The following is a 55,089-nucleotide window of genomic DNA, read 5'->3' as shown; positions in this document are numbered from 1 at the left end:
ATGGAATTCACCGGTAAATATGAAGTCGACAGCGATGATCAGGAAACTGGTTCATCAGTGACAATAGCGATAGCCGCCCTTCCGTTCAATGACGTCGAGATGAAAATGGGTCTCGTGGGCGGCGTCACTTTCGGGGTCGAGGACAGTGGTGAAATAGAGACAACCGGCGGCGCTGACGGTTCGCTGAAAGGCGCCGGTCAGTGTGGAGTCCTCGCGGCGGGAGCGGACGGCGACGTCCTCTCCTTTCTCGAAATGGAAGCTTGCAATGTCGATAGCGTTGCCGCGAGCATGTTCGGAGATCTTGCCGGTTCCGGCGCCGTTGCGCAGGCGGCACATATAGGACGTTGCCTGGTTAACTGATGTGATGCGGCCCTGTCCCGGCAGGGCAGCGGCGGCGGCGGGGATGACGCTCTCCTTTATCCAGCGGGCAAGCGCGAGGGCGGCCGGGCAGCGCATTGTCGCTTCCGGCTTGAGCGCAATGCCGGGCAGGGCTTCGGAGACGACGATCGGCTTGTCGATGCCGCAGCCATTGCCGTCGTCGATGCGCGGCGCTTCCTTGAAGACAACGCCCAGAGCCTGAAGGGCGGCGGTGCATTCTGCATGTTCAGCATCCCTCTCCGGCTCGATTGTCAGTTGCTGCTCTTCGAGCGTCTGCTCGCCCTGCGGCTTGGTTTCTTCCGGCGCCTGGGGGCGACCGGCAGTACCCGGCGGCAGCGGCGGACCTTGCATCGGTTCCGTCGGCTCCGGTTTTGCCGGGGCGGCCTGCGGCGCGGGCGTCTGGCTGGATGCCGGCGCCTCCGGCTCCTTCACGTCCGGTTTCGGCTGAGGGGCGGGAACTTCCTCCGGTGCGGGCGGTTCCGCCTTTTCCGCTGGCGGGGCAGACGGGCTGGTCGTCTGTCCGGTATCGGGCCGAGGTTCTGGCAAGGGGCCCTGCGCAGGCAGGCGGGCGCCGGCAAGAAAGACGCTAGCGGCGAAAAGGATCGCCAGTGTCGAAAGTTTCCTCAATGGGCCCAGATCCTAGTATCGTCGCGGGTAACAACGCATGTGGGCGATTTTCGTTGCAATTGTGCAACGTCCTACGAGATCGTTAAAACTTGATGAGAATATTCAACATAAGGCCCTCACTTATGTTGACAATCTTTCTCATGTTTTTTATGCGGCGAAAAGAGGGCGGAATTCTGCTTCGTCTTCATCCGCAAAAGCCCAGCCAGCCCCTCGAGCGTTCGACGCGCCACGACCAGCCAGCCCGGTAATCACCATCAGAGGGTAGGTTATGATCATCCGGTATTGGCGCTCGGTTCTATCGGTCTGCACGGCAGCCGCAGTTATTCTTCCTGTTTCGCAGTCTTTCGCACAAAGCGTTCCGGCCAGCACGCCGGAAGCCGCGTCGGAGGACAGCACCGTGTTGCAGAAGATCGTCGTCAAGGGCAAGCGCGTGGCGCCGGGCAGTGTTGCCGATACGCCGCTCGCGACCGAGATCAGTCAGAAGCAGCTGGAAGAGAAGCAGGTCACTAATTACGACGACATCGGCCGCAGCGTCGATGCAGGCGTGAACTATTCGCGTGCCGATGCGGGCTTCAACCTGCGCGGTCTTTCCGGTGCTCGCATCTTGACGACGATCGACGGCATTCCGATCCCTTACATCTCGAACAGTTCGCGCCAGGGTGCTTTTGCGCCTGCCAACGCCAATGGCGGCGGCGATATGTTCGATTTCGATTCGCTGTCCTCGCTCGATATCGTGCGCGGCGCGGATTCGAGCAAGGGCGGTTCGGGCATGCTCGGCGGCGCTATCGTTCTCAATACGCTGGAGCCGGAGGATCTGATCCCCGAAGGCCGCGATTGGGGCGCGATCGTGAAATCGACCTATGACAGCGAAGACCTCAGCCTCTCCGGCTCGGCCGCCGCCGCCAAGAAGATCGGCGGCACCTCGATTCTGTTCCAGGGCGGTTACCGCAAAGGCCATGAGCGGGCGAACATGGGCAACAATGACGTTTACGGTGCTCTCCGCACCGAGGCGAACCCGGCTGATTTCGACCAACACAACCTGCTCTTCAAACTGCGCCAGGAGCTGGAAGGCGGTCATCGCATCGGCTTGACGGCGGAACGCTTCCGCCGCGACCTGGAAACCGACCTGCGCCATCTTCAGGGAGGAACCAGCCCTCGCAACTTCATGATCGACAATTATGACGGTCGCGAACAGCGTGACCGCGATCGCGTATCGCTCGACTACGATTATGAAGCGCAGTCTTCCGACGGGGTCTTCAGCAGTGCGCGCGCCACGCTTTATTGGCAGGATTTGAAGAAGGAGGCCGGCAGCGGGGGCCGTACGACCGCCAATGTTGCCTATGGCCGCAACAACGAGGTCGAAAACGAAACCTGGGGCTTCAGCGGCAACGCGACCAGGGACTTCGAATATTCCGGCCTCAGCCACTCCGTTCGCGTCGGGCTCGACGTCGGCGTTTCCAGCTGGAGCCAATATAGCTGGGCCCTGTGCCCGACATTGACGACGTGCCCGGCGCTGAACAACCAGGCGGAAGTGCCGAATGTGGACAGTCAGAACCTTGGGCTTGTTGTCGAAGACAAGATCGAGATCGGCAACACCGGTTTCACGCTGACGCCCGGCGTCCGCTTTGACTGGTTCAACTACGATCCCTCGACCGGCGGCGGTTTTGCCAACAATACCGGCCTTACCCGTTTCGGCGATCTTCGCGACCGAACGGAAGCCGCCACGTCGCCGAAGATCCTTGCCACATTCGACCTGACGCCTGATGTAGAGCTCTATATGCAGCTGGCGGTCGGCTTCCGCGCGCCAACCGTCGACGAACTCTATAGCCGCTTCTATAACCCCACCGGCCGCTACGCCCAGCTCGGCAATCCTGATCTGGAACCCGAAATCGGCCGCGGCATCGAAGTCGGCGCCAATTTCGACACGGGCGATTTTACCGGCCGGGTCGCGGCTTTCCATACCCGTTATCAGAACTTCATCGAGACGGTGACGAGCGTCGACGCGACAGGCTTTACTGAGTTCAATTACACGAACGTGGCTGCGGCGACGATCTCGGGTATTGAAGCCAGCACCGTCAAGACCTTCAATAACGGCATCAATCTGCATGCTTCGCTGGCCTATGCCTATGGCAGGAACGAAGAGACCACCCAGCGCCTGCGCTCGGTGGCGCCGTTCAAGGCGATCATCGGCGGCGGCTGGAGCAATGAGACCTTCGGCTTCGACCTTTCCTCGACGCTTGCGGCCGGCATGCTCACGGACCATCTCAATACACCGGTCACGAACACCAACGACACGACCTTTGATGCGCCCGGTTACGCAATCGTCGACTTGACCGGCTGGTGGACGCCGGAACAGTTGCCGGGCCTGCGCGTCCAAGCTGGTGTCTACAATATCTTCGACCAGGAGCACTACAACGCGCTCGCCGTGCGCGACGTCAATCTCAGCTCGGTGACGGCGTCGCAGCCGCGGGAGTGGTATTCCGAGCCGGGTCGCACATTCAAGGTCTCGCTCACCAAGACTTTCTGAGCCAGTCATGCCTTCAAGGCTGGGGAGGGGCGGCTTTCGGGCCGCCCTTTTCATTCGTGCGATCGCCTCTTGCGTGGCGGCTGATCTCAGGCTAACAATTTTCGCATGATCAAGTCTTTGAACATTGCTGTTTGGTGGTGGGCTCGCTGAGGCGGCCTCGACCAATCGTGTCCAAAGACGACGACGAGTGAGCCGCCCGAAACTTCGAGGCGGCTTTTTTGTTTTATCGCCGCCTGTCGTCCGGGCCCCGATAACGGAGTGGAACTATGGTAACGATCCTGCGGGATGATGGTGCGGAAATCTACGAGACCAAGGGCGGCATCACCGTCACCCGGCAGCGGCGGGCGATCCCTTATGCCGACGCGGTCTCTTCCTATGTCGACAAGCTCGACGAGCGCCGCGGCGCGGTCTTCTCGTCGAACTACGAATATCCGGGCCGTTATACGCGCTGGGATACCGCCGTCGTCGATCCGCCGCTCGGCATCTCCTCCTTCGGCCGCGACGTCTGGATCGAGGCCTATAATGAGCGCGGGGAGGTGCTTCTCGGCTTTGTGACCGAGCGGCTGAAGACGGTGCCCGAGCTTGTGCTCGGCGCCTCCTCCGGCCGCCGTCTCGACCTTTCCGTCAAGGCGCCGGATCGGGTGTTTACCGAGGAAGAGCGTTCGAAGATGCCGACGGTTTTCACGGTGCTGCGCGCCGTGACCGACCTTTTCTATTCGCAGGCGGATGCGAGCCTCGGCCTCTACGGCGCCTTCGGCTACGACATCGCCTTCCAGTTCGACGCGATCGATTTGAAGCTGACGCGGCCCTGCGATCAGCGCGACATGGTGCTCTACCTGCCGGACGAGATCCTGGTCGTCGATAACTATGCCGCGAAAGCCTGGATCGACCGCTACGATTTCGAGAAAGGCGGCGTGACGACCGAGGGCAAGGCTGAGCAGATCGCGCCGGAACCATTCAAGCAGACGGATGCCATTCCGCCGAAGAGCGACCATCGACCGGGCGAGTATGCCGAACTCGTCGTCAAGGCGAAGGAGAGCTTCCGCAAGGGCGATCTGTTTGAAGTCGTGCCCGGGCAGAAATTCATGGAGCGCTGCGAAAGCAAGCCTTCCGACATTTCCAAGCGGCTGAAGGCAATTAATCCATCGCCCTATTCCTTCTTTATCAATCTCGGCAATCAGGAATATCTGGTCGGCGCCTCGCCCGAAATGTTCGTGCGCGTCTCCGGCCGGCGCATCGAGACTTGCCCGATCTCGGGCACGATCAAGCGCGGCGACGATCCGATCGCCGACAGCGAACAGATCCTGAAGCTCCTGAACTCCAAAAAGGACGAATCCGAACTCACGATGTGCTCGGATGTCGACCGCAACGACAAGAGCCGCGTCTGCGAGCCTGGCTCGGTCAAGGTGATCGGCCGCCGGCAGATCGAGATGTATTCGCGCCTCATCCATACGGTCGACCACATCGAGGGGCGGCTGCGCGACGACATGGACGCCTTTGACGGGTTCCTCAGCCACGCCTGGGCCGTGACCGTCACCGGTGCACCGAAGCTCTGGGCGATGCGCTTCATCGAGAGCCATGAAAAGAGCCCGCGTGCATGGTATGGTGGAGCGATCGGCATGGTCAGCTTCAATGGCGACATGAATACCGGCCTGACGCTGCGCACCGTGCGCATCAAGGACGGCATCGCCGAAGTGCGCGCCGGGGCGACGCTGCTCAACGATTCCATTCCTGAGGAAGAAGAAGCCGAAACCGAATTGAAGGCCTCTGCCATGCTTTCCGCCATCCGAGACGCCAAGACCGGCAATTCCGGCAAAATCCAGCGCGACGTTGCCAGCGTCGGCAAGGGCGTCAACATCCTGCTCATCGATCATGAGGACAGCTTCGTCCACACGCTGGCCAATTATTTCCGCCAGACCGGGGCAACGGTTTCAACCGTGCGGACGCCGGTGCCGGAAGAAATCTTCGACCGGTTGAACCCGGATCTAGTCGTGCTGTCGCCAGGTCCCGGCAATCCCAAGGATTTCGATTGCAAGGCGACGATCAAGAAGGCACGGGCGCGCAGCCTGCCGATCTTCGGCGTCTGCCTTGGCCTGCAGGCGCTCGCCGAAGCCTATGGCGGGGAATTGCGCCATCTGGCGCTGCCGATGCACGGCAAGCCTTCGCGCATCCGCGTGCTGGAACCCGGCATCGTCTTCTCCGGCCTTTCGAGGGAAGTGACGGTCGGCCGCTATCACTCGATCTTTGCCGATCCCTCGACGCTGCCGCGGGAATTCATCATCACGGCGGAAAGCGAGGACGGCACGATCATGGGCATCGAACATGCCAAGGAGCCGATCGCTGCGGTGCAGTTCCATCCCGAATCGATCATGACGCTCGGCGGCGATGCCGGCATGCGGATGATCGAGAATGTCGTGGCGCATCTGGCGCGCAAGGTGAAGACGAAGGCGGCCTGAGCCTAGCTCTATCCCGCCCCTTTCCATGTGCGGATAGGGGCGAGGGTTGACTCCGTTAGGCAAATCAGAACATTTCCGGAACAATCAACCGGGAATTATCGCCGTGGCCACTGCCGCGAAGTTCATCGTCCTTCCCTACCGCAAGAACCGCGGCAGTCTCGTGCCTGGCGAAATGCGTCAGGCCTCGAACGCCGTCAGCGCGGAAAAGATCGCTTCGGCGATGGCCGAGCGTTTCGTCGGCGTTGCGGCCTATGCCGTCATGGTCGACGAGGAGACCGGCGACATGACCTCGCCGCGACTGCTCGCACGATATGGCGAGATTGCCGATCTCAACGCCGCCTGAGGCGCGATTTTCTGATGGAGACATCGCTCTACCTGCCGGTCAAAGCCTTCCTGGAAGCGGCCGGTTATGTGGTCAAGGGTGAGGTCGGCGGATGCGATCTCGTCGGGTTGAGCGATGGCGAGCCGCCGGTCGTGGTGATCTGCGAACTCAAGCTCTCCTTCAATCTGGAACTGCTGCTTCAGGCGGTCGATCGGGCTGCCGTGAGCGACGAAGTCTGGATCGCGGCGCGCGTTTCGGCAAAGGGGCGCGGGCGGGAGACGGACAAGCGCTACCGCGACCTCTGCCGGCGGCTCGGCATCGGCATGCTCGGCGTCTCGGATGGCGGCGAGGTCAGCGTCATCGTCAGTTCGATCTCGCCGATGCCGCGCACCAATCCCAAGCGGCGCTCGCGCCTCGTCAAGGAGCATCAGCGCCGTCGCGGCGATCCTGCCGTCGGCGGCGGCTCGCGGGCGCCGGTCATGACGGCCTATCGCCAGCAGGCGCTGCTCTGCGCGGCCGCACTCGACCGCGGAATTGTGCGTCCGCGAGATATGAAGGCGCTGACGCCAAAGGCCGGTCCGATCCTGCGCGACAACGTCTATGGATGGTTCGAGCGCCGGGAAAAGGGCGTCTATGCCCTGACGACGGCCGGCCAGGCCGCGCTTCTGCGGTGGCCGCAATCTCTCGGGTAAGATTTCCGCTCCCCCGGCGCTGTAGAGGATCGCGTATCGGGTGCCGGCACTGCTTCCCGTCGGGAAGCGACCACTGGCTGTGAAGGGACCCCTCATTCTCTTTGACAAATCCTCCATCATCGCCCATATCAGCCGCAACTGGGCCGCCTGCGCGACATTCGCGTGGGCGGTTTTGCATTTCAATGGCTTGGACCCTGCAATTCATTCGCAACCGCAGGAGGACGATATGAGCGACAACGGCGATCTTACTGTTCAAAAGCTGGCGATGTGGGGTATTCCGCTGTCCCTCGGCGTCATGGGCCTGAAGATGATGGCCTGGTGGGTGACCGGATCGGTGGCGTTGCTGTCGGACGGGCTCGAATCGACGGTCAACGTCGTGGCCGCCTTCATCGCCTTCTTCGTCATCCGCTACGCGCAGAAGCCGGCCGATCACGACCATCCTTTCGGCCATCACAAGGCGGAATATCTCTCCGCCGTGACCGAAGGCGTGCTGATCGTCGTCGCCGCGCTGCTGATCGTCAAGGAGGCGATCGGTTATCTCGCGGAACCGCGTATGCTCGATGCGCCGGTGCTCGGCCTTGCGATCAATATTGCCGCCGGCCTCATCAATGCAGTCTGGGCGCAGCTGTTGATCCGGACCGGACGCAAACATCGCTCGGCGGCGCTTGCGGCGGATGGGCAGCATATCATGTCGGATGTGGTAACATCCGTCGGCGTGCTTGTCGGCCTGCTGATGGCGTTGGCGACGGGTTATGCGATCTTCGACCCGGTTCTTGCCATTCTGGTTGCGATCAACATCCTGTATCAAGGCTGGAAAGTGATCTCGCAATCGATCAGCGGTCTGATGGATCAGGCGGTCGAGCCGCAGGAAGAGGAAGCGATCAAGCAGGCGATCGCCACCCATGCGGCGGGTTCGATCGGCGTGCATGACCTGAAGACGAGGCGCGCAGGCACCGTCACTTTCATCGATTTTCACATGGTGGTGCCCGGCACTATGTCCGTGCGCCAGGCGCATGATATATGCGACCGCCTTGAGGATGCCATCAGAGCGGTGCATGAGGGCGCCAAAATAGCCATTCATGTGGAGCCGGAGGGCGAAAAGGCCCATGGCATCCGCGTCAAAGTCATCAAGGAGGCATGATGCCGAATACCGATGTTTCCAGCCTGTCGATGCTGGGTCAGCAAACCGAAACCGCGAAATCGCCGGAAGAGGCGGTGCTGGAGAAAGTGCCGGCCAATCATGCCGGCACCGACTATGTCGTGCGCTTCACCGCGCCGGAGTTCACCTCTCTCTGCCCGATGACGGGGCAGCCGGATTTCGCCCATATCGTCATCGACTACATCCCCGGCGAATGGCTGGTGGAATCGAAGTCGCTGAAACTTTTCCTGTTTTCCTTCCGCAATCACGGCGCCTTCCACGAGGATTGCTCGATCTACATCGCCAAGCGCATCGTCGAATTGCTCGACCCCAAGTGGCTGAGGATCGGCGCTTACTGGTATCCGCGCGGTGGCATTCCGATCGACGTCTTCTGGCAGACGGGCAAGCCACCGGAAGGTGTGTGGCTGCCGGAGCAGGGTGTCGCCACCTATCGTGGACGTGGGTGAGGAGCGTCGGGCAAAGCCCGAGCAATCGATCCAGTGAATCGATTGCAGCGACGAACGCCCTGAGCTTAAAGCGAAGGGCCGGGAGACAGTGCGGCAATTGATTACAAACTGCCGCCCATTTCTGCTCGTTAGACCTCAAACATCCGTGACGTCGTCGCCAGACGAATCATCACTATAATCATCGCCGTCATCGTAATCGACCTGCTGCAGGTTGTCGTCATTGTCATTGCCGGCAATATCCGCGGCCTGACGGACGTCGTCGTTGCCGTAATAATTATTGATGATGGTTTCTTCAGTCGGGGCGGCTGCATTGCCGAAGGGGTTGGCGCCGAAGGGTGAGCCCCAGCCGAGCGAGGACATGTGGTTGCCGAAAATGCCGCTCAGGGAGTTGGCAAGCAACATGCCGCCTGCAACGCCCGCGGCCGTGCCGAGCGCGCCTCGCAGAAAGCTGCCGCCGGCAGACGGCGCGTAGGCCTGCTGACTCCAGGGGCCGGTGGGCTGCTGCGGCGTCTGGCGATCGTAGCCGCGCGGCTCGTCATAAGCGCGAGACGGTTGCCCCCAGGGGCCGGGGTTGGAGGGGACAGGCGCGGGCTGCTGCGTCTGGGTGTTGCCGAAGATTGAGCTCAGGAAACCGCCGCCCTGTTCGGCCTGGCGGTGCTCGCTGGCTCCGGCTTCAAACTGCCGGACGCGCTCCTCAAGTTCCTTGATGTGGTTGGCGGCCGCTTCCAGCCCCTTTTCCTGCACGATGACGGCCTGGGCGAGATAGTAAGTGGCGGACGGCTGCTCGCGCGTCGCCTGGTCGATCAGAGCTTCGGCCTCGCGGTCGCGCGGCTGGGCTTGCGCGGTGCGCACGCGGTCGAAGAGGGCGGTCAGCAATTGGCGTTCTTCCGGTGACATGTCCGGTCTCCTGTTGATCTCTTTTGGCGATTGCCATGTGAGAGGTGAGGTAGGAACCGATTCCGGCTTTTCAAAGCCTTCCACCGTTACATTTCAGTAAGGCTTGCGGAACAGTGCGCGGCTTCTTAAGGATATCTCCACCGCTTCGGTGCCTTGTGTTTTTCCCGCATTGTTTTAGGCATTGAGTCGCACTATGTGCGAGGAACCCGAATTCATCTCCGAGAGGTTCGAATGAACGACGAAGAACAGGACGACAAGACGAAGGAACTGCCGCTCGGCAAGGAAACGGAGGCGAATCTTTTCAAGTCGCGTTCGATCTTCATCTATGGACCGATCAACCAGGAACTGGCGCAGAAGGTCTGCTCGCAACTCGTTGCACTTGCTGCGGCCAGCGACGAAGACATTCGCATCTATGTCAATTCGCCCGGCGGTCACGTCGAATCCGGCGATTCCATCCATGACATGGTCAAGTTCATCAAGCCGAAGGTCTGGATGATCGGCACCGGCTGGGTCGCTTCGGCCGGCGCGCTGATCTATGTCGCGGCTCCCAGGGAGAGACGCCTGTGCCTGCCGAACACGCGCTTCCTGCTGCACCAACCGTCGGGCGGCACGCGCGGCATGGCGTCCGACATCGAGATCCAGGCACGCGAGATCATCAAGATGAACGAGCGCCTGAACAAGATTATGGCGGAGGCCACCGGCCAGCCGCTCGAGAAGATTGCCAAGGACACGGATCGCGACTACTGGCTCTCGGCCGAAGAGGCGAAGGACTATGGCCTTGTCTCGCGCATCGTGACGTCGCAAGCCGACATCTGAGTTTTCTCGACCGAAACCTTCGAAACGCCCTTGCTTGCCGACCGCAGGCGAGGGCGTCTTGATTTCGGTTATGCTTGCGGTCATTGACCGGTAGGGCTGGACGGAAAGCCCTCAATCTGGACTTGCGCGGGCGCCAACCATCATGCTCCATGCGCCATTCCAGCAGCTCAGAGTCCGCCATGCTCAAAGATTTTTCCGTCCAGGCCCTGTTCATGGGTCTGCTTACCGCTTTCGTCGGCTCCGCCAGTTCCTTCGCCGTCGTGCTGCACGGGTTGCAGGCGGTGGGTGCGACGGATGCGCAGGCCGCTTCGGGGCTGATGGCGTTGTCGATCTCCATGGGCGTCTGCGCGATCGTGCTCAGCGCCGTGACTCGACTGCCGATCAGCATCGCCTGGTCGACGCCGGGGGCGGCGCTGCTCGCAAGCACCGGCGCAATCGAGGGCGGCTTCAATGCAGCGGTCGGCGCATTCCTGATCTGCGCCGTGCTGATCATCATTGCCGGGTTGTTCAAGCCGCTCGGCCGGGCGGTCGCCGCCATTCCCGCGCCGCTCGCGAATGCGATGCTATCAGGTGTGCTGATCGGCCTCTGCTTTGCGCCGGTGAAGGCGATCGGCTTCAATCCGCTGCTCGGTCTGCCGATCGTCATTTCCTGGATCGTCGTCGGCGCCTTCAAGCGGCTCTGGGCGGTGCCGGCCGCACTCGCCGCCTTCGTGCTGGTGCTCGCCTTCGGCGTCGACATTCCCGACGGCGCTTTCGCCTCGCTCGAACGATCGCTGGTGCCGACGGCGGAACTCGTGCGGCCGGTATTCACCCTCGCGGCCTTCATCTCGATCGCGCTGCCGCTTTTCATCGTCACCATGGCCTCGCAGAACATTCCCGGCATTGCCGTCCTAAAAGTCAATCACTATGATCCGAAGCCAGGTCCGCTCTTCGCCGTCACCGGCTTCTTTTCGTTGCTGTCGGCGCCTTTCGGCGGCCATGCCGTCAACTTGGCGGCGATCACCGCGGCAATGTGCGCCGGGCATGACGCGCATGCCGATCCCAAGCGGCGCTATTGGGCATCGCTGATCGCCGGCGTCGGTTACGTGATCCTCGGGCTGCTCGCCGGCGCGGTCACGGCCTTCGTCGCCTTGGCGCCGCCCATTCTGATCGAGGCGGTGGCGGGGCTGGCGCTGGTCGGGGCCTTCTCATCCTCGGCGATGTCGGCTTTCCAGGCGCAGGAATCGCGCGAGGCGGCGGCGATCACCTTCCTCGTCACTGCATCCGGCGTTTCCTTCGCCGGCATCTCGGGTGCCTTTTGGGGACTGATCGCCGGCGGGCTGATGCTGGCGCTGTCGCGGCTGGTGAAGATGTCGAAAGATCGCGCTCGGCAGAAGTAACGGAAAGCCGGCGCGCCGAGAGGGCTTGCCAGTTTCACCGCCCAACGCTATAAGCGCGGCCATGAAGACCTCTGGCGCCAAGATTTCCGATACGATTGCACGCGGCCGTATCGCCCTGCGTGACGTCTCGAGCGCCGTGACCTCGCTTCTTCTCCTCGGCCTTACGCGCGGTTGCCGGGTCCGTTGAGGAGCGCCCGGCGGCCGAAAGCCCGCCCGGCATCGCTCCTCGCGATTGACTTTCAAAATTGACCTAACGACCGACGAAGGTCCGCATTTGTTTATCGCCAAGGCCGATGCGATCGGCTAAGAGGCGGGGCAAATGCCGGGACGAGGAGACAAGATAATGGACAACACCACCAGCCGATCCTCCGCAAAAGGCATGCCTGATGCCGCGGTGAAATACCGGCCCTATCCGCAGGTGAACATTCCCGACCGCACCTGGCCGACGAAGACTATCACCAAGGCGCCGGTCTGGTGCTCGGTGGACCTGCGCGACGGCAATCAGGCACTGGTCGACCCGATGGGCCACGACCGCAAGGCCCGCATGTTCCATCTGCTGCTCGAGATGGGCTTCAAGGAAATCGAGATCGGTTTCCCTTCCGCCTCGCAGACGGATTTCGATTTCGCCCGCTGGTGCGTGGAAGAGGGCAACGTGCCCGCCGACGTGTCGCTGCAGGTGCTGGTACAGTGCCGCCCGGAGCTCATCACCCGCACCTTCGAAGCGTTGGAAGGCGCGAACCGGCCGATCGTGCATTTCTATAACTCGACCAGCGAGCTGCAGCGTCGTGTCGTTTTCGCCAAGGATGTGCAGGGCATCAAACAGATCGCCGTCGATGCCGCCAAGATGATCACCGACATGGCGGCCAAGGCCGGCGGCGGCTACCGTTTCGAATATTCGCCCGAGAGCTTCACCGGTACGGAGCTGGAAGTGGCGCTGGAGATCTGCAACGCCGTCATCGAGGTGGTGAAGCCGACGCCGGACAACAAGCTCATCATCAACCTGCCGTCCACCGTCGAGATGGCGACGCCGAACGTCTATGCCGACCAGATCGAATGGATGTGCCGCAGCCTCGACAATCGCGAGAACCTGATCGTCTCGCTGCATCCGCACAACGACCGCGGCACCGGCATTGCCGCCGCCGAGCTGGCCTTGCTGGCAGGCGCCGACCGCGTCGAAGGCACGCTGTTCGGCAATGGCGAACGCACCGGCAATGTCGACGTCGTGACGATGGCGCTCAACATGTTCACGCAGGGCGTCGATCCCGGGATCGACTGCTCGAACATCGAGCGCATCAAGGAAGTGTTCGAATATTCGAACCAGATGACGATTGCCGAGCGTCACCCTTATGTCGGCGAGCTGGTCTATACGGCGTTCTCCGGCTCGCATCAGGATGCGATCAACAAGGGCATGAAGGCGGCACAGGTCGCCAACCATCCGGTCTGGGAAGTGCCGTATCTGCCGATCGATCCGCGCGACGTCGGCCGTTCCTACGAGGCGATCATCCGCATCAACTCGCAGTCGGGCAAGGGCGGCATCGCCTATATCCTGCAGCAGGATTACGGACTCAACCTGCCGCGCAACCTGCAGGTCGAATTTCGTGAGGATATCCAGCGCATCACCGACGTGGAGGGCAAGGAGCTTCCCTCGAAGCGCATCTACGACCGCTTCATCGAGCGCTACGTGACGCAGCCCGAGGCGCGCCTCAAGTTCGTCGACCACCACACCTATCCCGACACCGAGCGCAAGGGCCAGCGGATCGTTGCAGCTGAAATCACAGACAATGGCGAGATCAAGCGCATCGAAGGGCGCGGCAACGGCCCGATCGACGGCTTCATCAACGCACTGTCGCATTATCTCGGCATCGAGATGTCGGTCGAGGACTATTCCGAACATTCACTGCAGCACGGCTCGAACGCGGCGGCGATCTCCTATGTCGAGACCTCCTATCCCGGCGGCAAGCTCTTCGGCGCCGGCATCAATACCAACATCGTCGCGGCATCGCTGGAGGCGATCGTTTCGGCTGCCAACCGAGTGCTCGAAGTGAAGGCTGGCAGGGCTTGATCTGCGAAGGGTTCAGACCGCGATCGTCGGCGCGGCCTGATGATTAGGTTGATTTCGTTGCGTCTTCGCTAAGCGAAAGCAGCGAATGGCCGTGTGGCCCCCTCATCCGCCCCTACGGGCACCTTCTCCCCGCTGGGGAGAGAGAGCGAGTGGCGGCCTACCGTCCTTCGGCGCCCTCTTACGAATGAGAGGGAGCCAGACGTTGCGGCATATCCCTTCTCCCCAGCGGAGAAGGTGCCGGCAGGCGGATGAGGGGGCGGCTGATGCTGATGGTCGATTTTGCCATTTACCGCCTCAGCTCCGCTGGCGGTAATCACTCACCCTCATACGACAGGCGGCAATCAAATCGCCGTGGCAATCTTCATGGCAAGCTGGCCGAGGGTGGCTTCGGCGGAGGGGCCGGCGAGAACGTAGGAGGTGCCAGCATTGTGCCAGGTGACCAGGCCAATCTCGTCCTTGATCGTTTCCTTGAAGTCGTCGGACTCAGGCGGCTGCGCGTCCTTCCGGAAGCAGATGGAGATTATATCGCCGTCGCTGTTGGAATAGACGAGCTGACCGACGGGGCGATTGTCGCCGAGAATGACGCGGGCACCCTGGAAGGTCCAGGATTCGGCGCTGAGATCCGGAACACGGAAAGGCACGCCGATGACGGTCGTCAGCCAGCTGGAGATTTCTTCGGCCTGCGATGCCGGCACTTCGACGAGGTGACGGGGTTGGCGGATCAGCAGGCGTTGATAGGCTGTGACGTCGCCGAGCCAGTTGTTGGTATTGGCGGGCGCCGTGGCGGTCGTGGTGGCGATCTCGTCGGCATCCGGGGTGGTGCCGGCAAAATAGCCGATGCCGCAACCCACGACGAAGAGGATAAGAGCGGCTGCCAGCGCCTGCGGGCCGCTCGGGGCCAGTTTCACCTGGGGGCGCATGGCGCGCTGGGCGATCGGCGTCTTTGGCGGCTGCGTGCTCTTGATCGAGCGGACGAGGGCGAGCGGCACCGGCTCCTTCAGGACATCGTCCAGGCGGCGGCGGCCGAAATCGGCGCCATGACGCAGCTTTTCATGCAGACGGCGCGCATTCTCGTCGGTTGCCAGGCGCTGTTCCAGTTCGTGCCGTTGTTCGGGAGAGACCTCGCCGTCGAGAAGGGCGGTGAGCTGGGCTTCGAGCGGCAATTTCCTAAGATCGAGCAATTCAGTACCTGTGGATGGGGTGGGTGCCGGCAAGCCCGGCGAAATGCAGCCTTGCGGTGGCAAGCTGGGAGACGACGCTTGCCGTCGAAATGCCCATGATCTCGGCCGCCTGCTGATAGCTGTGGCCTTCGACATCGACGAGCAGGAAGATCGAGGAAACACCGTCCGGCATTTCGGCGATCATGCGATGGATGGCGTCGGGATCGACCGGGGCCGAGCGTTCACGGGCAGCCTCTCTGATGTCGGTTACGTTGCCGCGTGCCGACGCCTTCGGCTTCCGCTTGCGGCTGTCCTCCGTCCACTGCTGGCGGGCAAGCGTGTAGATCCAGCTTTCCAGTCGGCCCTCGCCATTCCACTGATGGCCCTTGGCAATGGCACGCAGACAAACGGCTTGGACAAGTTCGTCGGCCACGCCAGCTTCGCCCGCGAGCGTGATCGCGAAGCGGCGAAGGTGGGGCAGAAGGCCGACGAGATCACGCCGGAGGTCGATGGTCGTTGCGGGCTGACGCATTGTCTATCCAAGAAGCATTCACAATGGTTTCGCGGACGAAAGCTTCGGCATCGGACGCGAAACCGGCTTTGTCGGCACCGGAGATGCAGGCTCTTTATGAAGCAAATCCACTGCACTTCGCAAGCATTCGGTCATCTTATCCCCTTTCCCAAGGGGTTTTCCTAATCTAGCCCGCAAAGCTTGCGTCAATATGTCCTGTAACCGTTCAAGCTTTGCAGCAGAGCGCGGTAAGCCCAGGTGTTTTCGCCGCCGCGGTCGCGAATCTCGACGAGCTGGACGCGAGCCCCTTGGATGTCTCCCTGTTCCACCAGTGCCATGCCCATATAGGAGCGGGCGAGAATATAATTCTCATCCGCCTGCAATGCCTTGCGGTAATAGGACATCCCAAGCTCCATGCGGCCGGCTTTGCGGTTGGCATAGCCGAGATAATTCAGAACGCGCGGGTCGTTCTGATTATGGGCAAGATTGAGCACGGCGATGGCGTTCTCATACTGGCCGGCATAGGCAAACTCGCGGGCGAACTTGTAGAGATCGTCATCGTTGAAGCTGTTCTTCTTCGGGGTGACGCATTCCTTCTTCTGCTTGTCCCAGACCTTGCCGCCGGTGCAGGTTTTGGTCGTCTGGGTCTTCGGCGGCGGATTGGTGTCGTCGTTGCTGTCGCCGACCGCGAAGGCGGCGCTCGCCATGCCGAGTACAAAGCCGGCGGCAAGTGTTGTTCTGCACAGGCGATGGAAGGGGGAAGTCATTGGCGGCTCCGTTCTGAGGCGATGCAGTCGGTCGGATTGTACGCTTACCGGTAAAAATACCAAGAGGGTAGGCCGCCTCCATGACAAATGTTGCGACGGTGGCGAAGCGCTTTCCGAGATTGATTCAAGTGCCGCATAAAAAGAGTCGGAAGTCAGCGCTAAGGGGCGAAAATATCGACGCTTTCCGACATCATCGCATCGCCTGTCCTGTTCAGGCTGAAGCGCTCGCCGGTGAGTTCCCAGGCGCCCGGAGAGCCGTCGATGGAGAAGAGGTTGTAGGCGGCCGGCGGCTTAATGCTGCCCGGTCCCTGCGAGGCCGACGCGATGCCGACGACCGGCACCGGCTGCACCTGGCCGCGCAGCCAGTGGAGCGTGTTCAGATGCGTGTGGCCGTGCAACACGAGCTCGGCGCCGCCGGTCGAAATCACGGCCGCGAAGCGACGGATGCCGATCATGCGTTTGTGAAAGGCGGTGGCGCCGCGGATCGGCGGATGATGGATCATGACGACGCGGAAGAGACCGGCTTCGCCGGCCGCGCGCAGCATGTTCACCGTATCGCGGGCCTGGCGAGCGCTGAAAAAGCCGGAGGCGGCGAAAGGGGGCGTGGCGACTGCCGTGGAGCAGCCGACGATCGCAACTTTGTCGCGGACACGTAGATAGGGAAAGATGCGGCGGTCTTCCTGCCATTGCGGCGAGGCGAGGTCGCCGCGGACATAATCGTACCAGGCGCGCATCGATTTCTCATAGGCACCCGGCACATAGGCGTCGTGATTGCCTGGAACGACCGAGGTGTCGGCGGGATCGCCGAGCGCACGCAGCCAGGCGGCGGCGGCGCGGATCTCGATGCCGCTCGCCAGGTTGACGAGGTCGCCGGTGACGGCCAAATGATCGGCCTGATGGGCGCGGATGTCATCGAGCAGCAGATCCAGCGTGCTGGCGAAAAGGTGCTTGCGTCGATTTCGATGCCAGTTCACAAAGCCGGTTATGCGTTTTGAAAACAGCTCTTGAACGGAAAGACGGGGCAGCGGTCCGAGGTGGACGTCGGAAATATGCGCGAGCTTGAACATGCTACGAGACATAGACCAGCTTATTGACAAATCAAACACATCCGGCGCGATGAAGAGCCGAAACGGGACGATGGTGGATAAAGAGAAGCGGCCTCCTCACATCAGGCTGGCCTTGCGCCTCCTGCATGTCTATTTCTCCTTCGCCCGCGGCATGACGATGGGCGTTAGGGCCGCCTGTTTCGATAAGGACGGGCGGATTTTCCTCGTGCGCCACAGCTATGTCGGTGGTTGGCATATGCCCGGCGGCGGGCTGGAGCGCAATGAGACGGCCGAAGAAGCGCTGGTCAAGGAACTGCGCGAGGAGGGCAACCTCAGAATCATCGGAAAACCGCAGCTGGTCCAAGTCTATTTCAACACCACGACCACCCGGCGCGACCACGTCGTATTCTATCGCGTAACCGTCGAGCAGACGGCGCCGCGGCCGCCGGATTGGGAGATTTCCGACAGCGGGTTCTTTTCGCTCGACAGCCTGCCCGAGGGCACGACCGAGGCGACGTATCGCCGCCTCGCCGAGCTTCGGGGCGAGCAGGAGCCTGACCATCGCTGGTGAGAAGCTTCAGGCTGCATTTAGCCCGCTGCATAATTTCTTAAATCGGAATCGATTTAAGAGTAAATTATGCAGCAATTTAAAGTTCTACAGCGTCGTCCTTTGCGCGTCTAAAAGGACGCGCGGCGCTGTAGCGCGGTCATGCGGGCTGTCGAGATCGAGCGCCGGGCCGGCGGGGACTATGCCGGTCGGGTTGATCGTCTTGTGACTGCGGTAGTAGTGCTGCTTGATGTGCTGCAGGTTTACCGTCTCGGCAACGCCCGCCGTTTGATAGAGATCCCTGAGATAGCCGGGCAGATTGCGATAATCGGCGATGCGGCGGATGTTGCACTTGAAGTGGCCGACATAGACCGGATCGAAACGCACCAGCGTGGTGAAGAGGCGCCAATCGGCCTCGGTCAATCTGTCGCCGAAAAGGTAACGGCCCCTGCCCAGGCGTTCGTCGAGAATGTCGAGTGTTTCGAACAATTTGACGACATTTTCCTCGTAAGCTTCTTGAGTTGTGGCAAAGCCCGCCTTGTAGACGCCGTTATTGACAGTGTCGTAGACGGTGGCGTTCAGCGCGTCGATCTCGGCACGCAGATCCTCCGGGTAGAAATCGGTCTTCGAGCCCGTCAGCCCGTCGAAGGCGCTGTTGAACATGCGGATGATCTCGGCCGACTCGTTGTTGACGATCGTGCCGGTCTGCGTGTCCCAGAGGACGGGAACCGTGACACGGCCGGAATAATGCGGATCGGCCTTGGCATAGATTTGCCAGAGGGTGGCCGCGCCGTAGAGGCGATCGCCAGTAGCTCCGCCGCCCACTTTGAATTCCCAACCGTTTTCGGCCATTAGTGGGTCGACGACAGAAACCGAGACCAGGTCCTCCAGTTTCTTCAGCTTGCGGAAGATCAGGGTGCGATGCGCCCAGGGGCAGGCGAGAGAGACATAAAGATGATACCGCCCTGCCTCGGCCCTGAAGCCGCCGCTTCCGGAAGGTCCAGCCTCGCCGTCTGCTGTCACCCAGTTGCGAAATTGCGAGGGCTGACGTTTGAAGTGGCCCTTGCTTTCCTTCGTGTCGTACCAGACGTCATGCCAGACGCCGTCCACAAGCATTCCCATGATTCATTCCCTGGTTGCCATGTTGGAATTGACGTTAGCTGAGATAGTGGGGCTTTGCAGGCAGTAAAGATTGAACAGTGCGTTACGCCCCCGACGCCAGCAGGCTCGGGTGTGCATTTTGCGTTGGACGGCGGAAATTTTTCCTGCTATCGGCCTTTTCACGATTTGAGGAACACCTGCCTGATGTTCATTTCCAGAAACCTGCGACGACGCTGATGCTCCGAACGCCAAGGGCGTGTTCGAGACCCATCAATCTGTCCAACCGGTTTCTGTCATCATGTACAAGCACGATCTCGTCTACCTCACCGAAGACGCGTCCCACGACGCCGCCATCGAACACATCAATGAAGAAGCCTTCGGTCCGGGCCGCTTCGCGCGGGCTGCCGCGCGTATCCGCGAGCAGGGGCCGCATGACCTGTCGCTTTCCTTCATCTGTGCTGACGACGGCGAGACGATCGCCTCCGTGCGCATGACGCCGGTGCTGGCCGGCACGGTGAAGGGGCATCTTCTTGGCCCGCTTGCCGTTCGACCCTCGCACAAAAATATAGGTATCGGCAGGGAACTGGTGCGGATCGCGGTGGAAGCTGCGCGGCGCAAGGGTTCGGAAGCCGTCATCCTCGTCGGCGATCCGCCCTATTACGGTCCGCTTGGCTTCGAGAAGGTGGCCTATAACGCGCTTGCCTTTCCAGGCCCCGTCGATCCGGGCCGGGTGCTGGTCGTTCCGATGGCCGAGGGTGTGCATGAGCGGCTGAAAGGTATGATCGCCTGGCGCGGATGATCAGAGCTTTTTCCGGAGGAAGCTGCGGGTGCGACCTTCCGGGAAATTTTCAAGCTCGCCGAAGACTTCATAACCCTGGCGCAGATAGGCGCGGAGAGCCTGCGGGTTGAAGGTATCGATCCAGGCGCCACGGCATCCTCGCGCCTTGGCCTCGTCTTCCGCTTTTGCGAGAATCTTGCCGGCTATGCCCGTTCCGCGCAGCGTATCGGGGATATAAAGCAACTGGATGAAGAGCCAGCCCCAGGCGGTAAAGCCCGACAGGCCGCCGGTCACCTTGCCGTCGGTATCGCGGATGAGGACGGCGAGCGGCTGGCGGTCCGAAGGGCCGACATCGCTGTTATTGAAGGCCGAGAGCGCATCGGTGATTGCCGCGAGTTCCACAGCCGAAGGCGATGCCGTGAGCTCGAACTCCGGCATGCGACTATCGCCCTTCGCGCCACCACATGGCGCCGAAAGCGAGCAGCAGGATGCCGACGCCGGCGAAACCGGCAAAGAGCGGCAGCGTGTTGATTCCCTTCAGGACCGTTTCGTTTGTCATGCGGATCATCATTCGCTCGTTATCGGAGACGCGGACCTGGCCGCGCACCGGCAGGATCGGCGGAATGCTGATTGCGCCCTTTTCGCTTGCGACGCGGGTCACGAGACCTTTGCTCCTCTCGACGACAGGCTTCAGCACATCGGTCGTCGAGATCATCGCCTTGAATTCCGGCGCATCGACAGCGCCGATGTGCACAAGCGTCGATAACTTGCCGTTACGGATTTCGAAGAGGCCGACCTCGTTCATGCGTTTCTCGGCCTTGTAAAGCCCGGGTTCTGTCTGGGTGAGCGGCAAGGTTTCGGTCTTGCCGGAGGGATAACGCACGGTGGCGTTGCCAGGATTGTCGCCGATTGTCTGGCGGGTGACTTCAAGGGTTCGGCCGGAGGCGCGCGCCGTCAACGCTTCTTCCTCGAGCGCTGGTTCCTTCATCAGCCAATGAGCGATGCGGCGATACAGCGAGACATTTGGACCGCCGCCTTCGAAGCCGCGCGCCCAGAGCCAGCCCTGATCGGAAAGCAGCATGGCGACACGGCCCTGGCCGGCACGGTTCAGCACCAGCAGCGGATGGTTGTCCGCGCCAACCATGATCGTTTCGCCCTGCGGCCGTTCGACATCGACGCTGCGGAACCAGCGACCCCAATGCGGCGGGTCCTCGCCGGAGCCGTCCAAGCCGCGCGTGACCGGATGCTTACGCCCTTCCTCGGAGAGTCGAGGATAGAAGGCCTTCTCGATCATCCGGCCCGTCGGCTCTGCCGGCAGCACGGAGGCGAGCGGCGTCATCGCGATCGACTCCGGGCTCGCATGTTCCGGGCCGGCGGCAATCAGCAGCGCGCCGCCGTTCTCCACGTATTGGGCGATGTTGTCATAGTAAAGCATCGGCAGCACGTTGGCGCGATCCTGATAGCGATCGAAGATGATCAGGTCGAAATCCTTGATCTTGTCGATGAAGAGTTCACGCGTTGGGAAGGCGATCAGCGACAGCTCGTTGATCGGCGTGCCGTCCTGCTTTTCCGGCGGACGCAGGATGGTGAAGTGAACGAGATCGACCGAGGCGTCGGATTTCAGGAGGTTGCGCCATGCGCGCTCGCCGGCATGCGGCTCGCCGGAGACCAGCAGAACGCGCAGATTCTGGCGGATGCCATCGATGACATGAACGGCACGGTTGTTGGCGGCGGTGACTTCGCCGGGAAGCTCGGCGACGGAAAATTCGAGCACATTGCTGCCGCCACCCGGAACCTTGAAGGAGAAGGGCGTATCCTGACCGGGCGTTGCCTGCAAGGTAGCGATCTCGTCGCCGTTCAGCTTCACCGTGACCTCGGCCGTGCCGCCGGGGCTCGGACCATCGTCAAAGACGCGCAGGACGACCTGCTGCTCCTCGTTGACGATGCCGAAGCGCGGTCCCTTGATGACTTCGATGCGACGGTCGAATTCCTTGGGCTTGCCGGTGACGAGACCATGGATCGGCGCATCGAAGCCAAGCGCCTGATTGGCGGCCGGGACATCATGGACTTCGCCGTCTGTCAGTATGATGGCGCCGCCGATGCGGGCGGAAGGGACGTCAGCGATGTTGGCTGCCAGCGCCTCGAAGAGGCGGGTGGACGGAACGTCGGAATTGATGTCGCCTTCGACGTCGACGAAGCGGGGTTCTATCTGGGGGAAGCGGGCAAGCTGCCCTTTCAATGCCGCAAGCGCGTCATCGGTCATCTTCGTGCGCTCGGGCGTCTGCTGGCTCTGGCTCCGGTCGACGATGACGGGGACGATTGTCGACAGCTGATCCCGATCCTCCTGCAGCAGTACGGGATTGGCAAGGGCGGTCAACAGGGCGAGGGCGGCCAGTGTCCTGATCCAGGCGCCGCGAATGCCGCGCCAGATCGCAATGGCGGCGATGAGAGCGCTGACGGCGGCCAGTGCGGCCAGAACAGGCCAGGGCAGGAAGGGTGAAAAATCGAAGGTCATCTCATTGCCCTAACCGTTCGAGGAGGTCGGGAACGTGGACCTGGTCGGTCTTGTAGTTGCCGGTCAGCATGTACATCATGATATTGACGCCGGCTCGGTAGGCATATTCACGCTGCGCTTCATCCGAGGGCACGGTCGGCAACATCGGCGTGCCGTTTTCGTCAACTGCCCAGGCGCCGGCGAAATCATTGCCGGTGATCAGGATCGGCGAAACCCCGTCGGCCGTCGCCGCCGATTTTTCGGTCGCTTCGCGGCCACCTTGCCGGGCCTCGATCCAAAGCGGGCTGCCGGCATAGCGGCCGGGAAAGCTCGACAAGAGATAGAAGGATTTGGTCAGCACGTGATCCGAGGGTACCGGTTCGAGCGGCGGGATATCGAGGTTGGCGAGGATTTCCTGCAGCCGCTGACCGTTGGCGCCGACATTGCCGCCATTGTCCAAGGCGCTTATCTGGTCGCGCGTATCGAAGAGCACGGTGCCGCCGTTGCGCATATAGGCGTCGATGCGGCTGATGGCGGCCGATGACGGCATGGGCGCCGTTGCCGAAACCGGCCAATAGATGATCGGATAGAAGGTGAGCTCGTCCTTGGTGAGGTCGAGCCCGACGGGCGGCGCCGGCTCCAGCGTCGTGCGGAAGGTCAGGAACTGAGTCAAGCCCTCAAGGCCGCGCTCGGATATATTGTCGACTTCCTGCTCACCGGTGACGACATAGGCGAGATGCGTGTTGTCAAGCCGCTCCAGAATGAGGTCGTCGCCGGGCCGGGAGTCGTTGGCGTGAAGTGTGCCGGGCTGCAGCAGGAAGCCGGCACCGACCGCGACTGCGATCACGCCCATTGTGCTGGCGGCCGGGCGCAATCGCGAAAAAGCGCCGTTCATGAAGAGAACGACCAGGCTGTCGGCGAGCAGCAGCAGAAAGGCGACGAGGAAAAGAACCGGCTTTGCCGACCAGCTTTCGCCGCCAATCAAGCCTTCGCGGACGGCATTGGTTCCAGCGGTATCAAGCGGCTTCAGTTCGGCATTCTCGGGCAGCACGTTCAATGAGGTGAAACCGTCTTCCGAACCGTAGAGGCCAGGCGGATTGTCGAAACTCGCCGTCGGTTCGGCTCCGGCCCTGGGGATCAGAGGTCGCGCCGAGCCAGTCTCGGAAACGAGCACACCCTTGGCCGTCAGCATGCGGTAGGGCGGAAGGGTCTCGGAGACACGCGCGCTGCTGCGCGCCTCAGACGTCACACCGCCTGAGCGCGATATCTGCAGGAGGTGACGCAGCATATCGACGAAAGTGCCAGAGATCGGCAGATCGGACCAGGTCGCTTCCGCGGTGACGTGGAAGAGGACGATCTGGCCGGATGCCAGCTGCTTCATCGTCACCAGCGGCGTGCCGTCGGCGAGGCTTGCCCAGGTGCGTTCGGCAAGGTCGGGTGTCGGCTCGGCAAGCACCTGCCGTTTGACGACCACATCTGCGGGACGCGGTATGCCCGCGAAAGGCCCGATGCTCGGAAATTCGGCCAGCGACTGCGGTTCGCTCCAGGACAAGGTGCCGCCCAGCGCCCGTTCTCCCTGGCGCAGGATGACGGGAATGAGCGGATCGTCGGCAGGTGCCGCCGCCATGCGCGGGCCGGCAAAACGCAGGAGCATGCCACCGTTCGATATCCAGCGTGTCAGAGGTTCGTAGGTCTCCTCCGGCAGGCGGCCGATATCGGCCATGATGATGATCGAAGGATTGCTGGCGAGAAGCTTCGGTATGGCGACGGCCAGATCGGAGTCGGTGGGCTGGATGATATCCGCATAGGGCTGCAGCGCCCGCTGGATGTAGTAGAGCGGCGAGAGCAGCGGCTGGAATTCATCGGCTCCGGTACCGGACAGCAGGACGACCCGGCGGCGCTTGAACGCATCGTCGAGAAGGTGGACCGCGCCTGCCGTCGCGCCGTCGTCGACGCTGATGCGGGCGAAATCGTTGCGCATCTCGAAGGGAGCGGTGATCGAACTCGTGGCGACGCTCTGGCCGGGACGGAAATCCACCCTGCCGTTGGCAATCGAGCGGCCCTGGGCATCGACGGCGTTCAGCGCCACGGATGCGGGGCGCGAACTGTCGAGCCGCGTGACTTTGACGGTCATGGCATCGGCCGCATTGCTGGCCGCGGTGACGGCAACCGTCTTAGTGGCATCGCCCTCGATCAGGCGCAGATCAGCGGGCTGGAGCTCGGCGAGTCTGCGCACCGTCGGATCATCGGCTTTGGCGGCGGCACCGTCGGTCAGGAAGGCGAGGGTGCCGGGCTTGACGCCGTTGAGCGCCGCGCGCAGCGCCTGGAAGGCGCGCTCGCGATCGGGGACCAGCGGCCGCGGCTCGGCAGCCCGCAGCTTGTCGCGGGCGCTCGCTGCCGTGCCGGGCACCGCATCATTGGTCGGATCGGCGGTGAAGGCGATCGCTACCGGCGTGCCCGCGGATTCGGCATCGTCCACCAGCGCGTCGGCGGTCTGGACGCGCCGCTCCCAATCGGGCGATGCCGCCCAGCTGTTGTCGACGAAGAGGACGAGCGGGCCGCCCGAGGCCAGAGAATTGGTGCGCGGGTTGAAGACCGGATCGGCAATCGCAAGGATAATGATGGCGGCGAGCAGCATGCGCAGCAGCGTCAGCCACCAGGGGCTTTGCGCCGGCGTTTCCTCGCGTTTCAGCACCGACGCAAGGATTTTCAGCGGTGGAAAGACTTCCGTTTTCGGACGTGGTGGTGTCAGCCGCAACAGCCACCAGATGACCGGCAGGGCGATCAGGGCGCCGAGAATGGCGGGATAAGCGAAAGCGAAGGGAAGGGCGTTCATAGCAGCCCTCCATGCGTTGCCTTGGCCGGCATGCCGGACAGGTACATGTGGACCGCAACCAGCGCCTCCGAGGCAAGATGATCGGTGCGGTGGGTCGTAAAGGTCCAGCCGAGATGCCGCAGCGACTGACCGAGGCTCTCCCTGCGGGCGAGGTAGGCGTTGCGATAGGTCTCGCGGATGTGTTCGGCGCGGCCGGAGATGAGCTTGGCGCCGGTCTCCGGGTCGATGAATTCGGTGCGGCCGCTATAGGGAAAGATCTCTTCAGCGGGATCTGCTATCTCGACCACATGGCCGTGCAGGCCGCGGCGGGCAAGCGGGCCGAGCCGCTCCATGATATCAGGAGCGTCGTCGAGGAAATCGCCGATGAGCACGAGGTCGCTCCAACCGCGGATCATTCCGGTTTCCGGCAGTCCGCCGGTCAGCGGCGCGTGCATGAGCGCGGCTGCGAGGCGTTCGGCGGCATTGCGGGTGGAGGCGGGTTCCATGATGCCGGGGCAGCCGATGCGTTCGCCGGAGCGGGCGAGGATTTCGGCAAGCGCCAGCATGACAACAAGCGCTCGGCTTTCCTTGGAGACGCTGCCGTAGCTCGACTTGTACATCATCGAGGGCGACATGTCGCACCAGAGCCAGATGGTGTGCGCTGCCTCCCATTCGCGCTCGCGCACATAGGTATGATCGTCGCGGGCGGAGCGGCGCCAATCGATGCGCGACAGGCTTTCACCTTCGGCATAGGGACGAAACTGCCAAAAATTCTCGCCGATGCCGCGCTTGCGGCGGCCGTGCCAGCCGGCAATCACCGTATTGGCGATGCGCTTGGCTTCCACCAGGCAGTCCGGCATCAGGGCGGCCCGCTGCCTGGCGCGGGAAAGGGCATCGCTGCCTGACGTCGGGTTAACGGTCTGTCCGATAGATGCCACGCGTCCGGCTTCCTTATCCCTTTGCCTGCCTGACCAGTCCGGCGATGACGTCGCGCACCGACATGCCTTCGGCGCGGGCGGCGAAAGTCAGCGCCATGCGGTGCTGGAGAATGGGTTCGGCGAGCGCGAAGATATCGTCGAGAGACGGGGCGAGGCGGCCCTCGTAGAGCGCGCGGGCGCGGGCGCAGAGCATCATCGCCTGGCCGGCGCGCGGGCCCGGACCCCAGGCGACGTTCTTGTCGGTCGAGGCATTCCCCTGGCCGGGGCGGGCGGATCGCACCAGCGCAAGGATGGCGTCGACGACCGTCTCGCTCACCGGCATCTGGCGCACCAGGGTCTGGATTTCGATCAGCCGCTGCGCATCGATGATGGCTTCCGGCCGGGTTTCACCGAGGCCTGTGGTCTCGAGCAGGATCTGTCGCTCGGCGGCGAGCTCGGGATAGTTGACGTCGACCTGCAGCAGGAAGCGGTCGAGCTGGGCCTCGGGTAGGGGATAGGTGCCTTCCTGCTCCAGCGGATTCTGGGTGGCGAGCACGTGGAAGGGCGCCGGCAGGTCATAGCGCTGGCCGGCGATGGTGATGTGATATTCCTGCATCGCCTGCAGAAGTGCCGACTGGGTGCGCGGCGAGGCGCGGTTGATTTCGTCGGCCATCAGGAGCTGGGCGAAGACCGGGCCTTTGATGAAACGGAAGGAACGGCGGCCGCTATCGTCCTGGTCCATCACCTCGGAGCCGAGAATATCCGAAGGCATCAGGTCGGGTGTGAACTGGATGCGGTTGGCAGCAAGGCCCAGCACCTCGCCAAGCGTCGTCACCAGCCTGGTCTTGGCAAGGCCGGGAACGCCGACGAGCAGGGCATGACCGCCTGACAGCACAGCGAGAATGGTGTTCTCGACGACGCTTTCCTGACCGAAGATCACTTTCGAGACTTCCCCGCGGATGGCGGCGATATCGGAGAGCGCCCTTTCAGCGGCGGCAACGATCGCCTTTTCATCGAGGCTGGCTTCGGTCTTCATCATACCCATGGGCATCTCCAACGGCTGAAATCATTCGGCAGCGAATCGGCGGACTTATACATCTGCCTCATACTCGATAGAGTTATGGAGATGCGACGGGCTGACAAGTTCGTTACGAATGACTATCTCGTGACTTCACTTCGTTAAGGACAAACCGGGACGGAAGAATGGCAGCCGAAGAAATCAGCGGACAGGCGGATGCGGCGGGGCTTGCCGCGCTGATCTCACGCGCCTCTGCTGAAAACAGCAGTAAAAAACGCGGGTTACCACCGGTCGAGCGGTGGAATCCGCCTTTCTGCGGTGATATCGACATGGAGATCAGGGCCGACGGCACCTGGTTCTACATGGGTACGCCGATCGGCCGGCCGGCGCTGGTGCGGCTGTTTTCGACGGTCCTGCGCAAAGAGGAGGACGAAAAGACTTACCTCGTAACTCCTGTGGAAAAGGTCGGGATCAGGGTCATCGACGCGCCGTTCATCGCTGTGGAGATGAGCGTGACTGTGCGCGAGGGTCGCCAGGTGCTCACATTCCGCACCAATGTCGGTGATGTCGTCGAGGCGGGTGGAGAGCATCGGCTACGCTTTTCCATTGCGGGCGAGAATGCCGAACTGAAACCCTACCTGCATGTGCGCGGGCGGCTGGAGGCGCTGGTGTCACGCGCGGTGATGTATGAACTGGTCGCGCTGGGCGAGACGGTCGAAGTGGAAGGGCAGACGATGTTTGCAATCTGCTCCGCCGGCGAGGTCTTCCCCGTCATGCCGGCCGATGAATTGGATGCGCTTAGCCGATGAACGATGCGATCACCCAACGTTATCCGCTGTTTTCAGCAGCCGAATTCCGCCGCCGTGCGTTCAATCAGAATGGCGGGCCGGTGGACCATGCCTGGCGCGATCATGGCGACCATGTTCTCAATCCGGATATCGTGGAGGAGGTGGCGACCTTCAAGCTGCGCGACGCCGCCGTGCTCGTGCCTGTTATCGACGACGGCGAGGAAGCGCGTGTGATCTTCACCAAGCGCACGGCGACGCTGCGCAAACATTCCGGCCAGATCGCCTTTCCCGGCGGCTCGATCGATCCGGCCGATATCTCGCCCGAAATGGCGGCGATCCGCGAGACGGAGGAGGAGATCGGCTTGGCCGGTTCTTTCGTCGAAACGGTCGGTAGGTTGCCGAACTATCTCGCCTCGACCGGTTTCCGCATTACTCCCGTGCTCGGCGTCGTCGAGCGGGGTTTCGCGCTGAGGCTCAACCCGGCCGAGGTGGACGACGTGTTCGAGGTTCCGCTTTCCTTCCTGATGAACCCGGCCAATCACCGCCGCGATAGGCGCGTGATCGACGGCATCGACCGGCATTTCTACCGCATGCCCTATGAAACCCGGATGATTTGGGGCATCACCGCCGGCATCGTCCGCACGCTCTATGAAAGGCTTTATGCATGACCGGCGTTGCCGACCAGGCATGGTTCCGCGATCCGGCTCTCGCCCGGGTCCTTGCGCTTCTCAATGCCGATAAGGGGGAAGGTCGAGTGGTCGGCGGTGCGGTGCGCAACAGCCTGATGGGCCTGCCGGTCAGCGATATCGACATCGCCACGACACTGAGGCCTGAAATCGTCATGGAGCGGGCGGCGGCGGCCGGCGTCAAGGCGGTGCCGACAGGACTGCAGCACGGCACGGTGACGCTCGTCGTCGATGGCAAGCCTTTCGAGGTGACGACCCTGCGCACCGACGTCGAGACCGACGGGCGCCACGCCAAGGTTGCCTTCAGCACCGACTGGAAGGCCGATGCCGAACGCCGGGACCTGACAATCAACGCGCTCTACGCAGATGCCGACGGCGAAGTGGTCGATCTCGTCGGCGGACTGGCCGATATCGAAACGCGCAACATCCGCTTCATCGGCGATGCGGCAAGGCGTATTGCCGAGGACCATCTGCGCATTCTGCGCTTCTTCCGTTTTTTTGCCTATTACGGCTCCGGGCGGCCCGATGCGGAGGGTCTGAGGGCCTGTGCGGCCGCGCGTTCGAAACTGAAGACGCTGTCGGCCGAACGCGTCTGGTCGGAGCTCAGAAAACTGCTCGGTGCTGCCGATCCCGGCCGGGCACTTCTCTGGATGCGGCAGGTGGCGGTGTTGACGGAAATTCTGCCGGAATCGGAACGCTGGGGGATCGATGCCATCCCTTCGCTTGTCGCCACCGAGAGGGCGCTCGACTGGGCGCCTGATCCGCTGCTGCGCCTGATGGCGATCGTACCGCCCGATGCGGCGCGGCTGGAGGCGCTTGCGGCCCGGCTGAAACTCTCCAATGCGGAAGCGGCCACTCTCAAGGCCTGGGCGATGGCGGCGCCGGTCAACGATGAAATCTCGCCGGCTGCTTTCGAAAGGCTGCTTTACCGTAACGGCCTCGACGGCATCGTGACCCGGTTGAAGCTTGCTCTTGCTGTTGCGCGTGGCAAGGCTGAGGGCGATCTAGCCGAGATGGCGCGTTCAGCGCGGCTCGGCAAGCTCATGGATCAGGCCGCGAACTGGAAGAAGCCGCAGTTTCCTCTGAACGGCGGCGACGTGCTCGCGGCGGGCGTCGCCTCCGGCCCTCGCGTCGGCGAACTGCTTGCGGTGCTGGAAAACCAGTGGGTGGAAGAAAATTTCACGTCCGACCGAACGGCCCTGCTCGCCCGGCTGAAGGAAAGTGCGCAATAGCCCACATCGCGCCGCATCGGATGGATGCGGCGCAGCTTCAATGGTTGTTGCCAGGACTCGCTCACGGGCCGTCAGGCGGCGGTGGCTTCGTCACGGATGCGTGCCTTGATGTTATCAACCATGTTTTCGCGTATGATCGTTTCGCCGTGAGCAGTCTTCAAGTGCTCAACGGTGCGGCGAACCACTTCTGCGTCATTATCCGCCCGGGTGTGCCAGGCGCAGCCGGGAACGAGCGTGCCGCATTCGAACAGTCGCATGGTTTTCTCCTCTGTCTGGAACGCAACGGCCATCGCGCTTTCACGCGATTGATGAAATGTACGTGCGAAGAGAAGGTTCCGGCCGGCCGGAGGTGGCGACCGGACAAGGTGGTTCAGTCAGGCATCGCCCAGGCTTTGTAGGTCTCCGAGAGATGGCCGGGCGTGTTGCTGTTGGCTGCGTCCTTCTGCAGATCCTCCGGCGACTTTCCGCCAGCCAATTGCAACTTGACCTGCTCGATGAAGCAGCACAGCGGCAGATCGGAGCCACTCTTGGCCCGCAGTTTCTCGGCAATGCGGACAAGGAACTCGGGTGTGTCGATGGCACGGAATGTTTCCTGGGCATCCGTGGACGCAGGCGAGCCGCTTTCTGTCGTCATGACAATCCTCCTCCGATTGTTACGCACGTACATATAAAGTTAGGACTCACTGAATTTTTATGAAGGTCCCTCAGCTCGAATTATCAATGAGATTTTACAGTCTCACGGCCATCGCACGACAGGCGGCAGCGACGAGAGAATGGATTCGACGTTGCCGCCGGTCTTCAGGCCGAAGATGGTGCCGCGATCATACAGCAGATTGAATTCGACGTAACGGCCTCGGCGGATCAACTGTTCGTCACGATCGGCTTCCGTCCATAGCTTGTTGAAGTTGGAGCGAACGATCTTCGGATAGACCATGGCGAAAGCCCTGCCGACATCCCGCGTGAAGGCGAAATCGGCGTCCCAGCCGCCGGCTTCCTGGCTCGAATGCAGCCAGTCATAGAAGATGCCGCCGATGCCGCGGGGCTCGTTGCGGTGCTTGAGGAAGAAGTAGTCGTCGCACCAGGCCTTGTAGGCGTGGTAATCGGCGACGGCGTGATTGCGGCAGGCGATCTCCATGGCCTTATGGAAGAGCTGGCTGTCCTCGTCCTCCTGAGTGCGGCGGCGCGACAGCACCGGCGTCAGGTCGGCGCCACCGCCGAACCAGCGGCTTGTTGTCACCACCATGCGGGTGTTCATATGCACCGCGGGAACATTGGGGTTGACGGGATGGGCGATCAGCGAGATGCCCGAAGCCCAGAAACGCGGATCGTCCTTGGCGCCCGGTATCTGGGCCCGGAACTCCGGAGAAAATTCGCCATGGACCGTTGATGTATGGACGCCGACCTTTTCGAAGACGCGGCCTTCCATCATCGACATGCGGCCGCCACCGCCGGCGCCGTTTTCACGCGACCAATTCTTGGCGACGAAGCGGCCGGGTTCCTGATCGGAAAGGGGGCCCTGCAATTCGTCTTCGAGGGATTCGAAGGAGGCGCAGATCGTATCGCGCAGTCCTTCGAACCAGTTGCGGGCGGCCGTCTTCTTCTCTTCGATATCCTCAGGCAAGCCGATCGGCAGTTCCGGTCTTTCCATGTCACGCCTCCGCGGCCGACATCCGTTCACGATGCGACTCGCTCATTCCTCGTTGCCCGCCACATCTAGCAGGTGGCGCCGCCTCTCGCCAAGCTGCGGCCGGGGCATCCGAGATTCGACTCGCAAAACAAGGGTTTCGATATTATCTTTTCGACAGAGGTAGGGTTGATGGCAAAAATTCCAGGACCTCCGTCCTTCGACGGCCTGAAGCGCAGAATGGCCAGACACCGGGCGGAAAATCCCCCCCGTAAGAAAGACCATTTCGTGCGGGAGACATATTGCCTCGGCCTAATTGATGCCCGCGCCAAGGCGCGTGAATGGTTCGACGAATATCCGAAAGCCGCCTATTGGACGGAAGTGGAAAGCTGGCGCCAGCTCGACGGTGACCGGATCGAATTCACCATGCGCCGCCTGCCTTCGGCGGACTGACCGTCACTCCGCGACGGCGCGCACTCGGCTTTCGATCAGAAGGCCGCTTTCATCCAGGATCGGATGCGCTACCGAGACGATGTGGGCGTTGATCCTCTTCAGGTCGCGCAGCATATCGAGATGCAGCGAGCTTGTCTGCAGACTGTCGGCGCGTCCGTCGCGCAGGCGTTCCAGATGGTGTTCGGCCGACTGTTTCTCCATGCGCCGGACCTCCACCTTTGTCTCCATCATCTGACGCGCAAGATTGAAATCGCGAGTGACGAAGATCGTCTGGGCGACACGAAGATTGTCGATCGTCAGGTCGAACAGCTTGCGTAGTTCCTGATGACCATCGTCGGAAAATCTGAGCCCGAGGGAGATCTTCTTCCTCACCTGTTCCAGCAGGCCCTTTTCGATGATGTCGCCCATGTGTTCGAGGTTGATGGCATAGTCAATGACGACGATCGAGCGGCGGGCATTTTCGTCGCTGAGCCCCTCGCGGCCGAGCTTCGACAGATAGACCTTCACCGCCTGCTGCAGCTTGTCGACGCGCTCTTCGAGGGTCGCGATTTCGGAAAGCTTGGAAGAGTCATTGCCTTCGAAGGCCTCGGAGACCCGGATCAGCATGCGCTCGATGAGGTCGCCGATGCCGAGCACTTCGCGGGTGGCGCTGGTTAGAGCAATGACGGGCGTCGAAAGCTCATGCGCGTCCAGATATTTCGGCGCGGTGTCCGGCTCGGCCTGGTCCGGGACCAGCCGGGTCATCAGGGTGGCGAGCGGTCGGGAGAAGGGCCAGGCGAGTGCGGCGAGCAGAAGATTGAAGAGCAGATGCGCGTCGACGGGCAGTTTGGACGGGCCGAAGGGCAACATCTGAATGAGCTCCGCACCGTAGCCCGCAAGCGGCAGGGCGATGACGCAGCCGAGCGTGCGGACGGCGAGATTGCCGAGAGTGACGCGCCGCGCGGAGGCCGGGCCGGACAGCGTCGCGACGACAGGGGGTATTGCGCCGCCTAGATTGGCGCCGAGCACGAGCACGATGACCAGCTCGGCCGAGATCAGTCCGGCCGAGGCGAGCGACAGGATGAGCACCACCACCGCCAGGCTGGACGATGAGACGAAGGCGAGCGCTGCCGAGAAGAGGAGCGCCACGGGCAGAGCGCCGTCCAGCAGGCTGATGAAAGCGGCGAGAGCGGGTGAGGCGCGCATCGGCTCCGTCGCAAGGCTCAGGAGATTTAACGACAACAGCATCAGGCCGATTCCGATCAGCGCTGCGCCGCCGCCTTGGCGGGTGCTGGAGCGACCGCGGTAAAGCACGATGCCGCAGAGGATCAGGAGTGGAGAGAGCCATTCGATGCCAGTCGCGACGATCCATGCGGTGATCGCGGTGCCGACATTGGCGCCGAGCAAGACGATCTGGGCCATGCGCGGCTTGATCAGGTCACGTTCGACGAAGGAGGCGGTCATCAGCGCCGTTGCCGTCGAGCTCTGCAGCGCCACGGTCGCCACCAGCCCCGACAGGAATGAGCGAAGGCCGCCGCGCGTGCCAGTCGCCAGCCCGGTTCTCAGCCGGGCGCCGAAGGCCCTGGATACGCCGTCCTTAACCTGCGCGAGGCCGAACAGCAGCAGCGCCACGGCTCCGAACAGGTTGATCATGATGATCGTAGAATCCATCTTCTTGTTTTAGTCTGCCTTCATCGGTTTGGAGGGGTATTGGCCTGAGGACTCATCTTCTCAAGCCATTGAAATTGTGCCAATCCTCCGATATTTTTGATTGCCCGGCTAATAGATATACTCCGGTTTGAAGGATTCACAATGTTCGATTTCCGACACTTCAGCAATATATCAGACGATCTTTTCCAAGCCGGGGCTGATCAAGTCCAGCCGGTCTGCCGCATCGCCTCGCCGACGATCATGGCTGCCGAAATTGCGACATTGATCGAGCGCTGACCCTCGACCATCGGGATGAGGATACGGGCGTCAGCTCTTTCGTGGACGTGATCCGGCACACCGGCGCTTTCGCGGCCGAAAAGCAGCACGTCATCCGGCCGGAAGGTGAAGTCGGTATAGTGATCGGCAGCCTTGGTGGAGGCGAGGATCAGGCGCCGGTCGGTCGTGGCGCGCCAGGCCTCGAAGCGGTCCCAATTGACGTGGCGGGTCAGCGCGGCGGCGGCGACATAATCCATGCCCGATCGTTTCAGGTTACGATCGGAGACGTCAAAGCCGGCGGGCTCGATCAGATCCACGGTGAAGCCGAGGCAGGCGGCAAGGCGCAGGATCGTGCCTGTATTGCCGGGAATGTCCGGCTGGTAGAGTGCCAGTCTGAGATTCGTCATTCAGGCGCCGCCCGTTCGTTTCGACGCGGGAGGCCTAATACAACTGTGATTTCAGCGCAACAGGGCGCAGTTTGGCCCAGAAACGCTTTATTCGCGCCAGTTCGGGGCTGGAAATTTCGCAGTTTTCGCGTTATGCATGCACATCTTCGAACGCCAGCAGGGAGGGCCTCATGAATATTTTGCTCATTATGCGCTTTCCCGCCGTGATGCCGACCAAGGCGACATGGCGCCGCTAGAGCGGGCTTCCTTCTAAAACTTCCCTTTTGATCAATCGTGCGGCTGTTTCAGCCTCGCCCCTTGAACGTCCGGTTCCCATATGTGCTTGCATAGCGCCGGGATGGCGCGAAGCCGGGAGCCGGAATGCTGATGTTTCGGAGCAATTTCATGTTTGGCTGGTTCGAACAGCGACTCAATCCCTTTCCGAGCGAGGAGCCCGTCGCGCCCCCGAAAGGTCTCTTTGCCTTCTGCTGGCATTACAGCAAACCGGCAGCGCCGTGGCTCGGCCTGATGGCCCTTCTGACGGCGTCGATTGCCGTTGGCGAAGTGGCGCTCTTCCAGTTCCTCGGCGATATCGTCGACTGGCTGACCAATGCCGACCGCGCCACCTTCCTGCAGACGGAAGGCCACAAGCTGTTCTGGATGGCGGCGCTGGTGCTGGTCGGCTTGCCGCTGGCGGCCGGGCTCGATTCCCTCATCATGCACCAGATGCTGCTCGGCAATTATCCGATGATGGCGCGCTGGCAGATGCACCGCTTCCTGCTGCGCCACAGCATGACATTCTTCGCCAATGAGTTTGCCGGGCGCGTCGCGACCAAGGTGATGCAGACATCCCTTGCCGTGCGCGAAACTGTCATGAAGATCCTCGACGTCTTCGTCTATGTCGTCAGCTATTTCCTGACGATGATCATCGTGATTGCCGCTGCCGACTGGCGGCTGATGATCCCGATCCTCATCTGGCTCGCCATCTATATCAGCATCGTGTCGTACTTCGTGCCGCGGCTTCGCAAGATCGCGGCCCAGCAGGCGGATGCGCGTTCGATGATGACGGGCCGCGTAGTCGACAGCTATACGAACATCGCCACCGTCAAGCTGTTCTCGCATGCTGGACGTGAGGAGATCTATGCCAAACAGGGCATGGACGAGTTCCTGCAGACCGTGCACAAGCAGATGCGCAAGGTGACGCTGTTCCATATCAGCGTCTACCTGAACAACTGCGTCGCGCTCTTCGTCGTCTCGGGCCTGTCGATCTGGTTTTGGCTGAATGGGGCGATCTCGGTCGGCGCGATCGCTATCGCCATCGGTCTTGCCATGCGCGTCAACGGCATGTCGCAATGGATCATGTGGGAGGTCTCGGCGCTATTCGAGAATATCGGCACCGTCTATGACGGCATGGAGATGATGAGCAAGCAGCACGACATCATCGACAAGCCGAATGCGCCTGACATGACGGCGAAGAAGGGGGCGATCCATTACGATCGCATCCGCTTCCACTATGGCCAGGGCAAGGGTGTCATCGACAATCTGTCGCTCGACATCAAGGCAGGTGAGAAAGTCGGTCTTGTCGGTCGTTCCGGCGCCGGCAAGACGACGCTGATGAACCTGCTCTTACGCTTCTACGATCTGGAAGCCGGCCGCATCACCATCGACGGGCAGGATATATCAGGCGTCTCGCAGGAGAGCCTGCGTTCGCTGATCGGCGTCGTGACACAGGATACGTCGCTGCTGCATCGCTCGATCCGCGACAACATCGCCTACGGCCGGCCGGAGGCGACTGACACCGAGGTGATCGAAGCCGCCAAGCGGGCCAATGCCTGGGAGTTCATCGAAGGGCTCGTCGACATGCAGGGGCGCCAGGGGCTTGACGCGCAGGTCGGCGAACGCGGCGTCAAGCTCTCCGGCGGCCAGCGCCAGCGCATTGCGATCGCTCGCGTCTTCCTGAAGGATGCGCCGATCCTGGTGCTCGACGAGGCGACCTCGGCGCTCGACTCGGAAGTCGAAGCGGCGATCCAGGAAAACCTCTTCGCCCTGATGGAAGGCAAGACTGTGATCGCGATCGCCCACCGGCTTTCGACGCTGACGGAGATGGACCGGTTGATCGTGCTCGACAAGGGCCGGATCATCGAGGCCGGTTCGCACGGCGAACTGATCGAAAGCGGCGGCATCTATGCCGACCTCTGGAACCGCCAGTCCGGCGGCTTCCTCTCCGATCACGCCGAGGAGGCGGAAGAGGCCGCGGAATAAAAATCGACCCTCCCGGCGTCAGCGGGGAGGGCATTTTCGTGATTGCGATGATTTGACCTCGCAAGGCGATTGTCGAAGACCGGCTGCGGTCGGGCGTGCTTTCAAAGACTGTCGGCCCAGTCGATCACGCGGTCCTGTTCAACGACAACGATGGTGTTGGCGGCTGCGATCGTGCGCAGTGCCACGATGCGGCGGCGTTCCTCGCTGTCGAGCCAGGCGGCGATAGCCTCGATGACGATCTCGTCGCGCGGCAGCGCCAGGTCGAGAGCCAGGGCATCCAACCTTTCTGCAAGCGGAAGCGGAATATGCGCATTGAGCATTTTCGTTTCCATGACCTTCTCTCCGGTGAAGCGCGATTCTAGCGTCAGATTGCGACGGGTTCGGGGGCAATCAATGGCGATGCCGCCGATGTTATCGTTTATTACCAAAATATTAGGTTGCGTCCGCTTTCCATTCCCTTTGCCGCTCCCCTCAATCCGCCTATATCGCTTCCATGTTTCTGCGACCCGTCTTCCGCCTGTTCGAAACCTGGATCGATCCGTTCCGTCCGCGCGACGACTTGCAGCCGCCACGCGCGACGATCGGTTTCATCTGGTTCTACATCGGCCAGGCGAAGATGCCGTTCATCGCCATGCTCATTCTCGGCGGCACGTCGGCGGCGATCGAGGCTGCGCTCTTCTGGTTCGTCGGACGCCTCGTCGATATTCTCGCTAGTATTACGCCGGGCGCCGGCTGGAGCGGTCTTATCGCGGCCCATGGCGGCGAGCTGTTCGGCATGCTCGCTCTCATCGGGCTCGTGCGCTTCGTCGTCGCCTTCCTGATTGCCCTCGTCGATCAGCAGGTGATCACGCCGGGCTTCTACAATTTAGCACGTTGGCAATCTTATCTCCACGTCTCAAGGCAATCATTGTCGTTCTTTCAGAGCGATTTCTCCGGGCGTATCGTCACCAAGGTCTGGTCTGCCGGCCAGGCAACCGGCGATCTCGTCACGTCTCTGATGGAAAGCGTCTGGTTTGTCGGAATTTATGCGGTAACGACGCTCGTGCTCGTCGCCAGGCTGGACTTTACACTCGCCGCCGTCGTGCTGTTCTGGCTTGGCGCCTTCAGCCTGCTTGCCCGCCACTTCGTCCCGCGGATCCGCCATCACTCCCGCGAAACGGCGGAGGCCGGGTCGATGCTGAACGGCCGGATGGTCGACTCCTGCAGCAATATGCAGACGCTGAAGCTGTTCGCACGCGATGAAGAGAGCGATCGCTACATGCGCCAAGGTTTCGATATCTATCAGGACACGGTGCTGCGCTTCACGCGGTTCATCACTGGCGTGCGGGCCTCCATGGCCCTGCTCTCCGGCCTGATGATCGTGACGATGGCGGGCTTGAGCGTCGATCTCTGGCTGCGCGGCTTGATCACTTCCGGCGCGGTGGCATTTTCGCTGGCGCTGGTGCTGCGGCTGAATTTCCTGCTCGGGCGCCTGATGACGCAGTTCAACGGCATCATGCGCAACCTCGGCACCATCCAGAATTCCGCGGAACTGATTTCACAACCGCTCGGGCTCGTCGATCGGCCCGATGCGAAGAGCCTGGTGATCCGCCATCCCGGCATTTGCTTCGATAATGTCTCCTTTCGCTACGGCAAGGGTCAGCAGCCCGTCGTCGAGAATTTCTCCCTGGCCGTCCGCCCGGGCGAGAAGGTCGGGATCGTCGGGCGTTCGGGCGCCGGCAAATCAACACTGATGAACCTGCTGCTGCGTCTCTATGACATCCAGGACGGACGCATCCTGGTCGATGGTCAGGATATATCGGCGGTGACCCAGGAATCACTCAGGATGCAGATCGGCGTCGTCAGCCAGGATACGTCGCTGCTGCATCGTTCCGTGCGCGACAATATACTCTTCGGACGGCCGGATGCCGGCGAGGAGCGGCTGATTGAGGCGGCCCGGCGCGCCGAAGCCTTCGACTTCATCGCCCGCCTGCAGGATCAGCAGGGCCGCAGAGGTTTCGATGCGCATGTCGGCGAACGCGGCGTCAAACTGTCGGGCGGGCAGCGGCAGCGCATTGCTATTGCACGGGTCATGCTGAAGGACGCGCCTATCCTGGTTCTCGATGAAGCGACGTCGGCGCTCGATTCCGAAGTGGAGGAAGCGATCCAGTCCAACCTCCATCGGATCATGGAGGGCAAGACGGTGCTCGCCATCGCCCATCGGCTGTCGACGATCGCCGCGCTCGACCGGCTGATTGTCGTCGACCTCGGCCGGATTATCGAGGAGGGCAGCCACGACGAGCTGCTTCGCCGCGGCGGGCTCTATGCCGAGCTTTGGGCTCGACAATCCGGCGGCTTCCTCGCGACCGACGAGGATGCAGGCTCACGGATCGAGGACGAATTCCGCCATGAGGCCAAAATGGTTTGATCCGAAATTGTTCTCGATGCGGCGGACCGATTTCAGCCGCAGGGGCGCTTTGCTGAAGACGTGATCGATCGAAATGCCGAAGGGGCCGGCGGCGATCGGCCATGTCGCAGGCTCCAGCGATGCTGTGCCCAAGCCCTGGCTGCGCATGAGATACTGCACATCCGGCGCCAGAATCGACGTATTGAAATCACCGGCAAGCACGAGCGGTCCCGGCAGCGAAGGGATAATCTCGGCGAGATCTTCGACTTCCAGCCCGTGGAATTCGTCATAATACGGTTTGGTCAGGTGCGCGGCGAGGAAGTTGATCTTCTGGCCGTCGAAATCGATCGTCGAGATCGTCAGCCGATTGCGCCACAGCAGGCCGAGGCTGCGGATGCGAGGTTCGATCAGCGGGCGCTTCGACAGGACGAGCGTATCGCATTGCTCCATGCCGACGCCGCAGCCGACGTAATAGGGGTAGGTCTTCAGCAGTCGCGGCAATTCGGACAATACCGGTTCGGCCTCGAGGATGTTGACGACGTCGGCGCCCGAGCCGATCGCCATGTCGGCAATATCGGCGCCGTTTGCGAAATTGTCGTTCTCTATATTGAAGGACATTAGCTTGAAGAGAGCAGGGCGGCTCTCGTCTACCGCAGGCTCGACGAATTCACGCGTCATGACGATGCCGTGGACGACGAGAACCATCGCTGCGCCGAGTGTCAGCAACGCGTACCAATGCCGCTTAAAGAGGAGGGCTATGCCGGAGGCCACTGCTGCGGCCGCCGCCAGATGGATCTGGAAGCTGTAAAAAAGAGAAAGCAGATAGAAATCTTTGACATAGCGCAGCGAGATAATGGCGAGGACGAGCGTTGTGAGAACGCTCATTACGCAAAAGATCGTGTCTCTCATCCGCTCGGGTCCGGCTGGCTGGCTTCGTTGCGGTTGCGCCTAACACGATGGCTTTTTTGTTGCAATGCAACATACGGGCAAGCGGTTGTTTGCCGTAAAAAATTCATCTGAAATTTCCCGCGACATTGTGCCCTCATCCGCCTGTCAAGGCTGGACATAATTTGCGATCAAGCTTAGAACGCGCCGGATTGCCGGGGAATCTATGGCCGAAATGTGTCCAGATCGATTCGCCAGCAGAGGGGGCGGGGCGGAATTCCGCGATAACTGCGCAGAGGATGGTTAAGCCGTGAGCGAACACGTAACGACAAGCGAGGCTTCAGCAGAGCCCACTCGCCGTGATTTCCTTTATCTCACCACTGGTATGGCGGGCGCTGTCGGCGCCGTTGCTGTCGCATGGCCGTTCATCGACCAGATGCGTCCGGATGCGTCGACGCTGGCGCTTGCCTCCATCGAAGTCGATGTCGCGAGCCTCGAGCCCGGCATGTCACTGACGGTCAAGTGGCGCGGCAAGCCGATCTTCATCCGCAACCGCACGCCGGAGGAAGTGAAGGCGGCAGCCGATGTACCGCTGGCGGACCTCAAGGATCCGATCGCGCGCAACGCGAACCTTCCGCCTGAAGCGCAGGCAACCGGTGTTGACCGTTCGGGTGGCAAGGACAAGGAAAACTGGATCGTCATGATCGGCACTTGCACCCATCTCGGTTGCGTTCCGCTCGGTCAGGCCGGTGAGTACAATGGTTGGTTCTGTCCCTGCCATGGCTCGGTCTACGACACGGCCGGCCGCATTCGCAAAGGCCCTGCGCCGCAGAACCTGGCGATTCCGACCTTTTCATTTGTGTCCGATACCAAAATCAAGATCGGTTGAGGGGAGACTGATTTATGAGTGGCCATTCCAGCTACGAACCATCAACCGGCTTCGAAAAATGGGTCGATGCGCGCCTGCCGCTGCCGCGCATGGTCTATGACAGCTTCGTGGCATATCCGGTTCCCAGAAACCTGAACTATGCCTATACCTTCGGCGCGATGCTTTCCGTCATGCTGATCGTGCAGATCCTGACGGGTGTCGTGCTCGCCATGCACTACGCCGCCGACACGACGATCGCTTTCAACTCTGTTGAAAAGATCATGCGCGACGTCAACCACGGCTGGCTGCTGCGTTACCTGCATGCCAACGGCGCCTCCTTCTTCTTCGTCGCCGTCTATCTGCACATTGCCCGGGGCCTCTACTATGGCTCCTACAAGGCACCTCGCGAAATCCTCTGGATCCTCGGCGTGGTCATCTACCTGCTGATGATGGCGACGGGCTTCATGGGCTACGTGCTGCCCTGGGGGCAGATGTCCTTCTGGGGCGCGACCGTCATCACCGGCTTCTTCTCGGCCTTTCCGCTGGTCGGCGAATGGGTGCAGCAGTTCCTGCTCGGCGGCTTTGCCGTCGATCAGCCGACGCTGAACCGCTTCTTCTCGCTGCACTACCTGCTGCCTTTCATGATTGCAGGCGTCGTCGTCCTGCATATCTGGGCGCTGCATGTGACCGGCCAGACCAACCCGACTGGCGTCGAGGTCAAGACGAAGACCGACACCGTGCGTTTCACGCCCTATGCAACGATGAAGGATGCCCTCGGCGTCTCCGTCTTCCTGCTCGTTTACGCCTATTTCGTCTTCTACCTGCCGAACTTCCTCGGTCACGCCGATAACTATATCCCGGCCGATCCGTTGAAGACGCCCGCCCACATCGTTCCTGAATGGTACTTCCTGCCGTTCTACGCGATGCTGCGTTCGATCACCTTCAACATCGGCCCGATCGACTCCAAACTCGGCGGCGTGCTCGTGATGTTCGGCGCGATCATCGTGCTCTTCTTCCTGCCGTGGCTTGACACCTCGAAGGTCCGCTCGGCGGTCTACCGTCCCTGGTACAAGCTGTTCTTCTGGCTGTTCGTGCTCAACGCGATCATCCTAGGCTGGCTCGGTTCGCAGCCGGCGGAAGGCAGCTACGTCATCGTGTCGCAGATCTGCACGCTTCTCTACTTCGCCTTCTTCCTGGTCGCGATGCCAGTTCTGGGTCTGGTGGAAACGCCGCGCCGCATCCCGAACTCGATCACTGAGGCGGTGCTTGAAAAGCGCAACAAGACCACTGGCGCCGCCGCGGCGGCCAATGCGTAAGCGAGCGACGGAAGGGAATAGAACTATGAAAACGCTTGTTGCAAGCATTCTGCCGCTTGCCGTCGCCGCTCTCCTTGGCAGCGCCGCTTTCGCCGAGGAAGCGACGCCCGCGAATGGCGCAGCTCCCGCGCATCACGAGGAAGGGGCGACGCCGCACTATCCGCTAAAGGAGCCAAAGGAGCAGGAATGGAGCTTTGCCGGCCCCTTCGGCCACTACGACAAGGCTCAGCTCCAGCGCGGCCTCAAGGTCTACACGGAAGTCTGTTCTGCCTGCCATTCGATGAGCCTCGTGCCTTTCCGCACGCTCGACGAACTCGGTTATTCCGAGGCACAGGTGAAGGCATTCGCTGCCAATTACGAAGTTCAGGACGGGCCGGACTCGGCCGGCGAAATGTTCACCCGCAAGGCAGTCCCTTCGGATCATTTCCCATCGCCCTTCGCTAATGCTGAAGCCGCGGCTGCGTCCAATAACGGTGCGGCTCCGCCCGATTTTTCGTTGATCGCCAAGGCCCGTGAAGTCGAGCGCGGCTTCCCGCAGTTCGTCTTCGACATCTTTACGCAGTATCAGGAAAGCGGCCCGGACTACATCTACTCGCTGCTGACCGGCTATGAAGAGCCGCCAGTCGGCTTCCAGGTGGCGCAGGGCGCGCATTATAACCCGTATTTCCATGCTGCCGCCGTTCTCGCTATGCCGAAGCCGCTTTCCGACGGGCAGGTAACGTATGACGACGGCGCGCCGGCGACCGTCGACCAATACGCCAAGGACGTTTCCGCCTTCCTGATGTGGGCCGCCGAACCGCATCTCGAGGAGCGCAAGCGCACCGGCTTCATGGTGATGGTGTTCCTGGCGATCTTTACCGTGCTGATCTACCTGACGAAGCGCTCGGTTTACGCCAACAAGGAACATTAAGCGTTCCGTGCCTGAATTCGAAAAGGCGGCTTGCGAGCCGCCTTTTTTGTTGGTTCCACCCTCGGCAATTGATAGGGTGCGGCCGATTTTATGCGCTCGCAGATACGGACGTTCCATGGGCAATACAATTTCGGAGCTCGCAGCCAGCATTCGCTCCATCCCCGACTATCCCAATCCCGGCATCATCTTCCGCGACATCACCACGCTGCTCGGCAACCCCCGTGCTTTCCGCCGGGCGGTCGACGAGTTGGTGCAACCCTACGCCGGCACGAAGGTCGACAAGATCGCCGGCATGGAGGCGCGCGGCTTCATCCTCGGCGGTGCGGTGGCGCATCAGCTTTCCTCGGGCTTCGTGCCGATCCGCAAGAAGGGCAAGTTGCCGCACGACACGGTGCGCATCGCCTACAGCCTGGAATATGGCGTCGATGAAATGGAGATGCATCGTGATGCGGTCCAGCCGGGCGAGAAGGTGATCCTGGTCGACGATCTCATCGCCACCGGCGGCACGGCCGTGGGCGCGACGCAGCTTCTGCGCCAGATCGGCGCGGAGGTGGTCGGCGCCTGCTTCGTCATCGACCTGCCCGACCTTGGCGGCCGCAGGAAGCTGGAAGAACTCGGCGTCGTCGTACACACGCTGGTCGAATTCTCCGGGCATTGAGCCCGTATTGCTGCGGCGTCAGTCGAATTCCAGCACACCGCTTTCAAAGCGCATGACGGGATCGCCGTTCTGATTGACGCCCTCGCAGAGGATGGTGTTGAGATGCCAGCCCGGCCGTGATGCGAGCGGTCGGCTGGAGAGCAGGGCGACGGAATAGGTCACGACGTCACCCGCAAAGACCGGCCGCAGCCATTGCAGCTTCTGAAAGCCGGGTGAGGGGCCGAGGTTCGGCGCCGTCAGGCCCTCCGCGGCGAGTGCGACGCGCTGCCTTTCCCAGAAGGCGAGGAAGGTCCGCATCCAGGCGGCCGTGGTGTGCCAGCCCGAGGCGCAAAGCCCGCCGAAGAGCGTGTCTTTCGCGGCTTCTTTGTCGACGTGAAAACGCTGCGGATCGTGGCGGGTTGCGAAGCGGATGATGTTTTCCTCGGTGAAGGTGTAGGTGCCGATCTCGGCTTTCTGACCGACGGCGTAAAGCTCGGACATTCTCATGCTGACGGCTCCGAGCTCACGTTGGCATCCTCCGGAGTGGGGCGCATGCGGATCATCACGGAATTCTCCGAGAGGCAGACGAGTTCGCCGCGCTGGTTTTCCACCGCGTGGCGGAATTTGACGATGCCCATGCCGGGGCGCGAGCGCATCGGCCGGGCTTCGAGAACGGTCGAATGGCCCTGCAGCGTATCGCCTGCAAGCACCGGCTTTCGCCATTCCATCAGATCGATGCCCGGCGCACCCTCGCAAAGCGCGTCCAGCACGTAGCTGTCTGCCATCATGCGCATGAGCATTGCGGAGGTATGCCAGCCGGAGGCGGCAAGCCCGCCGAGGATGCTGGCGCGACCGGCGGCTTCGTCGAGATGCATCGGCTGCGGGTCGAATTCGCTGGCGAACTCGATGATTTCCTCGGTGAGCACCAGTTTCGGGCCGAGGGCGAAACGGCGGCCGGGTTCAAAATCCTCGAAAGACAGCTTTTCTGCCGGCATTCTCTCCTCCGCCATATCAAGCGCCTAGAACAGGATGTTTTTAGGCCGGTCGGCCTAAATCTGAATTCTGTTCTACATTAAAGAGTTAGAGCATGATGTCGTCCGAAAACCGCTTACACTTTTCGCCATCATGCTCTAGTGCTTACAATAGCATCTGCGCGGGCTCAATGATTCCCGGGAGATAAACCGGTATGACGGAACTGAGGTCGATACTAGACGAGGCGGCGCGCCAGGGGCTGATTTCGTCGGAAGCGGGCGGGCGGCTTCTGCCATTTCTGACCGAGCGTGGCGTGTCTGTTGTTGAGACGCAGAAGGCAGTCGCAGCCGAGGAGCGGGCCTGGTCGGACACCGAGACGCCGCGCTTCGTGCGCGGCTTTCACGACGTGCTGATCACCATCGGCGTTATCGTCGCGCTCGTCGGCCTCTGGGGCTTGGCGCCGCTTTACGCCGTGCCGGTCGCCATCATCGTGCTTTCGGAAATCCTGGTGCGCCGCCAGCGGCTCGCCTTGCCGGCTGTCAGCCTGACAATCGCGCTGTTCTGCTGGACATTTTTGCTGATGTCCCGCGTCTTCACGCCATGGACCTCCGAAATCGGGGCGGATCTGACGCAGTTCGTCGGCGGCTTTCCGATCCTGCTCGGCGTCTATTATGCCCGCTATCGCGTGCCCCTGTCGCTGGCGCTCACTATCATGTCGACGCTTGCCTTGGTGCTCACGCTGCTTTTGCGTCTGGTGCAATGGCTAAGCGGCAATCCCGCGTTTTTCGTCGATCATCTTGGCGTGTTGGCCGCGATCGCTTTCGTCTGTGCGCTCGGCCTGTTCGCGACGGCGCTATATTTTGATCTCGGCGACCGGCTGCGCCGGACGACCCGTTCGGATATCGCCTTCTGGCTGCATCTCGGTGCGGCGCCGGCGCTGCTCTACAGTGCCGTCTCCCTACTGTCGTTCGGGGAAGCCGGCCGTATCTTCGACCTGGCGAACATGTCGGCCCGGACTCCCGTGGTCGTCGCGACCGTGGCGGCGCTGATGCTGATCGGCCTGGTCATCGATCGTCGCGCCTTCGTCACGTCGGGGCTGCTGTCTCTCGGCGTTGCGATCTTCAGCGTCGTCCGCAGGGGAAATGCGACCGTCGATACCTACATCTTCACGACGCTGATCGTTGTCGGCGCGATCGTGCTCATTATCGGAACGGGTTGGATGCCGCTTCGGCGGCTGGTGCTCAGGGCACTGCCGCCGGCAATCGCAAACAGGCTGCCGCCGGGTTAAGGCGGCAGCGATTTTTCAGGTATTGAAACGGAAGTGGATGACGTCGCCGTCCTGGACGATGTATTCCTTGCCTTCGTCGCGCGCCTTGCCGGCATCCTTGGCGCCAACTTCGCCGTTGTACTTAATGTAATCGTCGTAGGCGATGGTGTTGGCACGGATGAAGCCGCGTTCGAAATCCGAGTGGATGACGCCGGCGGCCTGCGGCGCCTTGGTACCGCGCTCGATCGTCCAAGCGCGCGTTTCCTTCGGGCCGACGGTGAAATAGGTGATGAGGTCGAGCAGCTTGTAGCCGGCGCGGATCAGCCGGTCGAGGCCCGCCTCGTCAAGGCCGAGGGCAGAGAGGAATTCCTTGGCTTCCTCTTCGGCAAGCTGGGCGACCTCAGCTTCGATCGCCGCCGAGATAATGACGGTCTCGGCGCCCTGCTCCTTCGCCATGGCGGCGACGGCGGCGGTGAATTCGTTGCCGGTCGAGGCATCGCCTTCGGCGACGTTGCAGACATAGAGCACCGGATGCGAGGTGAGAAGGTTGAGCCCCTTGAGGATGGCGATCTCCTCGGCATCGAGCTTCGACAGCAGTGTGCGCACCGGCTTGCCTTCGTTGAGTAGCTTCAGCGAGGCTTCCATGATCGGCAGCATCGCCATCGACTCCTTGTCCTTGCCAGTGGCGCGCTTGCGCGTCTGCTCGGTTCGGCGCTCCAGGCTCTCGAGATCGGCGAGCATCAGCTCGGTCTCGATCGTCTCGGCATCGGCGACCGGATTGATACGGCCCTCGACATGGGTGATGTCGCTGTCTTCGAAGCAGCGCAGCACATGCACGATCGCATCGACTTCGCGGATATTGGCGAGGAACTGGTTGCCGAGGCCTTCACCCTTCGAGGCACCGCGCACCAGGCCGGCGATATCGACGAAAGAAATGCGGGTCGGGATCAGTTCCTTGGATTTGGCGATGTCGGCCAGCTTGCGCATGCGCGGATCGGGCACGGCGACTTCGCCAGTGTTCGGCTCGATGGTGCAGAAGGGGTAGTTTGCCGCCTGTGCAGCCGCCGTCTTGGTGAGCGCATTGAAGAGGGTCGATTTGCCGACGTTCGGCAGACCGACGATGCCGCATTTGAAGCCCATGGCTTGATCCATATCTATTGGTAACTTTGCCCTGCCTATGCGGGAATGGCCGGCTCGGGTCAAGGGTTTGCGGCACGAATCGAAAAAGCAAGGCCAGCCGGCTTGAAGGTAAGGCGGTTTAGCCTTACCTTTTGGCGGAAAGGATACAGCTGACATGGCAATCCTGACAGTGACGGCAAAAGGACAGGTCACCTTGAGAAAAGAAGTGCTTCGGCACCTCGGGATCAGGCCCGGCGATAAAATCGACGTTGATCTCCTGCCTGGTGGCAAGCTTGAGGTCGTTGCGGTCAAAACGCAGCCGGCCAGCGGTTCCATCGAGAATTTCTTCGGAAGTCTCGAGAACAAGGGCAATATTCATGCGACGCTCAAGGAGATCGATGAGGCCATAAAGGCGGGCTGGGCTGGCGAGGTCGGCATCGCTGATGATCGTTGATACGAATGTGCTCGTGCGGGCGGCCGTGGATGACGATCCGAAGCAAACGGAACATGCAAGGATATTGATGCGCGAGGCTGAACGGCTGTTCGTCTCCAACCTGACGTTCTGCGAGTTCGTCTGGGTCGTCGGCCGGATTTATCGTAAAAGCGCCTCCGAGATCGCTGCGACCATCCGGCTGCTGATAGCCGACAGGAAGGTCGTCTACGACAGAGCAGCTGTCGAGGCTGGATTGTCCTTCCTCGATGCCGGCGGTGATTTCGCCGATGGCGTCATTGTCTTCGAAGGCCGCAGGCTTGGCGGGGAAGTATTCGCGACCTTCGACAGGAAGGCTGCCGCCATCGTCGAAAGCGCCGGGCGAGCCTGCCTGCTGCTCTCGTCGGAGTGATATCCGTCATTGAACTGCCGTGCTGACGATGCAATATAGTCCGGCGGATGTTTCTTCCGCCTTTTCATGTCATCAACGGGTGGATTTTCCGATGAGTGACAATGACGTTGCCCTGAAACCGAAGACCAAGGTGAAGCCGAAGCTGGACAAGCCGAAGCTCTACAAGGTCATTCTCGTCAACGACGATTACACGCCGCGCGAATTCGTCATTGTGATCCTGAAGGTCGTCTTCCGCATGAGCGAGGAGACCGGCTATCGGGTGATGATGACAGCGCATAAGCTTGGCTCCTGCGTGGTCGTGGTCTGCGCCAAGGACATTGCCGAGACCAAGGCCAAGGAGGGTATCGACCTTGCCAAGGAGATGGGTTTCCCGCTGATGTTCACCACAGAGCCCGAGGAATAGCCTTTCAGCTCACGGCCGGCGGATCTGATAGCCGGTCTTGTCCTGCAGGAAGCCACAATTTTCGTAGAACCGCAGCGTCGCCGGGTTCTTCGAGCCGGTGAGCAACATCACCTTATAGCAGCCGGCCTTCCAGGCCTCATTCACCGCATGCCCAATGACGGCGTTGGCATAGCCGCGCCGGCGGTGCTCGGCGTGGGTGACGACGTTTTCGATCAGCGCATAAGAGGCGCCGCCGCGCGTCAAGTTCGGCACGATGATCAGCGTGACGGTGGCGGCGGCGTGAGCGCCGGCAAAGCCGATGAATATGGTCATGCCGGGCTGGGCGAGAATAGCGGAAAAGCGCTCCTCGGCCATGGTCCCGTCGAGAATGGGATCGGTCGGATTCAGATGCCGGTAGAGGACGGTCAGCCCCTCGAGATCATCGGGAGCGGCACTGCGGATGGTAAAATCCTGGTCTGGCACCGGCCTCATTCCCCTTTGTTGCCGAACATCTTCTTTAGCATGTCGGCCATCGGGCCGCTGGCCGGCAGCTTTGGCTGGCTGTTGTTGCGGGCTTGGCGGATATGCGACTGGGCGGCCGGTTTCTTCTCGCTATCCTTGCTTTCCTTCCGCGGCTTTTCCTCGTCGGCCTTGCCACCCACCGCCAGGGCGATCTTGTTCATCAGCTGTGAATCCTCGTTTCGCACCAGCATATCGGCATTGTCGGCCAGCGTATCGAGAAGCGGCTCCAGCCAAGCCTTGTCGGCCTTGGCGAAGTCGCCGAGCACATGGTTATGCACCATTTCCTTGACGCCGGGATGGCCGATGCCGAGGCGCAGCCGCCGGTATTCCTTGCCGCAATGGGCGTCCAGCGACCTGATGCCGTTGTGGCCGCCATGGCCACCGCCGGTTTTCAGCCGCGCCTTGCCAGGGGGCAGGTCGAGTTCGTCATAGATCGCGACGAGCTCGGCGGGCTGGAGCTTGTAGAAGCGCATCGCCTCGCCGACGGCCTCGCCGGAGAGGTTCATGTAGGTCTGCGGCTTGATCAGCAGGACCTTGTCGCCGCCAAGTTCTCCCTCCGCAATTTCGGCCTTGAACTTCTTCGACCAGGGCGAGAAGCTGTGGCGCCGATGGATGGCGTCGACGGCCATGAAGCCGATATTGTGGCGGTTGCCGGCGTATTTGCCGCCGGGATTGCCGAGACCCGCGATGATCAGCATGGCCTGTCGTCCTCGCTTAAGCTTTTCCGACGTTCACCACCCGGAAACGGGAGCAAAGTCAAGCGGAAAGGGCAGTGGCGAACCGAGCGGTATCAGTCCGACAGGTTCATACCGTATTTCTGGAAGATCTGCTTCTGGTCGCCATCGGCAATCAGCTTGTTGAGAGCAGCCTGCATCTTGGCGAGCAGATCGTCGGGAAAACTCTTCTCGCAGGCGATGCCCATGGGCTGGGAGGAGAGCACGGTTACGATCTCCACCGGCTGATCGGCCTTCAGCTTTTCGAAATAGAGTTCGGAGATCGGCATCATGTCGATGCGACCGCTGAGCAGCTTGCGCAGCGTGGCGTTGAAGTCACTGGCGACGTCCAGCTTGGTGAAACCCTTCTCCTTCAGGATCGTCTCGGTGTAGTCCTCGCGCTGGGTGCCGATCGTATATTTCTTTGCTTCTTCGAGATTGCTGGCGGTGACGCCCGAACCCTTGCGGGTGATCAGGATGTTGCGGTCGATGAGCAGCGGCTCGACCCATTTGAACAGCGGATCGCGCGCGCTATTGTGGGCGGTGGCGAAAACACATGTCATCGGCGCAGTGCGGGCAAGGCCGAAAGCACGCGCCCAAGGCATGACTTCGATCGTATAGTCGACGCCGATCGCGGCCATCACCTTTTCGACCTGCTCGACCGTCGCGCCTTTGATCTCTTTGCCTTCGCGATAGTTGAAGGGGGCGTAATCCTCGGTCGTGAAAGCAACCGTCTGTGCGTGGGCGGCGCAAGGCAGCGCCAGCCATGCGAGAAGCAGGAGCTTTTTCATCGTGTCGTCTCCTTCGTTCTTCGTTTACGAGGCGCGTGCGACGGCTGATTGCGGGGCCATCAGTTCCTCAATGAGTGCGGCTGCGTGCTGTGGACGATGGAAGAGATAGCCCTGGCCATAGTCCAGACCCATCTGGTGAAGCGTGCGGCATTCCTCTTCCGTCTCGATGCCCTCGGCGATGACGGTGCAGTTCATCTTGTGGGACAAGGTGGTGATGCCTTCGATCAGCATGCGGCTCTTCTGTCGCACGTCGTCATCGCTGTCGTTTATCGCGCGGGTGAAGGACTGGTCGATCTTGATGATATCGACAGGGAAACGGTTGAGGTAGCTGAGCGACGAGTAGCCGGTGCCGAAATCGTCGAGCGCGATGCGGCAGCCGAAGCGGCGAAGCTCGGTGACGATCATGCGAATCTGCGGGTTGTCGTGCATCAGCACGGCTTCCGTGATCTCGACCACGATGCGCTCGGGGCGGATGCCGTGGCGACCGACGATCGCGGCTAGACGGGCCGGCAGTGCCGGCTCGAACTGCAGCGGCGAGAAGTTGATGGCTAGGTAGGTATCCTGCATCCCCGATATGCGAGAGATTTTCGCGAGATTGGAAATCGCCTTTTCCATGATGACGTTGCCGACGCGGACGATCTTGCCCGTCTCTTCGGCGACGCTGATAATTTCGGCCGGCGGCATCAGACCTTTCTGCGGATGATTAAGGCGCATCAGTGCCTCGAAACCGGCAATGCCGCGGCCGTTGAGATTGACGATCGGCTGCAGGAAGGCTTCAAACCAATTGTCGACGAGGCCGGCTTCGATATTGGCCTCGATTTCGGCGCGGCTGCGGGCGCGGTCGAGCATGGCTTTGTCGAAGAGCTGTGCGCCGTTCTTGCCGTCCCGTTTCTTGGCATACATCGCCATGTCGGATTTCTGCAGCAGCTCGGCCGCGGTCGCGGCGTGATGTGGGTAGATGGCGATGCCGATGGACGCGCTCAGATGCATGTCCGGGGCAAATGGCGTTTCGAAGATTGAGGCGATCTGCTCGCACATCGCCTTTGCGCGCGCTTCGGCGTCCTTCGCAGGCAGGAGGATGGCGAACTCGTCGCCGCCGAGACGGGCCGCCTCGTCGGAGGGGTCAAGATGGGTCTTCAGGCGCTCGACGAGCTCGATCAGCGCGGTGTCGCCGGCGGCATGGCCCATATTGTCGTTGATCCACTTGAAGCGGTCGAGATCGACGAAGAGGCAGGCGAGTTCCTGGCCGGCGGCGTCTGCGGCAGCGATCTTGTTATCAAGCACCGCCTCGAAGCCCTGGCGGTTGAGAAGCCCGGTCAGATGGTCGGTGATTGCCTGGCGATGGTTGCGGTCCTCCGAAGCCTTGAGCTCGGTCACATCCGTCATGACGGACAGCGAGAGGCGGTCGTGAGCGCCGGCGGCCGCCTCCGATTCCATGATGAGGACGTCCATGGTGCGGCCGTCCAGGCAGACGAACTTGACGGTGACCGTCGTGCCGTTTTCGCCCTGGCGGCGCTTGACGAACTTGTCGCGGCTGCTTGACGTGACCAGATCTGCGAAATTCCGGCCGATGATGTCGGCGCGGCTATAACCGGTGGCAAGCAGCCAATAATCGCTGACGGCGGTGATGCGGTCTTCCTCATCGAGCGAGAAGAGCATGGCGGGCGTCAGATTGTAGATATCCGTGGCGCGGCGATGGGCGAGCTTCAGCTCCTTCTCCTCGCTTTCGAGCTTGGTTTGCATCTCGTTAAAGCTACGGGCAAGTCGCCCCATCTCATCGTTTGACTGCCAGTCGACGTGATGGCGCGAGCCGAGCTGCCGAGTGGCCTCGATTGCCGCCGTCAGACGCATCAGCGGCTGGATGACGAAGAACCGGTTGCCGATCAGCGCTGTGCCGAAAACGGTCAGAACCGCGAAGATGAAGATCGAAATGAAGACGACCTCTTCCTGCTTCAGACCGGAAAACAGTCCGAGGGCGGGATAATAGACGCTGATGCTGCCGAGGTTCTTCGGACCGTCGACGGTGTTGTAGATGATGGCGCGCGACACCTGCATGAGCTTACCGTCAAAGGAACGCGGAATGGTGGATTGGCTGACGTCGAGCTGGCCCGACTGATCACGCACCTCGACCTTGACGATGGCGCCTTGGGAAACGACCGTCGCGCTGATCTGGGTGACGCTTTCCTCATCGAGGTCCCAGAGCGGTTTTGCCAGAGCTTGAGCATTGGCGACAAGAAGAACAGAGATATGGTCGCGTATTTCTTTATCGGCGCGTTCCGAGGAAAGAAAAAGGAAAAGAACAAAAAGCGGAGCGACAAAAACAAGCAGCGCTCCGCAAACAATCCCAAAAAACCTGTTCTCAACGGAATTGTTCATGGTTCCGTCTACTCCCCCAGGCCGGCATATTTGCTGTCGCGCGTTCAGGCCGGCTTCTTCGCAGCTGACGGCCCATGCTTTCATGAATATGTTAAATGTTGCTGAAACGGAGGCTTGGCAGGCAATGAAAAGCCCGCCTTCCCCGTGAACTGGTTCTCGAAAGTTGGATGACGACTTTCGGGAACCACTTCACCGGGGAAGGCGGGCCATATGCTTTGCAACTGGTCGAAGCGATCAGGCTTCGGCTTCGCCTTCAGCTTCCGCGGCGCTCTCATCGACGCCGGCAGCCGGAGCGACGATGGTCGCGACCGTGAAGTCGCGGTCGATGACCGGGCTGACGCCCTTCGGCAGGGTGACTTCCGAAATATGGATGCTGTCGCCGATCTTCTTGCCGCTAAGGTCGATGTTGAAGAATTCCGGGATCGCATCGGCCGGGCAGTGAACTTCAACTGCGTGGCGGACGATGTTCAGAACGCCGCCGACCTTGAGGCCCGGAGACTTCGCTTCATTGATGAAGTGAACCGGGATTTCGACGGTCACCTGTGTGTTGCCGGAGACGCGCAGGAAATCGACATGCAGCGTGAAGTCGCGGACCGGATCGAGCTGGTAGTCCTTCGGCAGAACCTTGTACTTCTTGCCGTCGACTTCGATGGTCGCCACGGTGGTCATGAAGCCACCGGCGTGAATGCGCTTCGTCACCTCATTGGTGTTGAGAGAGATGGCAATGGGGGCCTGCTTGTCACCATAGATGACAGCGGGAATCAAACCGTTGCGGCGAAGTTCACGGGCGGACCCCTTACCAACCCGTTCGCGCGCCTCGGCCTTGAGCTCGTAAGTTTCCTGGCTCATGGCTATTCCTTTCGAGGTTATTTGGAGAGTTCGGCGGCAGGCAAAAGCCCAGTTCCGTCGAACCGGAGGCGGGTTTTCCCATCCTCATCCGCGTTGCCTCCAAGGGTGTCTACGCGGACCGGTGGCCTATAGTATAAGTCGCCCGGAAACGCAAGTTGCCGATTGCGCCGGTTTTTTGGCGATGGAGGGGCTTTCGCCGGGGCACTTCATCATCGGAGAGAGCGAACTCGCCCAGATTGCATCCGCACCCATCCCAATGCGAGAACCCTGTTGAAATCACTCGCGATCTGCACCTGGTCAAAGGCAAAATTGCCAGTGCTTATCGCCACTTGGCTTGACATTGCCGCGCTTCGCATCTTTGGATGGCCGCAATCAAAAAGTGGCTGAGGAGAAAACCAGACCATGCGTCTCAAACTTGTCACGGCAACGAGTATGCTTGCCCTTTGCCTTTTCACCGGGGCCGAGGGCGCGGAGATCAACCAGGAGGGCGCCAACGCGGTCAAGGAGACCCTGACGAAGCTGCTTCCGCAGGATTTGGCAAAAAGCGGCTTCATCACCGTCAATCCGGCCGGCGCACGCTATGAGGTCATCTACGATCTGGCGAAGCTGCTTACCAAGGCGGATCCGGCGACGTTTACGATCACGGGGTTGACACCGTTTTCGATGTTCGCCACGCCGCTCGACAGTGGCCTCTGGAACATCGAAGGCGACAACAGGCTCAACGTCTCGGGCCATTTCAAGGGTCCAGACCAGAAGCCGACGGATTTCACCTATTCTATCGCGTCGCTTGTTTATTCCGGCGTCTTCGACCCGGCGATCAGCTATCTGCGCTCCGGCACCTTCGCGGCCAAAGACATCAAGGTGGCCAGCAAGACCGAAACGGAGGAGGTCCATGCCAGCATCGCCAGCATGGATCAGAAGCTGAGTTCGACCGACAGCGCAGGCGGCCATGGACGTATCGATTTCGCCGGCAGTGGCTCGATGTCCGATTTCGTCGAGCAGGTTTCCGGCCTGCAAATGCCGCCTATCGAACTTCGTGCCGGCTCGATCAATGTCGAGGCCAAGGTGAACGGCCTGCCGGCCAAGCAGATTCGTGAGATGGTCTTCTTCGTGCTCGACCATCTCGATGAGAAGGAATTGAGCCCGGAAAACAGCGACAAGATAAAGGGAATAGTGAAGGAAGCCTTCCCGCTTCTGACCTTGTTCAGCGAGACGATCGGGGTCAACGACCTGACCGTCAGCAGCGAGATGGGCAAGGGCGGCGCCAAGGCATTCGGCTACAACCTCGCCATCGACGGGCCGAGCGACGCCATGCGTTTCGGCTTCGGCATGAATGCGCAGGAGATCAGCCTCGACACGCCGCTGATGCCGGCAAACTATTCGGCCTTCATGCCGAGCAACTTCGATTTCCAGCTCGCGCTTCCGAATCTGGATTTCGCAAGCTTCGGCGACGCCCTCATGGCGATGGATTTCAAAGATTCGGCGTCCGAGAAGACCGGCGAGGAGATGGCGAAGAAGCTCTTCCGCGATGGCCGGCTTGCCGTCGAGTTTCCTAAGATCAGTGCCAAATCGCAGGTCTATGACGTCGATATAACCGGCAGGATCGAAGGTCGCGTCGATACCGAGAAGGACTATTCGATGGAGGCGACGATCTTTGCCCGCGATCTCGACAAGACGATCGCGGCGGTTCAGGAGCTTGCCAAGACGGACCCCGACCTCAACCAGGTCTCCTTCGGCATCATGATGGTGAAGGGCTTTGCCAAGACCGATCCGGATGGCCGTTCGCGCTGGGACGTGAGCATCAACCGCGACGGTTCCGTGGCGGTCAATGGCCAGCAGATCAAGGGACCGGATGGTCCGGATCAGGACCAGGATCAGGGGCTGGAGTCGGACGAGCAGCAGGAACCGGATCAAGGTCAGGACGTAGTCCCTGCGCCGCCGCAGCAGCCTTGAACGTTCTTGATTGGAATTGAACAAGAAAGAGGCCGGCTTGTGCCGGCCTT

At 61.4% G+C, this 55,089-nt stretch carries 54 protein-coding genes; 26 read left to right on the top strand and 28 right to left on the bottom strand.

Going from position 1 to position 55,089, the window contains the following annotated elements; translation table 11 throughout:
- Window positions 1-54: 54 nt before the first annotated feature.
- Together ACQ7C1_RS19680 and ACQ7C1_RS19675 are read right to left on the bottom strand one after the other, a co-directional pair.
- Entirely contained in the window at window positions 55-1,005 is a 951-nt protein-coding gene (locus ACQ7C1_RS19680; protein ID WP_430959512.1) for an extensin family protein, read from the bottom strand.
- Window positions 1,006-1,152: 147 nt separating this feature from the next.
- On the bottom strand, window positions 1,153-1,425 hold the full coding sequence (locus tag ACQ7C1_RS19675; protein ID WP_311043944.1) for a hypothetical protein: 273 nt from the start codon (window positions 1,423-1,425) through the stop codon (window positions 1,153-1,155).
- Here ACQ7C1_RS19675 and ACQ7C1_RS19670 point away from each other — a divergent pair.
- From ACQ7C1_RS19670 to queF, 6 genes are all read left to right on the top strand, one after another.
- The gene (locus ACQ7C1_RS19670; RefSeq protein WP_430959583.1) at window positions 1,328-3,532 is read left to right on the top strand and encodes a TonB-dependent hemoglobin/transferrin/lactoferrin family receptor; all 2,205 of its coding nucleotides are present in this window, start codon (window positions 1,328-1,330) and stop codon (window positions 3,530-3,532) included. The genes ACQ7C1_RS19675 and ACQ7C1_RS19670 overlap by 98 nt on opposite strands.
- A 266-nt stretch (window positions 3,533-3,798) precedes the next feature.
- Window positions 3,799-5,988, top strand: a complete 2,190-nt coding sequence (locus ACQ7C1_RS19665) for an anthranilate synthase (protein WP_430959511.1) — start codon at window positions 3,799-3,801, stop codon at window positions 5,986-5,988.
- A 103-nt stretch (window positions 5,989-6,091) separates the two neighbouring features.
- Window positions 6,092-6,331: a hypothetical protein gene (locus ACQ7C1_RS19660; RefSeq protein ID WP_430959510.1), complete on the top strand. Its 240-nt coding sequence runs from the start codon at window positions 6,092-6,094 to the stop codon at window positions 6,329-6,331.
- Between the two features lie 14 nt (window positions 6,332-6,345).
- Window positions 6,346-7,002: a DUF2161 domain-containing phosphodiesterase gene (locus ACQ7C1_RS19655; RefSeq protein ID WP_183704779.1), complete on the top strand. Its 657-nt coding sequence runs from the start codon at window positions 6,346-6,348 to the stop codon at window positions 7,000-7,002.
- 226 nt (window positions 7,003-7,228) lie between these two features.
- On the top strand, window positions 7,229-8,143 hold the full coding sequence (gene emfA / locus ACQ7C1_RS19650) for a CDF family cation efflux transporter EmfA (protein ID WP_430959509.1): 915 nt from the start codon (window positions 7,229-7,231) through the stop codon (window positions 8,141-8,143).
- The gene (gene queF / locus ACQ7C1_RS19645) at window positions 8,143-8,607 is read left to right on the top strand and encodes a preQ(1) synthase (protein WP_085778944.1); all 465 of its coding nucleotides are present in this window, start codon (window positions 8,143-8,145) and stop codon (window positions 8,605-8,607) included. Before emfA ends, queF begins: the two co-directional genes overlap by 1 nt.
- Before the next feature lie 135 nt (window positions 8,608-8,742).
- Here queF and ACQ7C1_RS19640 read toward each other — a convergent pair whose 3' ends face one another.
- Entirely contained in the window at window positions 8,743-9,504 is a 762-nt protein-coding gene (locus ACQ7C1_RS19640) for a DUF2076 domain-containing protein (protein WP_221112127.1), read from the bottom strand.
- A gap of 231 nt (window positions 9,505-9,735) precedes the next feature.
- Between ACQ7C1_RS19640 and ACQ7C1_RS19635 the strand changes: the two genes are divergently transcribed.
- The 3 genes from ACQ7C1_RS19635 (at window position 9,736) to leuA (ending at window position 13,761) form a co-directional block, all read left to right on the top strand.
- Complete coding sequence (locus ACQ7C1_RS19635) at window positions 9,736-10,320, top strand: ATP-dependent Clp protease proteolytic subunit (protein ID WP_011426306.1); 585 nt, start codon at window positions 9,736-9,738, stop codon at window positions 10,318-10,320.
- Between the two features lie 149 nt (window positions 10,321-10,469).
- The gene (locus ACQ7C1_RS19630) at window positions 10,470-11,699 is read left to right on the top strand and encodes a benzoate/H(+) symporter BenE family transporter (protein WP_221112128.1); all 1,230 of its coding nucleotides are present in this window, start codon (window positions 10,470-10,472) and stop codon (window positions 11,697-11,699) included.
- A gap of 343 nt (window positions 11,700-12,042) precedes the next feature.
- A complete protein-coding gene (leuA, locus tag ACQ7C1_RS19625; protein ID WP_430959508.1) occupies window positions 12,043-13,761 on the top strand; it encodes a 2-isopropylmalate synthase in 1,719 nt (572 codons plus the stop codon).
- A 341-nt stretch (window positions 13,762-14,102) separates the two neighbouring features.
- Here the strand turns inward: leuA and ACQ7C1_RS19620 are convergent, their stop codons facing one another.
- The 4 genes from ACQ7C1_RS19620 to ACQ7C1_RS19605 all read right to left on the bottom strand — a co-directional run bounded on the left by ACQ7C1_RS19620 (window position 14,103) and on the right by ACQ7C1_RS19605 (window position 17,266).
- Window positions 14,103-14,942 (bottom strand): anti-sigma factor family protein, encoded by an 840-nt coding sequence (locus tag ACQ7C1_RS19620; protein ID WP_430959507.1) that lies wholly within the window; start codon window positions 14,940-14,942, stop codon window positions 14,103-14,105.
- A gap of 1 nt (window position 14,943) precedes the next feature.
- Window positions 14,944-15,453 carry an RNA polymerase sigma factor gene (locus ACQ7C1_RS19615; RefSeq protein ID WP_430959506.1) on the bottom strand — a complete coding sequence of 170 codons (510 nt, stop codon included), beginning with the start codon at window positions 15,451-15,453 and terminating at the stop codon, window positions 14,944-14,946.
- A gap of 185 nt (window positions 15,454-15,638) precedes the next feature.
- The gene (locus tag ACQ7C1_RS19610) at window positions 15,639-16,199 is read right to left on the bottom strand and encodes a tetratricopeptide repeat protein (protein ID WP_430959505.1); all 561 of its coding nucleotides are present in this window, start codon (window positions 16,197-16,199) and stop codon (window positions 15,639-15,641) included.
- Window positions 16,200-16,357: 158 nt separating this feature from the next.
- Window positions 16,358-17,266, bottom strand: a complete 909-nt coding sequence (locus ACQ7C1_RS19605; RefSeq protein WP_183704780.1) for a metallophosphoesterase family protein — start codon at window positions 17,264-17,266, stop codon at window positions 16,358-16,360.
- Between the two features lie 70 nt (window positions 17,267-17,336).
- Here ACQ7C1_RS19605 and ACQ7C1_RS19600 point away from each other — a divergent pair, with 70 nt between their 5' ends.
- On the top strand, window positions 17,337-17,816 hold the full coding sequence (locus tag ACQ7C1_RS19600) for an NUDIX domain-containing protein (RefSeq protein ID WP_085778936.1): 480 nt from the start codon (window positions 17,337-17,339) through the stop codon (window positions 17,814-17,816).
- A gap of 84 nt (window positions 17,817-17,900) precedes the next feature.
- On the opposite strand, the gene ACQ7C1_RS19595 is transcribed toward ACQ7C1_RS19600, so the two are convergent.
- Window positions 17,901-18,914, bottom strand: a complete 1,014-nt coding sequence (locus tag ACQ7C1_RS19595; protein ID WP_183704708.1) for a glutathione S-transferase family protein — start codon at window positions 18,912-18,914, stop codon at window positions 17,901-17,903.
- A gap of 277 nt (window positions 18,915-19,191) precedes the next feature.
- Here ACQ7C1_RS19595 and ACQ7C1_RS19590 point away from each other — a divergent pair, with 277 nt between their 5' ends.
- Window positions 19,192-19,692: a GNAT family N-acetyltransferase gene (locus ACQ7C1_RS19590; RefSeq protein ID WP_245362099.1), complete on the top strand. Its 501-nt coding sequence runs from the start codon at window positions 19,192-19,194 to the stop codon at window positions 19,690-19,692.
- Here ACQ7C1_RS19590 and ACQ7C1_RS19585 read toward each other — a convergent pair whose 3' ends face one another.
- Genes ACQ7C1_RS19585 through ACQ7C1_RS19565 form a run of 5 tightly spaced genes read right to left on the bottom strand, consistent with a single transcriptional unit; the run spans window position 19,693 to window position 26,942 of the window.
- Window positions 19,693-20,109 (bottom strand): GNAT family N-acetyltransferase, encoded by a 417-nt coding sequence (locus ACQ7C1_RS19585; RefSeq protein WP_183704712.1) that lies wholly within the window; start codon window positions 20,107-20,109, stop codon window positions 19,693-19,695. It lies immediately after the preceding gene.
- 4 nt (window positions 20,110-20,113) lie between these two features.
- Window positions 20,114-22,186 carry a hypothetical protein gene (locus ACQ7C1_RS19580; RefSeq protein WP_430959504.1) on the bottom strand — a complete coding sequence of 691 codons (2,073 nt, stop codon included), beginning with the start codon at window positions 22,184-22,186 and terminating at the stop codon, window positions 20,114-20,116.
- A gap of 1 nt (window position 22,187) precedes the next feature.
- Window positions 22,188-25,001 (bottom strand): DUF4159 domain-containing protein, encoded by a 2,814-nt coding sequence (locus ACQ7C1_RS19575; RefSeq protein ID WP_430959503.1) that lies wholly within the window; start codon window positions 24,999-25,001, stop codon window positions 22,188-22,190.
- Entirely contained in the window at window positions 24,998-25,918 is a 921-nt protein-coding gene (locus tag ACQ7C1_RS19570) for a DUF58 domain-containing protein (RefSeq protein WP_183704718.1), read from the bottom strand. The genes ACQ7C1_RS19575 and ACQ7C1_RS19570 overlap by 4 nt, the downstream gene beginning before the upstream one ends.
- A gap of 13 nt (window positions 25,919-25,931) precedes the next feature.
- A complete protein-coding gene (locus tag ACQ7C1_RS19565; RefSeq protein WP_430959502.1) occupies window positions 25,932-26,942 on the bottom strand; it encodes an AAA family ATPase in 1,011 nt (336 codons plus the stop codon).
- A 158-nt stretch (window positions 26,943-27,100) separates the two neighbouring features.
- On the opposite strand from ACQ7C1_RS19565, the gene ACQ7C1_RS19560 reads away from it, so the two are divergent.
- Genes ACQ7C1_RS19560 through ACQ7C1_RS19550 form a run of 3 tightly spaced genes read left to right on the top strand, consistent with a single transcriptional unit; the run spans window position 27,101 to window position 29,621 of the window.
- The gene (locus ACQ7C1_RS19560) at window positions 27,101-27,724 is read left to right on the top strand and encodes a DUF1285 domain-containing protein (protein WP_430959501.1); all 624 of its coding nucleotides are present in this window, start codon (window positions 27,101-27,103) and stop codon (window positions 27,722-27,724) included.
- Complete coding sequence (locus ACQ7C1_RS19555; protein ID WP_097596961.1) at window positions 27,721-28,371, top strand: CoA pyrophosphatase; 651 nt, start codon at window positions 27,721-27,723, stop codon at window positions 28,369-28,371. The genes ACQ7C1_RS19560 and ACQ7C1_RS19555 overlap by 4 nt, the downstream gene beginning before the upstream one ends.
- Entirely contained in the window at window positions 28,368-29,621 is a 1,254-nt protein-coding gene (locus ACQ7C1_RS19550; RefSeq protein ID WP_430959500.1) for a CCA tRNA nucleotidyltransferase, read from the top strand. Before ACQ7C1_RS19555 ends, ACQ7C1_RS19550 begins: the two co-directional genes overlap by 4 nt.
- Before the next feature lie 71 nt (window positions 29,622-29,692).
- Here the strand turns inward: ACQ7C1_RS19550 and ACQ7C1_RS19545 are convergent, their stop codons facing one another.
- From ACQ7C1_RS19545 to hemF, 3 genes are all read right to left on the bottom strand, one after another.
- A complete protein-coding gene (locus ACQ7C1_RS19545; protein WP_430959499.1) occupies window positions 29,693-29,878 on the bottom strand; it encodes a DUF1059 domain-containing protein in 186 nt (61 codons plus the stop codon).
- Between the two features lie 113 nt (window positions 29,879-29,991).
- Window positions 29,992-30,255 carry a hypothetical protein gene (locus tag ACQ7C1_RS19540; protein ID WP_085778925.1) on the bottom strand — a complete coding sequence of 88 codons (264 nt, stop codon included), beginning with the start codon at window positions 30,253-30,255 and terminating at the stop codon, window positions 29,992-29,994.
- A 102-nt stretch (window positions 30,256-30,357) separates the two neighbouring features.
- Complete coding sequence (hemF, locus tag ACQ7C1_RS19535; protein ID WP_430959498.1) at window positions 30,358-31,269, bottom strand: oxygen-dependent coproporphyrinogen oxidase; 912 nt, start codon at window positions 31,267-31,269, stop codon at window positions 30,358-30,360.
- 168 nt (window positions 31,270-31,437) lie between these two features.
- Between hemF and ACQ7C1_RS19530 the strand changes: the two genes are divergently transcribed.
- The gene (locus ACQ7C1_RS19530; protein ID WP_085778923.1) at window positions 31,438-31,698 is read left to right on the top strand and encodes a hypothetical protein; all 261 of its coding nucleotides are present in this window, start codon (window positions 31,438-31,440) and stop codon (window positions 31,696-31,698) included.
- 3 nt (window positions 31,699-31,701) lie between these two features.
- Here ACQ7C1_RS19530 and ACQ7C1_RS19525 read toward each other — a convergent pair whose 3' ends face one another.
- Complete coding sequence (locus tag ACQ7C1_RS19525) at window positions 31,702-33,348, bottom strand: Na/Pi cotransporter family protein (RefSeq protein WP_430959497.1); 1,647 nt, start codon at window positions 33,346-33,348, stop codon at window positions 31,702-31,704.
- A gap of 200 nt (window positions 33,349-33,548) precedes the next feature.
- Entirely contained in the window at window positions 33,549-34,010 is a 462-nt protein-coding gene (locus ACQ7C1_RS19520; protein WP_430959496.1) for a tRNA (cytidine(34)-2'-O)-methyltransferase, read from the bottom strand.
- Between the two features lie 384 nt (window positions 34,011-34,394).
- Between ACQ7C1_RS19520 and ACQ7C1_RS19515 the strand changes: the two genes are divergently transcribed.
- Window positions 34,395-36,251 (top strand): ABC transporter ATP-binding protein, encoded by a 1,857-nt coding sequence (locus ACQ7C1_RS19515; protein ID WP_430959495.1) that lies wholly within the window; start codon window positions 34,395-34,397, stop codon window positions 36,249-36,251.
- A 101-nt stretch (window positions 36,252-36,352) separates the two neighbouring features.
- On the opposite strand, the gene ACQ7C1_RS19510 is transcribed toward ACQ7C1_RS19515, so the two are convergent.
- A complete protein-coding gene (locus tag ACQ7C1_RS19510; RefSeq protein WP_085778920.1) occupies window positions 36,353-36,583 on the bottom strand; it encodes a CopG family transcriptional regulator in 231 nt (76 codons plus the stop codon).
- Window positions 36,584-36,744: 161 nt separating this feature from the next.
- Here ACQ7C1_RS19510 and ACQ7C1_RS19505 point away from each other — a divergent pair, with 161 nt between their 5' ends.
- Complete coding sequence (locus ACQ7C1_RS19505) at window positions 36,745-38,658, top strand: ABC transporter ATP-binding protein (protein ID WP_430959494.1); 1,914 nt, start codon at window positions 36,745-36,747, stop codon at window positions 38,656-38,658.
- Here ACQ7C1_RS19505 and ACQ7C1_RS19500 read toward each other — a convergent pair.
- Window positions 38,614-39,546, bottom strand: a complete 933-nt coding sequence (locus tag ACQ7C1_RS19500; protein WP_430959493.1) for an endonuclease/exonuclease/phosphatase family protein — start codon at window positions 39,544-39,546, stop codon at window positions 38,614-38,616. The genes ACQ7C1_RS19505 and ACQ7C1_RS19500 overlap by 45 nt on opposite strands.
- 286 nt (window positions 39,547-39,832) lie before the next feature.
- Between ACQ7C1_RS19500 and petA the strand changes: the two genes are divergently transcribed.
- From petA to ACQ7C1_RS19480, 4 genes are all read left to right on the top strand, one after another.
- On the top strand, window positions 39,833-40,411 hold the full coding sequence (gene petA / locus ACQ7C1_RS19495; RefSeq protein ID WP_011426278.1) for a ubiquinol-cytochrome c reductase iron-sulfur subunit: 579 nt from the start codon (window positions 39,833-39,835) through the stop codon (window positions 40,409-40,411).
- A gap of 14 nt (window positions 40,412-40,425) precedes the next feature.
- Window positions 40,426-41,706 (top strand): cytochrome b, encoded by a 1,281-nt coding sequence (locus tag ACQ7C1_RS19490; protein WP_085778917.1) that lies wholly within the window; start codon window positions 40,426-40,428, stop codon window positions 41,704-41,706.
- Window positions 41,707-41,731: 25 nt separating this feature from the next.
- Window positions 41,732-42,616: a cytochrome c1 gene (locus tag ACQ7C1_RS19485; protein ID WP_430959492.1), complete on the top strand. Its 885-nt coding sequence runs from the start codon at window positions 41,732-41,734 to the stop codon at window positions 42,614-42,616.
- Window positions 42,617-42,731: 115 nt separating this feature from the next.
- Complete coding sequence (locus ACQ7C1_RS19480; RefSeq protein WP_020921912.1) at window positions 42,732-43,274, top strand: adenine phosphoribosyltransferase; 543 nt, start codon at window positions 42,732-42,734, stop codon at window positions 43,272-43,274.
- A gap of 18 nt (window positions 43,275-43,292) precedes the next feature.
- Here the strand turns inward: ACQ7C1_RS19480 and ACQ7C1_RS19475 are convergent, their stop codons facing one another.
- Together ACQ7C1_RS19475 and ACQ7C1_RS19470 are read right to left on the bottom strand one after the other, a co-directional pair.
- Window positions 43,293-43,760, bottom strand: coding sequence for a MaoC family dehydratase (locus ACQ7C1_RS19475; RefSeq protein ID WP_430959491.1), 468 nt, complete (start codon window positions 43,758-43,760; stop codon window positions 43,293-43,295).
- Window positions 43,757-44,248, bottom strand: a complete 492-nt coding sequence (locus tag ACQ7C1_RS19470) for a MaoC family dehydratase (protein WP_285191427.1) — start codon at window positions 44,246-44,248, stop codon at window positions 43,757-43,759. Before ACQ7C1_RS19470 ends, ACQ7C1_RS19475 begins: the two co-directional genes overlap by 4 nt.
- A gap of 191 nt (window positions 44,249-44,439) precedes the next feature.
- Between ACQ7C1_RS19470 and ACQ7C1_RS19465 the strand changes: the two genes are divergently transcribed.
- Window positions 44,440-45,513 (top strand): hypothetical protein, encoded by a 1,074-nt coding sequence (locus ACQ7C1_RS19465; protein ID WP_430959490.1) that lies wholly within the window; start codon window positions 44,440-44,442, stop codon window positions 45,511-45,513.
- A 15-nt stretch (window positions 45,514-45,528) separates the two neighbouring features.
- Here the strand turns inward: ACQ7C1_RS19465 and ychF are convergent, their stop codons facing one another.
- The gene (gene ychF / locus ACQ7C1_RS19460) at window positions 45,529-46,632 is read right to left on the bottom strand and encodes a redox-regulated ATPase YchF (protein WP_430959489.1); all 1,104 of its coding nucleotides are present in this window, start codon (window positions 46,630-46,632) and stop codon (window positions 45,529-45,531) included.
- A gap of 154 nt (window positions 46,633-46,786) precedes the next feature.
- Here ychF and ACQ7C1_RS19455 point away from each other — a divergent pair, with 154 nt between their 5' ends.
- The 3 genes from ACQ7C1_RS19455 (at window position 46,787) to clpS (ending at window position 47,856) form a co-directional block, all read left to right on the top strand.
- Entirely contained in the window at window positions 46,787-47,065 is a 279-nt protein-coding gene (locus ACQ7C1_RS19455; RefSeq protein ID WP_430959488.1) for an AbrB/MazE/SpoVT family DNA-binding domain-containing protein, read from the top strand.
- Window positions 47,055-47,453: a type II toxin-antitoxin system VapC family toxin gene (locus tag ACQ7C1_RS19450; protein WP_430959487.1), complete on the top strand. Its 399-nt coding sequence runs from the start codon at window positions 47,055-47,057 to the stop codon at window positions 47,451-47,453. Before ACQ7C1_RS19455 ends, ACQ7C1_RS19450 begins: the two co-directional genes overlap by 11 nt.
- 91 nt (window positions 47,454-47,544) lie before the next feature.
- Window positions 47,545-47,856, top strand: a complete 312-nt coding sequence (gene clpS, locus ACQ7C1_RS19445; protein ID WP_004680128.1) for an ATP-dependent Clp protease adapter ClpS — start codon at window positions 47,545-47,547, stop codon at window positions 47,854-47,856.
- A 9-nt stretch (window positions 47,857-47,865) separates the two neighbouring features.
- Here the strand turns inward: clpS and ACQ7C1_RS19440 are convergent, their stop codons facing one another.
- The 5 genes from ACQ7C1_RS19440 to ACQ7C1_RS19420 all read right to left on the bottom strand — a co-directional run bounded on the left by ACQ7C1_RS19440 (window position 47,866) and on the right by ACQ7C1_RS19420 (window position 53,086).
- On the bottom strand, window positions 47,866-48,327 hold the full coding sequence (locus tag ACQ7C1_RS19440) for a GNAT family N-acetyltransferase (protein ID WP_221112145.1): 462 nt from the start codon (window positions 48,325-48,327) through the stop codon (window positions 47,866-47,868).
- Window positions 48,324-49,055: an aminoacyl-tRNA hydrolase gene (gene pth, locus ACQ7C1_RS19435; RefSeq protein WP_430959486.1), complete on the bottom strand. Its 732-nt coding sequence runs from the start codon at window positions 49,053-49,055 to the stop codon at window positions 48,324-48,326. Before pth ends, ACQ7C1_RS19440 begins: the two co-directional genes overlap by 4 nt.
- Before the next feature lie 92 nt (window positions 49,056-49,147).
- Entirely contained in the window at window positions 49,148-49,861 is a 714-nt protein-coding gene (locus ACQ7C1_RS19430) for a substrate-binding periplasmic protein (protein ID WP_430959485.1), read from the bottom strand.
- A gap of 24 nt (window positions 49,862-49,885) precedes the next feature.
- Window positions 49,886-52,237 carry an EAL domain-containing protein gene (locus ACQ7C1_RS19425; RefSeq protein WP_430959484.1) on the bottom strand — a complete coding sequence of 784 codons (2,352 nt, stop codon included), beginning with the start codon at window positions 52,235-52,237 and terminating at the stop codon, window positions 49,886-49,888.
- 234 nt (window positions 52,238-52,471) lie between these two features.
- Window positions 52,472-53,086 (bottom strand): 50S ribosomal protein L25/general stress protein Ctc, encoded by a 615-nt coding sequence (locus ACQ7C1_RS19420; protein WP_430959483.1) that lies wholly within the window; start codon window positions 53,084-53,086, stop codon window positions 52,472-52,474.
- Between the two features lie 402 nt (window positions 53,087-53,488).
- On the opposite strand from ACQ7C1_RS19420, the gene ACQ7C1_RS19415 reads away from it, so the two are divergent.
- Window positions 53,489-55,039, top strand: a complete 1,551-nt coding sequence (locus ACQ7C1_RS19415) for a hypothetical protein (protein WP_430959482.1) — start codon at window positions 53,489-53,491, stop codon at window positions 55,037-55,039.
- Window positions 55,040-55,089: the final 50 nt, after the last annotated feature.

Origin of the sequence: Rhizobium sp. Nf11,1, assembly GCF_050587665.1 — a bacterium.
GTDB lineage: Bacteria > Pseudomonadota > Alphaproteobacteria > Rhizobiales > Rhizobiaceae > Rhizobium.
Note: the sequence above shows the minus strand (reverse complement) of the source record. Positions and strands in the feature narration are given on the sequence as shown.

Excerpts from the sequence above, each read along its gene's own strand:
- ACQ7C1_RS19665 (WP_430959511.1), top strand. The coding sequence starts at position 3,799 with ATGGTAACGATCCTGCGGGATGATGGTGCGGAAATCTACGAGACCAAG.
- ACQ7C1_RS19655 (WP_183704779.1), top strand. The coding sequence starts at position 6,346 with ATGGAGACATCGCTCTACCTGCCGGTCAAAGCCTTCCTGGAAGCGGCC.
- emfA (WP_430959509.1), top strand. The coding sequence starts at position 7,229 with ATGAGCGACAACGGCGATCTTACTGTTCAAAAGCTGGCGATGTGGGGT.
- queF (WP_085778944.1), top strand. The coding sequence starts at position 8,143 with ATGCCGAATACCGATGTTTCCAGCCTGTCGATGCTGGGTCAGCAAACC.
- ACQ7C1_RS19640 (WP_221112127.1), bottom strand. The coding sequence starts at position 9,504 with ATGTCACCGGAAGAACGCCAATTGCTGACCGCCCTCTTCGACCGCGTG.
- ACQ7C1_RS19635 (WP_011426306.1), top strand. The coding sequence starts at position 9,736 with ATGAACGACGAAGAACAGGACGACAAGACGAAGGAACTGCCGCTCGGC.
- ACQ7C1_RS19630 (WP_221112128.1), top strand. The coding sequence starts at position 10,470 with ATGCGCCATTCCAGCAGCTCAGAGTCCGCCATGCTCAAAGATTTTTCC.
- leuA (WP_430959508.1), top strand. The coding sequence starts at position 12,043 with ATGGACAACACCACCAGCCGATCCTCCGCAAAAGGCATGCCTGATGCC.
- ACQ7C1_RS19615 (WP_430959506.1), bottom strand. The coding sequence starts at position 15,453 with ATGCGTCAGCCCGCAACGACCATCGACCTCCGGCGTGATCTCGTCGGC.
- ACQ7C1_RS19610 (WP_430959505.1), bottom strand. The coding sequence starts at position 16,199 with ATGACTTCCCCCTTCCATCGCCTGTGCAGAACAACACTTGCCGCCGGC.
- ACQ7C1_RS19605 (WP_183704780.1), bottom strand. The coding sequence starts at position 17,266 with ATGTTCAAGCTCGCGCATATTTCCGACGTCCACCTCGGACCGCTGCCC.
- ACQ7C1_RS19600 (WP_085778936.1), top strand. The coding sequence starts at position 17,337 with ATGGTGGATAAAGAGAAGCGGCCTCCTCACATCAGGCTGGCCTTGCGC.
- ACQ7C1_RS19595 (WP_183704708.1), bottom strand. The coding sequence starts at position 18,914 with ATGGGAATGCTTGTGGACGGCGTCTGGCATGACGTCTGGTACGACACG.
- ACQ7C1_RS19590 (WP_245362099.1), top strand. The coding sequence starts at position 19,192 with ATGTACAAGCACGATCTCGTCTACCTCACCGAAGACGCGTCCCACGAC.
- ACQ7C1_RS19585 (WP_183704712.1), bottom strand. The coding sequence starts at position 20,109 with ATGCCGGAGTTCGAGCTCACGGCATCGCCTTCGGCTGTGGAACTCGCG.
- ACQ7C1_RS19580 (WP_430959504.1), bottom strand. The coding sequence starts at position 22,186 with ATGACCTTCGATTTTTCACCCTTCCTGCCCTGGCCTGTTCTGGCCGCA.
- ACQ7C1_RS19575 (WP_430959503.1), bottom strand. The coding sequence starts at position 25,001 with ATGAACGCCCTTCCCTTCGCTTTCGCTTATCCCGCCATTCTCGGCGCC.
- ACQ7C1_RS19565 (WP_430959502.1), bottom strand. The coding sequence starts at position 26,942 with ATGGGTATGATGAAGACCGAAGCCAGCCTCGATGAAAAGGCGATCGTT.
- ACQ7C1_RS19560 (WP_430959501.1), top strand. The coding sequence starts at position 27,101 with ATGGCAGCCGAAGAAATCAGCGGACAGGCGGATGCGGCGGGGCTTGCC.
- ACQ7C1_RS19555 (WP_097596961.1), top strand. The coding sequence starts at position 27,721 with ATGAACGATGCGATCACCCAACGTTATCCGCTGTTTTCAGCAGCCGAA.
- ACQ7C1_RS19550 (WP_430959500.1), top strand. The coding sequence starts at position 28,368 with ATGACCGGCGTTGCCGACCAGGCATGGTTCCGCGATCCGGCTCTCGCC.
- ACQ7C1_RS19545 (WP_430959499.1), bottom strand. The coding sequence starts at position 29,878 with ATGCGACTGTTCGAATGCGGCACGCTCGTTCCCGGCTGCGCCTGGCAC.
- ACQ7C1_RS19540 (WP_085778925.1), bottom strand. The coding sequence starts at position 30,255 with ATGACGACAGAAAGCGGCTCGCCTGCGTCCACGGATGCCCAGGAAACA.
- hemF (WP_430959498.1), bottom strand. The coding sequence starts at position 31,269 with ATGGAAAGACCGGAACTGCCGATCGGCTTGCCTGAGGATATCGAAGAG.
- ACQ7C1_RS19530 (WP_085778923.1), top strand. The coding sequence starts at position 31,438 with ATGGCAAAAATTCCAGGACCTCCGTCCTTCGACGGCCTGAAGCGCAGA.
- ACQ7C1_RS19525 (WP_430959497.1), bottom strand. The coding sequence starts at position 33,348 with ATGGATTCTACGATCATCATGATCAACCTGTTCGGAGCCGTGGCGCTG.
- ACQ7C1_RS19520 (WP_430959496.1), bottom strand. The coding sequence starts at position 34,010 with ATGACGAATCTCAGACTGGCACTCTACCAGCCGGACATTCCCGGCAAT.
- ACQ7C1_RS19515 (WP_430959495.1), top strand. The coding sequence starts at position 34,395 with ATGTTTGGCTGGTTCGAACAGCGACTCAATCCCTTTCCGAGCGAGGAG.
- ACQ7C1_RS19510 (WP_085778920.1), bottom strand. The coding sequence starts at position 36,583 with ATGGAAACGAAAATGCTCAATGCGCATATTCCGCTTCCGCTTGCAGAA.
- ACQ7C1_RS19505 (WP_430959494.1), top strand. The coding sequence starts at position 36,745 with ATGTTTCTGCGACCCGTCTTCCGCCTGTTCGAAACCTGGATCGATCCG.
- ACQ7C1_RS19500 (WP_430959493.1), bottom strand. The coding sequence starts at position 39,546 with ATGAGAGACACGATCTTTTGCGTAATGAGCGTTCTCACAACGCTCGTC.
- ACQ7C1_RS19490 (WP_085778917.1), top strand. The coding sequence starts at position 40,426 with ATGAGTGGCCATTCCAGCTACGAACCATCAACCGGCTTCGAAAAATGG.
- ACQ7C1_RS19485 (WP_430959492.1), top strand. The coding sequence starts at position 41,732 with ATGAAAACGCTTGTTGCAAGCATTCTGCCGCTTGCCGTCGCCGCTCTC.
- ACQ7C1_RS19480 (WP_020921912.1), top strand. The coding sequence starts at position 42,732 with ATGGGCAATACAATTTCGGAGCTCGCAGCCAGCATTCGCTCCATCCCC.
- ACQ7C1_RS19475 (WP_430959491.1), bottom strand. The coding sequence starts at position 43,760 with ATGAGAATGTCCGAGCTTTACGCCGTCGGTCAGAAAGCCGAGATCGGC.
- ACQ7C1_RS19470 (WP_285191427.1), bottom strand. The coding sequence starts at position 44,248 with ATGCCGGCAGAAAAGCTGTCTTTCGAGGATTTTGAACCCGGCCGCCGT.
- ACQ7C1_RS19465 (WP_430959490.1), top strand. The coding sequence starts at position 44,440 with ATGACGGAACTGAGGTCGATACTAGACGAGGCGGCGCGCCAGGGGCTG.
- ychF (WP_430959489.1), bottom strand. The coding sequence starts at position 46,632 with ATGGGCTTCAAATGCGGCATCGTCGGTCTGCCGAACGTCGGCAAATCG.
- ACQ7C1_RS19455 (WP_430959488.1), top strand. The coding sequence starts at position 46,787 with ATGGCAATCCTGACAGTGACGGCAAAAGGACAGGTCACCTTGAGAAAA.
- ACQ7C1_RS19450 (WP_430959487.1), top strand. The coding sequence starts at position 47,055 with ATGATCGTTGATACGAATGTGCTCGTGCGGGCGGCCGTGGATGACGAT.
- clpS (WP_004680128.1), top strand. The coding sequence starts at position 47,545 with ATGAGTGACAATGACGTTGCCCTGAAACCGAAGACCAAGGTGAAGCCG.
- ACQ7C1_RS19440 (WP_221112145.1), bottom strand. The coding sequence starts at position 48,327 with ATGAGGCCGGTGCCAGACCAGGATTTTACCATCCGCAGTGCCGCTCCC.
- pth (WP_430959486.1), bottom strand. The coding sequence starts at position 49,055 with ATGCTGATCATCGCGGGTCTCGGCAATCCCGGCGGCAAATACGCCGGC.
- ACQ7C1_RS19430 (WP_430959485.1), bottom strand. The coding sequence starts at position 49,861 with ATGAAAAAGCTCCTGCTTCTCGCATGGCTGGCGCTGCCTTGCGCCGCC.
- ACQ7C1_RS19425 (WP_430959484.1), bottom strand. The coding sequence starts at position 52,237 with ATGAACAATTCCGTTGAGAACAGGTTTTTTGGGATTGTTTGCGGAGCG.
- ACQ7C1_RS19420 (WP_430959483.1), bottom strand. The coding sequence starts at position 53,086 with ATGAGCCAGGAAACTTACGAGCTCAAGGCCGAGGCGCGCGAACGGGTT.
- ACQ7C1_RS19415 (WP_430959482.1), top strand. The coding sequence starts at position 53,489 with ATGCGTCTCAAACTTGTCACGGCAACGAGTATGCTTGCCCTTTGCCTT.